The sequence below is a fragment of the Bacillus norwichensis genome (assembly GCF_014836955.1).
Lineage (GTDB): Bacteria > Bacillota > Bacilli > Bacillales > Bacillaceae_C > Siminovitchia > Siminovitchia norwichensis.
Genome location: NZ_JACSPV010000001.1, coordinates 173,015 through 230,685, shown reverse-complemented (window position 1 = coordinate 230,685; position 57,671 = coordinate 173,015). Strand labels below are relative to the sequence as shown.

General features: G+C 40.9%; 54 protein-coding genes, 1 other RNA gene, 2 pseudogenes and 1 other annotated feature (2 of these 58 running past the window's edge). Of the genes and pseudogenes, 47 read left to right on the top strand and 10 right to left on the bottom strand.

Features of this window, described 5'->3' with window-relative positions:
• The 5 genes from H9631_RS01165 to dtd all read left to right on the top strand — a co-directional run.
• On the top strand, nucleotides 1-139 hold the end of the coding sequence (locus tag H9631_RS01165) for a hypothetical protein (RefSeq protein ID WP_191809410.1). 140 nt of this gene lie to the left of the window's left edge; 139 of the gene's 279 nt are visible here — the last part of the coding sequence; the start codon falls outside the window, past its left edge; it ends in the stop codon at nucleotides 137-139.
• Between the two features lie 160 nt (nucleotides 140-299).
• Nucleotides 300-2,669, top strand: coding sequence for a single-stranded-DNA-specific exonuclease RecJ (gene recJ / locus H9631_RS01160; RefSeq protein ID WP_191809409.1), 2,370 nt, complete (start codon nucleotides 300-302; stop codon nucleotides 2,667-2,669).
• Nucleotides 2,660-3,172, top strand: coding sequence for an adenine phosphoribosyltransferase (locus tag H9631_RS01155; RefSeq protein ID WP_191809408.1), 513 nt, complete (start codon nucleotides 2,660-2,662; stop codon nucleotides 3,170-3,172). The genes recJ and H9631_RS01155 overlap by 10 nt, the downstream gene beginning before the upstream one ends.
• 207 nt (nucleotides 3,173-3,379) lie before the next feature.
• Nucleotides 3,380-5,569, top strand: a complete 2,190-nt coding sequence (locus H9631_RS01150; RefSeq protein ID WP_191809407.1) for a RelA/SpoT family protein — start codon at nucleotides 3,380-3,382, stop codon at nucleotides 5,567-5,569.
• 14 nt (nucleotides 5,570-5,583) lie between these two features.
• Nucleotides 5,584-6,042 carry a D-aminoacyl-tRNA deacylase gene (dtd, locus tag H9631_RS01145; protein ID WP_191809406.1) on the top strand — a complete coding sequence of 153 codons (459 nt, stop codon included), beginning with the start codon at nucleotides 5,584-5,586 and terminating at the stop codon, nucleotides 6,040-6,042.
• 99 nt (nucleotides 6,043-6,141) lie between these two features.
• On the opposite strand, the pseudogene H9631_RS01140 reads toward dtd, so the two are convergent.
• Nucleotides 6,142-6,403: pseudogene (locus H9631_RS01140) on the bottom strand (CPCC family cysteine-rich protein); the annotation flags it as partial.
• Between the two features lie 355 nt (nucleotides 6,404-6,758).
• Nucleotides 6,759-8,027, bottom strand: coding sequence for an N-acetylmuramoyl-L-alanine amidase (locus H9631_RS01135; RefSeq protein WP_191809405.1), 1,269 nt, complete (start codon nucleotides 8,025-8,027; stop codon nucleotides 6,759-6,761).
• A 254-nt stretch (nucleotides 8,028-8,281) separates the two neighbouring features.
• Between H9631_RS01135 and H9631_RS01130 the strand changes: the two genes are divergently transcribed.
• The 5 genes from H9631_RS01130 to H9631_RS01110 all read left to right on the top strand — a co-directional run bounded on the left by H9631_RS01130 (nucleotide 8,282) and on the right by H9631_RS01110 (nucleotide 13,184).
• Complete coding sequence (locus H9631_RS01130) at nucleotides 8,282-8,458, top strand: hypothetical protein (protein WP_191809404.1); 177 nt, start codon at nucleotides 8,282-8,284, stop codon at nucleotides 8,456-8,458.
• 52 nt (nucleotides 8,459-8,510) lie between these two features.
• Nucleotides 8,511-8,740: a binding site (T-box leader), on the top strand.
• Nucleotides 8,741-8,805: 65 nt separating this feature from the next.
• On the top strand, nucleotides 8,806-10,071 hold the full coding sequence (hisS, locus tag H9631_RS01125) for a histidine--tRNA ligase (RefSeq protein ID WP_191809403.1): 1,266 nt from the start codon (nucleotides 8,806-8,808) through the stop codon (nucleotides 10,069-10,071).
• A 16-nt stretch (nucleotides 10,072-10,087) separates the two neighbouring features.
• On the top strand, nucleotides 10,088-11,860 hold the full coding sequence (aspS, locus tag H9631_RS01120) for an aspartate--tRNA ligase (protein WP_191809402.1): 1,773 nt from the start codon (nucleotides 10,088-10,090) through the stop codon (nucleotides 11,858-11,860).
• Nucleotides 11,861-11,926: 66 nt separating this feature from the next.
• A non-coding RNA gene (gene ssrS, locus H9631_RS01115) (6S RNA) lies at nucleotides 11,927-12,114 on the top strand.
• Between the two features lie 305 nt (nucleotides 12,115-12,419).
• Nucleotides 12,420-13,184, top strand: coding sequence for a tRNA threonylcarbamoyladenosine dehydratase (locus H9631_RS01110; protein WP_191809401.1), 765 nt, complete (start codon nucleotides 12,420-12,422; stop codon nucleotides 13,182-13,184).
• A 368-nt stretch (nucleotides 13,185-13,552) separates the two neighbouring features.
• On the opposite strand, the gene H9631_RS01105 is transcribed toward H9631_RS01110, so the two are convergent.
• Nucleotides 13,553-14,821 carry a replication-associated recombination protein A gene (locus H9631_RS01105; RefSeq protein WP_191809400.1) on the bottom strand — a complete coding sequence of 423 codons (1,269 nt, stop codon included), beginning with the start codon at nucleotides 14,819-14,821 and terminating at the stop codon, nucleotides 13,553-13,555.
• 444 nt (nucleotides 14,822-15,265) lie between these two features.
• Here H9631_RS01105 and H9631_RS01100 point away from each other — a divergent pair, with 444 nt between their 5' ends.
• From H9631_RS01100 to mtnN, 19 genes are all read left to right on the top strand, one after another.
• Nucleotides 15,266-15,961 (top strand): YczE/YyaS/YitT family protein, encoded by a 696-nt coding sequence (locus tag H9631_RS01100; RefSeq protein WP_191809399.1) that lies wholly within the window; start codon nucleotides 15,266-15,268, stop codon nucleotides 15,959-15,961.
• Complete coding sequence (gene cymR, locus H9631_RS01095) at nucleotides 15,958-16,377, top strand: cysteine metabolism transcriptional regulator CymR (RefSeq protein ID WP_160705404.1); 420 nt, start codon at nucleotides 15,958-15,960, stop codon at nucleotides 16,375-16,377. The genes H9631_RS01100 and cymR overlap by 4 nt, the downstream gene beginning before the upstream one ends.
• Nucleotides 16,378-16,398: 21 nt before the next feature.
• The gene (locus H9631_RS01090) at nucleotides 16,399-17,541 is read left to right on the top strand and encodes a cysteine desulfurase family protein (RefSeq protein WP_191809398.1); all 1,143 of its coding nucleotides are present in this window, start codon (nucleotides 16,399-16,401) and stop codon (nucleotides 17,539-17,541) included.
• Nucleotides 17,542-17,554: 13 nt separating this feature from the next.
• Entirely contained in the window at nucleotides 17,555-18,670 is a 1,116-nt protein-coding gene (gene mnmA, locus H9631_RS01085) for a tRNA 2-thiouridine(34) synthase MnmA (RefSeq protein ID WP_191809397.1), read from the top strand.
• 239 nt (nucleotides 18,671-18,909) lie between these two features.
• Nucleotides 18,910-19,578 (top strand): tetratricopeptide repeat protein, encoded by a 669-nt coding sequence (locus H9631_RS01080; protein ID WP_191809396.1) that lies wholly within the window; start codon nucleotides 18,910-18,912, stop codon nucleotides 19,576-19,578.
• Nucleotides 19,579-19,599: 21 nt separating this feature from the next.
• On the top strand, nucleotides 19,600-21,996 hold the full coding sequence (recD2, locus tag H9631_RS01075; protein ID WP_191809395.1) for an SF1B family DNA helicase RecD2: 2,397 nt from the start codon (nucleotides 19,600-19,602) through the stop codon (nucleotides 21,994-21,996).
• A gap of 38 nt (nucleotides 21,997-22,034) precedes the next feature.
• Nucleotides 22,035-22,565 (top strand): PRC-barrel domain-containing protein, encoded by a 531-nt coding sequence (locus H9631_RS01070; RefSeq protein WP_191809394.1) that lies wholly within the window; start codon nucleotides 22,035-22,037, stop codon nucleotides 22,563-22,565.
• Nucleotides 22,525-22,713, top strand: coding sequence for a hypothetical protein (locus H9631_RS22225; RefSeq protein WP_120068728.1), 189 nt, complete (start codon nucleotides 22,525-22,527; stop codon nucleotides 22,711-22,713). Before H9631_RS01070 ends, H9631_RS22225 begins: the two co-directional genes overlap by 41 nt.
• Nucleotides 22,714-22,967: 254 nt before the next feature.
• The gene (locus H9631_RS01065; protein WP_191809393.1) at nucleotides 22,968-24,038 is read left to right on the top strand and encodes an AI-2E family transporter; all 1,071 of its coding nucleotides are present in this window, start codon (nucleotides 22,968-22,970) and stop codon (nucleotides 24,036-24,038) included.
• Nucleotides 24,039-24,360: 322 nt separating this feature from the next.
• Nucleotides 24,361-26,988, top strand: coding sequence for an alanine--tRNA ligase (alaS, locus tag H9631_RS01060; RefSeq protein WP_191809392.1), 2,628 nt, complete (start codon nucleotides 24,361-24,363; stop codon nucleotides 26,986-26,988).
• A gap of 87 nt (nucleotides 26,989-27,075) precedes the next feature.
• Nucleotides 27,076-27,345 carry an IreB family regulatory phosphoprotein gene (locus tag H9631_RS01055; protein WP_160705412.1) on the top strand — a complete coding sequence of 90 codons (270 nt, stop codon included), beginning with the start codon at nucleotides 27,076-27,078 and terminating at the stop codon, nucleotides 27,343-27,345.
• A 3-nt stretch (nucleotides 27,346-27,348) separates the two neighbouring features.
• Nucleotides 27,349-27,768, top strand: coding sequence for a Holliday junction resolvase RuvX (gene ruvX / locus H9631_RS01050; RefSeq protein WP_191809391.1), 420 nt, complete (start codon nucleotides 27,349-27,351; stop codon nucleotides 27,766-27,768).
• An 11-nt stretch (nucleotides 27,769-27,779) separates the two neighbouring features.
• Complete coding sequence (locus tag H9631_RS01045; protein ID WP_191809390.1) at nucleotides 27,780-28,064, top strand: DUF1292 domain-containing protein; 285 nt, start codon at nucleotides 27,780-27,782, stop codon at nucleotides 28,062-28,064.
• A 397-nt stretch (nucleotides 28,065-28,461) separates the two neighbouring features.
• A complete protein-coding gene (gene mltG / locus H9631_RS01040) occupies nucleotides 28,462-29,619 on the top strand; it encodes an endolytic transglycosylase MltG (RefSeq protein ID WP_191809389.1) in 1,158 nt (385 codons plus the stop codon).
• An 8-nt stretch (nucleotides 29,620-29,627) separates the two neighbouring features.
• On the top strand, nucleotides 29,628-30,263 hold the full coding sequence (locus tag H9631_RS01035) for an O-methyltransferase (protein ID WP_191809388.1): 636 nt from the start codon (nucleotides 29,628-29,630) through the stop codon (nucleotides 30,261-30,263).
• A gap of 182 nt (nucleotides 30,264-30,445) precedes the next feature.
• Nucleotides 30,446-30,922 carry a transcription elongation factor GreA gene (greA, locus tag H9631_RS01030; RefSeq protein WP_191809387.1) on the top strand — a complete coding sequence of 159 codons (477 nt, stop codon included), beginning with the start codon at nucleotides 30,446-30,448 and terminating at the stop codon, nucleotides 30,920-30,922.
• A gap of 170 nt (nucleotides 30,923-31,092) precedes the next feature.
• Nucleotides 31,093-32,868, top strand: coding sequence for a peptidoglycan D,D-transpeptidase FtsI family protein (locus H9631_RS01025; RefSeq protein WP_191809386.1), 1,776 nt, complete (start codon nucleotides 31,093-31,095; stop codon nucleotides 32,866-32,868).
• A gap of 63 nt (nucleotides 32,869-32,931) precedes the next feature.
• Nucleotides 32,932-33,555, top strand: a complete 624-nt coding sequence (locus tag H9631_RS01020) for a YrrS family protein (protein WP_191809385.1) — start codon at nucleotides 32,932-32,934, stop codon at nucleotides 33,553-33,555.
• Between the two features lie 239 nt (nucleotides 33,556-33,794).
• A complete protein-coding gene (gene mtnN, locus H9631_RS01015) occupies nucleotides 33,795-34,493 on the top strand; it encodes a 5'-methylthioadenosine/S-adenosylhomocysteine nucleosidase (protein ID WP_191809384.1) in 699 nt (232 codons plus the stop codon).
• Nucleotides 34,494-34,533: 40 nt separating this feature from the next.
• Here the strand turns inward: mtnN and H9631_RS01010 are convergent.
• Together H9631_RS01010 and H9631_RS22220 are read right to left on the bottom strand one after the other, a co-directional pair.
• Nucleotides 34,534-36,321: pseudogene (locus H9631_RS01010) on the bottom strand (M3 family oligoendopeptidase).
• A gap of 227 nt (nucleotides 36,322-36,548) precedes the next feature.
• Complete coding sequence (locus tag H9631_RS22220) at nucleotides 36,549-37,973, bottom strand: thermonuclease family protein (protein WP_225220777.1); 1,425 nt, start codon at nucleotides 37,971-37,973, stop codon at nucleotides 36,549-36,551.
• 804 nt (nucleotides 37,974-38,777) lie between these two features.
• On the opposite strand from H9631_RS22220, the gene sigK reads away from it, so the two are divergent.
• Both sigK and H9631_RS00995 read left to right on the top strand, forming a co-directional pair.
• Nucleotides 38,778-39,515: an RNA polymerase sporulation sigma factor SigK gene (gene sigK / locus H9631_RS01000; protein ID WP_191809383.1), complete on the top strand. Its 738-nt coding sequence runs from the start codon at nucleotides 38,778-38,780 to the stop codon at nucleotides 39,513-39,515.
• A gap of 29 nt (nucleotides 39,516-39,544) precedes the next feature.
• Nucleotides 39,545-39,685, top strand: coding sequence for a hypothetical protein (locus H9631_RS00995; protein WP_191809382.1), 141 nt, complete (start codon nucleotides 39,545-39,547; stop codon nucleotides 39,683-39,685).
• Nucleotides 39,686-39,733: 48 nt separating this feature from the next.
• Here the strand turns inward: H9631_RS00995 and pssA are convergent, their stop codons facing one another.
• Nucleotides 39,734-40,273, bottom strand: a complete 540-nt coding sequence (pssA, locus tag H9631_RS00990; protein ID WP_191809381.1) for a CDP-diacylglycerol--serine O-phosphatidyltransferase — start codon at nucleotides 40,271-40,273, stop codon at nucleotides 39,734-39,736.
• A gap of 104 nt (nucleotides 40,274-40,377) precedes the next feature.
• On the opposite strand from pssA, the gene H9631_RS00985 reads away from it, so the two are divergent.
• A complete protein-coding gene (locus tag H9631_RS00985) occupies nucleotides 40,378-41,172 on the top strand; it encodes a phosphatidylserine decarboxylase (protein WP_191809380.1) in 795 nt (264 codons plus the stop codon).
• A gap of 275 nt (nucleotides 41,173-41,447) precedes the next feature.
• Here H9631_RS00985 and sda read toward each other — a convergent pair whose 3' ends face one another.
• A complete protein-coding gene (gene sda / locus H9631_RS00980; protein ID WP_191809379.1) occupies nucleotides 41,448-41,588 on the bottom strand; it encodes a sporulation histidine kinase inhibitor Sda in 141 nt (46 codons plus the stop codon).
• A 341-nt stretch (nucleotides 41,589-41,929) separates the two neighbouring features.
• Between sda and H9631_RS00975 the strand changes: the two genes are divergently transcribed.
• The 8 genes from H9631_RS00975 (at nucleotide 41,930) to H9631_RS00940 (ending at nucleotide 46,994) form a co-directional block, all read left to right on the top strand.
• On the top strand, nucleotides 41,930-42,445 hold the full coding sequence (locus H9631_RS00975; protein WP_191809378.1) for a YqeG family HAD IIIA-type phosphatase: 516 nt from the start codon (nucleotides 41,930-41,932) through the stop codon (nucleotides 42,443-42,445).
• Nucleotides 42,442-43,548: a ribosome biogenesis GTPase YqeH gene (gene yqeH / locus H9631_RS00970; protein WP_191809377.1), complete on the top strand. Its 1,107-nt coding sequence runs from the start codon at nucleotides 42,442-42,444 to the stop codon at nucleotides 43,546-43,548. Before H9631_RS00975 ends, yqeH begins: the two co-directional genes overlap by 4 nt.
• A 72-nt stretch (nucleotides 43,549-43,620) precedes the next feature.
• Nucleotides 43,621-44,463, top strand: coding sequence for a shikimate dehydrogenase (aroE, locus tag H9631_RS00965; protein WP_191809376.1), 843 nt, complete (start codon nucleotides 43,621-43,623; stop codon nucleotides 44,461-44,463).
• Nucleotides 44,457-44,756 (top strand): ribosome assembly RNA-binding protein YhbY, encoded by a 300-nt coding sequence (yhbY, locus tag H9631_RS00960; protein WP_191809375.1) that lies wholly within the window; start codon nucleotides 44,457-44,459, stop codon nucleotides 44,754-44,756. Before aroE ends, yhbY begins: the two co-directional genes overlap by 7 nt.
• A 4-nt stretch (nucleotides 44,757-44,760) precedes the next feature.
• Entirely contained in the window at nucleotides 44,761-45,333 is a 573-nt protein-coding gene (locus H9631_RS00955) for a nicotinate-nucleotide adenylyltransferase (protein WP_191809374.1), read from the top strand.
• Nucleotides 45,323-45,880: a bis(5'-nucleosyl)-tetraphosphatase (symmetrical) YqeK gene (gene yqeK, locus H9631_RS00950; RefSeq protein ID WP_191809373.1), complete on the top strand. Its 558-nt coding sequence runs from the start codon at nucleotides 45,323-45,325 to the stop codon at nucleotides 45,878-45,880. Before H9631_RS00955 ends, yqeK begins: the two co-directional genes overlap by 11 nt.
• A 14-nt stretch (nucleotides 45,881-45,894) precedes the next feature.
• Nucleotides 45,895-46,251: a ribosome silencing factor gene (rsfS, locus tag H9631_RS00945; RefSeq protein WP_191809372.1), complete on the top strand. Its 357-nt coding sequence runs from the start codon at nucleotides 45,895-45,897 to the stop codon at nucleotides 46,249-46,251.
• Nucleotides 46,248-46,994 carry a class I SAM-dependent DNA methyltransferase gene (locus tag H9631_RS00940; RefSeq protein ID WP_191809371.1) on the top strand — a complete coding sequence of 249 codons (747 nt, stop codon included), beginning with the start codon at nucleotides 46,248-46,250 and terminating at the stop codon, nucleotides 46,992-46,994. Before rsfS ends, H9631_RS00940 begins: the two co-directional genes overlap by 4 nt.
• A gap of 188 nt (nucleotides 46,995-47,182) precedes the next feature.
• Here H9631_RS00940 and comER read toward each other — a convergent pair whose 3' ends face one another.
• On the bottom strand, nucleotides 47,183-48,040 hold the full coding sequence (gene comER, locus H9631_RS00935; RefSeq protein WP_318246754.1) for a late competence protein ComER: 858 nt from the start codon (nucleotides 48,038-48,040) through the stop codon (nucleotides 47,183-47,185).
• Between the two features lie 75 nt (nucleotides 48,041-48,115).
• Between comER and H9631_RS00930 the strand changes: the two genes are divergently transcribed.
• The 3 genes from H9631_RS00930 (at nucleotide 48,116) to H9631_RS00920 (ending at nucleotide 51,975) form a co-directional block, all read left to right on the top strand.
• Nucleotides 48,116-48,712, top strand: a complete 597-nt coding sequence (locus tag H9631_RS00930; protein WP_191809369.1) for a helix-hairpin-helix domain-containing protein — start codon at nucleotides 48,116-48,118, stop codon at nucleotides 48,710-48,712.
• 54 nt (nucleotides 48,713-48,766) lie between these two features.
• Entirely contained in the window at nucleotides 48,767-49,231 is a 465-nt protein-coding gene (locus H9631_RS00925; protein WP_191809368.1) for a ComE operon protein 2, read from the top strand.
• A 437-nt stretch (nucleotides 49,232-49,668) separates the two neighbouring features.
• Nucleotides 49,669-51,975 carry a DNA internalization-related competence protein ComEC/Rec2 gene (locus H9631_RS00920; RefSeq protein ID WP_191809367.1) on the top strand — a complete coding sequence of 769 codons (2,307 nt, stop codon included), beginning with the start codon at nucleotides 49,669-49,671 and terminating at the stop codon, nucleotides 51,973-51,975.
• Nucleotides 51,976-52,268: 293 nt separating this feature from the next.
• Here H9631_RS00920 and H9631_RS00915 read toward each other — a convergent pair whose 3' ends face one another.
• Nucleotides 52,269-52,415: a YqzM family protein gene (locus tag H9631_RS00915; RefSeq protein ID WP_191809366.1), complete on the bottom strand. Its 147-nt coding sequence runs from the start codon at nucleotides 52,413-52,415 to the stop codon at nucleotides 52,269-52,271.
• Nucleotides 52,416-52,710: 295 nt separating this feature from the next.
• On the opposite strand from H9631_RS00915, the gene holA reads away from it, so the two are divergent.
• On the top strand, nucleotides 52,711-53,730 hold the full coding sequence (gene holA, locus H9631_RS00910; protein WP_191809365.1) for a DNA polymerase III subunit delta: 1,020 nt from the start codon (nucleotides 52,711-52,713) through the stop codon (nucleotides 53,728-53,730).
• Between the two features lie 101 nt (nucleotides 53,731-53,831).
• On the opposite strand, the gene rpsT is transcribed toward holA, so the two are convergent.
• Nucleotides 53,832-54,095 carry a 30S ribosomal protein S20 gene (rpsT, locus tag H9631_RS00905; RefSeq protein WP_120114913.1) on the bottom strand — a complete coding sequence of 88 codons (264 nt, stop codon included), beginning with the start codon at nucleotides 54,093-54,095 and terminating at the stop codon, nucleotides 53,832-53,834.
• Between the two features lie 335 nt (nucleotides 54,096-54,430).
• On the opposite strand from rpsT, the gene gpr reads away from it, so the two are divergent.
• From gpr to lepA, 3 genes are all read left to right on the top strand, one after another.
• Nucleotides 54,431-55,579: a GPR endopeptidase gene (gene gpr, locus H9631_RS00900; RefSeq protein WP_191809364.1), complete on the top strand. Its 1,149-nt coding sequence runs from the start codon at nucleotides 54,431-54,433 to the stop codon at nucleotides 55,577-55,579.
• A 77-nt stretch (nucleotides 55,580-55,656) separates the two neighbouring features.
• Nucleotides 55,657-56,001, top strand: coding sequence for a DUF3679 domain-containing protein (locus tag H9631_RS00895; protein ID WP_191809363.1), 345 nt, complete (start codon nucleotides 55,657-55,659; stop codon nucleotides 55,999-56,001).
• A 120-nt stretch (nucleotides 56,002-56,121) separates the two neighbouring features.
• Nucleotides 56,122-57,671, top strand: the 5' portion of a protein-coding gene (gene lepA / locus H9631_RS00890; RefSeq protein WP_191809362.1) for a translation elongation factor 4. It continues 289 nt past the right edge of the window; the window shows 1,550 of its 1,839 coding nt (coding positions 1-1,550); its start codon is at nucleotides 56,122-56,124; its stop codon lies beyond the right edge, outside the window.

The window sequence follows — 57,671 nt, the reverse complement described above, 5'->3', positions numbered from 1 at the left end:
AGGTAACAGGGTGAAGATATTGCTACTGGAAGAACAGGATGTTCATAATGTATTAGTGCAGATTAATTCCTATTTTAACTTCATTCAGGAGAAGTCCTTGATATTCCATTCAGTGGTGGGCGAAAACCCGGCTGAATAAAGTTAAAGCTTCCAGCGGAGCTCGATAAACCTGGGCACAAATACGCCAAGGCGCATTTGATTAAAGTTGCTATGAGAAGTGACATAGGTTTTATCTCCCCCAAGGAATTTGAAAGGCTCTCTCCCATTTTGTATAATAGGAAGTCTGGGAGAGTGAGTAAATGTTACAGTCAAATACACGCTGGATCGTAAAAAAAGCTGATGAGAAAGCGGTTCAAATACTATCTGGTGAGCTTAATATATCTCTGTTGGCCGCCACATTGCTTGTAAATAGGGGGATCACTGATCCTGCTGAAGCTTATCGATTTTTACATATTGAAAAGGAAGACTTCCATGACCCTTTTTTAATGCAAGATATGAATAAAGCTGTTGAACGGATACGCCGGGCGATTGATGAGCAGGAAAAAATTCTTGTATACGGCGATTATGATGCCGATGGTGTAACTAGCACCACAGTATTAATGACAGTCTTGAGGGATCTGGGAGCTTCGGTTGATTTTTACATACCAAATCGTTTTACAGAAGGATATGGGCCAAATGAAAATGCTTTTCGTCAGGCTGCTCATAATGGAGTCAAACTAATTATTACCGTAGATACTGGTATTGCATCTGTTCATGAGGCAGAAGTTGCAAAGCAGCTTGGAATGGATTTGATTATAACGGATCACCATGAAATTAGACCGGAAATACCGTCGGGTTACGCTATTATCCATCCAAGATATGGCGACCCGATATATCCGTTTCCAGATCTTGCGGGAGTCGGTGTCACATTTAAGCTGGCGCATGCACTATATGGATCAGTACCGGACTCCTTGCTGGATCTTGTAGCTGTCGGAACAATTGCAGACCTTGTTCCATTACATGGGGAGAATCGACTTATCGTGAAAAAAGGCCTTCGTGTTCTCAGTCGTTCAGAGCGTCCCGGACTTCTGGCATTGAGCAAGCAGGCCGGAGTAAATCTTGTTGAAGCGAATGAAGAAACGGTAGGTTTCACAATCGCTCCTCGTTTAAATGCAGCGGGCAGGCTATATTCAGCAGACCCTGCTGCCGAGCTTTTGTTATCGGAAAATAATGAGACAGCAGAAAGGCTTGCCAATGATATTGAACAATTTAATCATGAGAGAAAAGATATTGTTGCAGAGATAACAAAAGAAGCCATAGAAATGGTCGAAGCACTTTACCCACCTTCCGAAAATCATGTACTTGTCATTGGAAAAGAGGGATGGAATCCAGGAGTGATCGGTATTGTAGCTTCAAGGCTGACCGAAAAATATTACAGACCGGCGATTGTCTTGGGCTATGATGAGGAGAAGGGAGAGGCCAAGGGGTCTGCGCGAAGTATCAAAGGCTTTGATTTGTTCGCTAACCTGCTGACATGTGCAGATTTAATGGAGCATTTTGGCGGACACCCAATGGCTGCAGGAATGACGCTCCCAATCTCTAAAGTGGATGAGCTAAGACAGAGGTTAGGGGCTGCGGCTGAAGAGCAGCTGAGTGAAGAAGATTTAATCCCATTCACTGATCTGGATGCAGAAGCTTTGCTGGCTGAAGTGGATTTAGACTCGATAAAAGAATTGGACAAGCTTGCGCCATATGGTGTGAGCAATCCAAAGCCGAAGTTTATGATCAAAGATGCAGATCCACAGGATATAAGGAAAATCGGGACGAATCAAAATCATCTCAAGCTGACTTTAAAACAGGATGGCGGTCTACTTGATGGAATTGGCTTTAATCTTGGTTATATTGCGGACAGCATTTCACCTGAAGCCAAGTTGTCTGTTATCGGGGAACTGGCAATCAACGAATGGAATAATATCAGGAAACCGCAAATATTTATTAGAGACGCTTGTATTAATAGCTGGCAGCTTTTTGACATGCGTGGCAACAAGCGCCTTGATACCTGGCTTCCTTTGCTGCCGAAAAACGATGCGAATTTTGTCGTTTTTAATCGACAAACACTGGATGAGTTTCCGTTAGATATACTGGCGTCAGATGTTAAGTTGATTTCGAGTTTCCAAGAGGCGAAAGAACTAGTCATTGATGGGAAAAGCATTGTGTTTCTTGATATTCCACCGAATTTATCCCTTCTTGAGGCGTTAATTGAAGGGAAGTCTCCAAATCGAATATACGCTCATTTTTCTCATGATCAAGCTCAATTTTTTAAAACAATCCCAACAAGAGAACATTTCAAATGGTATTACGCTTTTTTGGCAAAAAGACGCACTTTTGATGTGAGGAAGTACGGAAAAGACCTTGAAGCCTATCGTGGATGGTCAACAGAAACAGTCCAGTTTATGACTCAAGTGTTTTTTGAACTGGAATTTGTTACAATTAAAGAAGGTGTTATTGCTATTAACCAAGTGAAAATGAAGAAAGATTTGTCTGATTCTCCTGCCTATCAACAGAAACAGGCGGACATTGAACTTGAAAATGTACTGGTTTATTCATCGTACCAGGAATTAAAACAATGGTTTGAAAAACGAGTAGCACACCCTGTTTATCATGAGGAGGAAGTAGATGCATGGACTTAAAACAATATATTACAATCGTGCCGGATTGGCCTCAAAAAGGGATTTTATTTAAAGATATAACGACATTGATGGATAACGGGGAAGCATTCCGTTATGCAACGGATCAAATTGTTGAATATGCGAAAGAAAAAGAAATAGATCTTGTTGTTGGTCCTGAAGCCCGCGGGTTCATCATTGGCTGTCCTGTTGCCTATGCGCTTGGCGTCGGTTTTGCCCCTGTAAGAAAAGAGGGGAAGCTTCCAAGGGAAACAATCAAGGCCAGCTATGGAAAAGAATATGGAAAAGATGCTTTGACTATTCACAAGGACGCCATTAAAAAAGGTCAGCGTGTCCTGATTGTTGATGATTTATTGGCAACCGGGGGAACGATTCAAGCGACAATCGAACTTGTCGAAAAATTAGGCGGCATCGTTGTCGGCATTGCTTTCCTCATTGAGCTTTCATATTTGGATGGAAGGGAAACCCTTGAGGATTATGATTTATTATCATTAATAACATTTTAAATGACTAAAAAATGGATAAAAAGCACTCTCCATTGAGTGCTTTTTATTATATCCATTTAAATAAAATTCGATATAATTTGAGATAAATCATGGAAAAAGCTATCTCGTTCTTTACATTCAACGTATAAAAAACGATAATAGTATTCATATTCTATTTTTATTCGACACATTTTCAAAATTTTTATTTTAATTAAAAAGGTGATCCTTGTGGCAAAAGATAATATTTTAGCAGCGGAAGATGTTTTTGAACGGGTAAGTAAATATTTAAACGAGGAACATATTGAATTGGTAAAAAGGGCTTATGAATTCGCCCGCCAGGCCCATAAGGATCAGTTTCGAAAATCCGGGGAACCGTATATTATCCATCCGATCCAAGTGGCAGGTATTCTTGCTGACCTCGAATTGGATCCAGCTACGGTTGCAGCTGGCTTTCTTCACGATGTTGTAGAGGATACACAGGTGACAATCAAGCAGATTTCCGAAGAGTTTAACAGCGAAGTAGCGATGCTTGTTGACGGTGTCACCAAGCTTGGGAAAATAAAATATAAATCGCACGAAGAGCAGCAGGCGGAAAACCATAGGAAGATGTTTGTTGCTATGGCGAAAGATATTCGAGTTATTTTGATTAAGCTTGCTGACCGCCTCCATAATATGCGTACGTTAAAGCATCTTGCTCCCGAGAAACAAAGAAGGATTGCCAATGAAACGCTGGAAATCTTTGCTCCGCTTGCCCATCGGCTTGGAATTTCGAAAATCAGATGGGAATTGGAAGATACATCACTTCGATATCTGAACCCGCAGCAATACTACCGGATTGTTAATCTGATGAAACGGAAGCGTGCTGAAAGGGAAGAGTACTTGGACAACGTCATTGACGGGGTACAAAAGCAGCTGGAAGAAGTAGAAATTAAGGCTGAGTTATATGGAAGGCCTAAACATATTTTTTCCATCTACCGGAAAATGACCCTGCAGCATAAACAATTCAATGAAATCTATGATCTTCTTGCAGTGAGGATTATTGTCAATAGTATTAAGGATTGCTACGCTGTCCTTGGAATCATCCATACGTGTTGGAAGCCGATGCCTGGAAGATTCAAGGATTATATTGCTATGCCCAAGCCGAACATGTATCAGTCGCTCCATACAACAGTTATAGGACCAAAAGGTGAGCCGCTGGAAGTGCAAATTCGAACAATTGAAATGCATAGGATTGCTGAGTACGGGATTGCGGCGCACTGGGCATATAAAGAAGGAAAGACAATTGACCAAAGGGCTTCATTCGATAAGAAGCTTTCCTGGTTTCGAGAAATTTTGGAATTCCAAAATGAATCGGCCAATGCCGAAGAGTTTATGCAATCGTTGAAAGTCGATTTATTTTCCGATATGGTGTTTGTCTTCACTCCAAAAGGTGATGTACTTGAACTTCCGGCTGGATCAGTACCGATTGATTTTGCTTATCGGATTCATTCAGAGATTGGTAACAAAACAATCGGAGCGAAAGTTAACGGAAAGATGGTGACGTTGGACTATAAGCTGAATACTGGAGACATTATAGAGATCCTTACATCCAAACATTCATATGGTCCAAGCCAGGATTGGCTCAAGCTCGCACAAACGTCCCAGGCGAAAAATAAAATCAAACAATTTTTCAAGAAACAGAGAAAAGAAGAAAATATTATCAAGGGCAAGGAATTGGTCGAAAAAGAAATCAAAGAACTTGATTTTGACATTAAAGATATCCTTGTTCCGGAAAACATTGAAAGAACGGCAGAGAAATTCAATTTTCCAAGTGAAGATGATATGTATGCGGCTGTCGGCTATAATGGGATTTCGGCACAGCAAGTTGCCAATAAATTGACAGACAAGTTGAGAAAAAAACGGGATGAAGAAGAGGCTGTAAAAGAAATTGTATCCGAGGGCAGACAGAGTCCGCGTCCAAGAAGACACGAAGCAGGTGTAAGAGTTAAAGGAGCGGATAATCTACTTATTCGGCTTTCGCGTTGCTGTAACCCAGTTCCTGGTGATGAAATCATTGGATTTATCACAAAAGGGAGGGGCGTTTCCGTTCATCGCTGTGACTGTCCGAATGTAACAAGCTCTGACCAGGAGAACCGTCTTATTCCTGTTGAATGGGTACAGGGAGGCAATTCACTTAAAGAATATAATGTTGATATTGAAGTTTTGGGCTATGACCGCCATGGACTTTTAAACGAAGTCCTACAGACAGTTAGTGGTACAAGAACGAACATTACAGCTGTGACAGGCAGGACAGACCGAAATAAAATGGCTACGATTATGGTGACTATCGCAATCCATAACATCAGCCATCTTCATAAAGTTGTGGATAAAATTAAACAGATTCCAGATGTATATGCAGTCCATCGAATCATGAACTAAAGGGGCATATGAAAGTGAAAATCGTGCTTCAAAGATGCAGTCAAGCAAAGGTGACTGTGGAAGGAAAAGTAGCTGGAGCCATCGACAAAGGCTTCGTTCTATTAGTTGGCATTACACATGATGATACCGAAAAGGAAGCTGAATGGCTTGCGGATAAAATCGTCAACCTCCGTATTTTTGAGGATGGGGATGGAAAGATGAACCGTTCATTAAAAGATGTAGAAGGTGAAATCCTGTCAGTCTCACAGTTTACACTTTACGCTGACTGTAATAAAGGCAGGCGTCCAAGCTTTGTCGATGCAGCATCGCCAGACAAAGCAAATCCCTTATATGAGCATTTTAACGAACTGCTGCGGAGCAGAGGAGTCAAGGTGGAGACAGGTGTTTTCGGAGCTATGATGGAGGTTGACCTAGTCAATGATGGGCCTGTCACTCTTGTTTTAGAGAGAACCAGAGAACCAATTGAAAAATAACTAAAGCGGCACTGAATTAAGCGGTGCTTTATTTTTTAAAAAAAGCTTGTTAAATGAAAAAGTTGATAATGAATAAAAATATGGTGAAGCTACTATTTTTAGCGGTTTCCAAAATGGATCTTTGATATCTTGATTGTTCGGTTCTCTTACAAATTCAATACAATTTTTCTTTGCAAGCCCCAAACTTACTGAAGTTTTTTTGCCCTTGTCTTAAAGAAATATCATTTGCACCACCTTCATAATCAGAGTTTTTAAATTGAACACCGTCATCTTCCCAAAAACATATGGTACAAATCTCATAGATATCTGTTAGCTTTTCATCTAATGATTTATATCCACAACAAAGGCAAGTATATTTCATATTGGCACCTCAGTCATTTTCGAGATTCCGCATTTTATTGTTATAGTTTTGCTGGACAAGAATTACGCAGTAAAGTGAACGCAAGCTATCAATAGGTTCCCGTCATTTATATTGCGTTACGTGCTTTCGCTAGTAAAAACTATTTATAGATACTGCACCTTTAAAATAGTTAATCTAATCATATTTTTAATTGATTTTTCCTGAAAATATCTTTTGTTCAAAAAAGTTACTGAGTTTAAATTTAATCTATCCATCATAAAAAAAGGGGCTTCCGTTTTAAATCAGGTAGCCCCTTTTTTATGTTCGTTGATTTTTGGAGGTTAATCAGATCGAAGGAGGGTTATTTTCTGTAAAATTATTCCTTAAAGAAATCCTTCAGCCCTTTTACAATTGCGTCAGTGACCTTCTCATGATATTTCTTCGATTGTATTACTTCTTCTTCATCTTTATTGCTCAAATATCCAAGTTCCAGCAAGATGGCTGGTTGGGTATTTTCTCTTATGACATAGTAGTTCCCAAATTGTGTACCACGGTCTTTGAGCTTAAGCGATTTGGACAAATGACTGTGCAGTGTGTCCGCCAACCGCTTTTCATAAGAATGAAAATAATATGTCGTATGCCCAGAAGCAGAAGCGTCATCAATGCTGTCATAATGCAGACTGATGAAAATATCTGCAGTATTTTCGGCAGCTGTGTTGGTTCTGCCATAAAGTGGTACATATTTGTCGCCAGACCTTGTCATGACAACTTGTGCACCGGCTTTTTCAAGTTTTTTTTCAAGTAGCTTTGCTGTTTTTAACGTTATTTCTTTTTCAATAGCTCCGTTTGCCCCCGCCGCGCCCTGATCATGGCCTCCGTGTCCTGCATCAATTACGATCAGCTTTCCGGATAATCCTTTTCCAGGTCTTCTTTGGCTGGCAGGTCTATCAGTCGATGAAACGATCCAATCGGCTATGTATCCTTTTTTTCCTTCAGATGTCTTTACTTCCACCCAATTTTTCTTTTGATTGATTACTTCGTATACTTCTCCAGCGTATGCTTGTCCCACAACTTTTGATTTGAGCTCGGGTTTTTTCCTAATCATTGAGTCATCATGAAGCACCATGATATTGGTTGATTTATGTTTTGTTTTTTTGCCGCCTATCTCTTTTTTCTTAATATATTCACTGCTGATCCATGCAGTTCCGGACTCAAAAGAAATCTTGCTCCATCCATTGTTTTCTTCAATGATTTTTACCTTGTGGCCTTCGTTCAGCTTACCCAAAATATCGCTGTCAGTACTTGGTTTAGAACGTACATTCAGGCCTTGAACGGTGATGCTGCCTTCATTTGGCTTTGCTGTTGTTTTCTCTTTGGAGGCCAGCCATCCTGCAATCCATCCGCTTTCACCTGAGGGCAGTTCAATTTCATACCATTCATCCTTTTCTTTGATAATCGGGTATGTTTCTCCTTTTTTCAATTGGGTAATAACTGAATAAGACGTGTCTGGTTTTTCGCGGACATTTACGATTTCACCTGTGATTGTGGCGGTTTCGGAGTCTGCGGTGGTAAGTGACTGATCCTTGCCGCATCCGGCGATTATAAAAATGAGTGCAAGAATCATCAATAATTCTTTTTTCCCCACGGTCATTCCGCCTTTCTCTCTTGGTAATTATTATCGCATGATGAGCAAAAATAAAAAAGTGGAATCATACTTTTCTTCTAGCAGACATAAAGGAAATCCTGTTATTAATTTTCAAGGAATCAGACTAATGTCCAGTGTGCCAACATTACGGGGGTTTCGTTTAAATTGCCCAGACGCTGAATTGTGGTCTTGTCTTTCATATAAATGAGGGAATTTGGAAATAATAAAGGAATATCAATTCCAGGAGGAGTTTTATGAGAATCAATGAAAAAGGGCGAAACACAGGAACAGCTTTGCCAAACACAGATGGCCTTCACTTACAAAATCTCCTCGAAAAGGAATTAGGAGAAGTTCCGGCTTCATTTGGGAATGAATATGGTTGGGATCATTCAGATATTCAATTTTTAAAAAGAGGCCTTGAACGGGGTTAAACGTTGACAAAAGCGGTATACGTTCGTATGATATATAGATAAATTACAGATAGTTCATCCGATGAGGGAGAGAGTAACCAGGAACAATTTGTTCAGAGAGGAAATATCCAGGCTGAAAATATTTCCGGAAATTGCCCTGATGAAAGACACTCCTTAGGATTCCTCTTTGAACAGCTTTATTGCTCAGTAGGAGAAGGACGCTTACAAGCGTTATGTGAAAAAGTGAAAGTGATGATCGCTTTTAAAAAGGGTGGCACCGCGGGAAATACTCTCGTCCCTTGTTTTTCGAAACAAGAGACTGGGAGTTTTTTGTTTTTTATCTGGAATGATAGAAAGGAGAAATGAGGTTGTCAATTCAAATACCTAGAGGTACGCAGGATATTCTTCCAGGAGAAATTGAAAAGTGGCAGTTCATTGAAAAAAAAGCCAAAGATATTTGCAGAAGATATCTATACAAAGAAATTAGGACTCCAATTTTTGAACATACAGAGCTTTTTCAACGGAGTGTTGGGGACACAACTGATATTGTTCAAAAAGAGATGTACACCTTTGAAGACAGGGGTGGCCGTAGTCTGACACTGCGTCCAGAGGGAACGGCTGCAGTCGTTCGCTCTTACGCCGAAAATAAAATGTATGGGCAAGCAGTCCAGCCTGTTAAGCTTTATTATTTTGGACCGATGTTTCGTTATGAGCGTCCGCAGGCAGGTCGTTTCCGCCAGTTTGTTCAATTTGGTGTAGAAGCCATTGGAAGCGACGATCCTGCTATTGATGCGGAAGTCATTTCACTTGCAATGGAGATATATAGAGAAGTCGGTTTGAAAAAGCTTCGATTAGTCATCAATAGCCTCGGGGACAGCTCCAGTAGAAAAGCACACAGGGATGCGCTTATCGCCCATTTTCAGCCGAGGATCGGGGAGTTCTGTAGTGATTGCCAGCAGCGCCTTGAAACGAACCCATTGAGGATTTTGGACTGTAAACGAGATCGGGATCACGAGCTTATGACGTCTGCCCCTTCCATACTTGATTATTTGAATGAAGAATCAAGACATTACTTCGAAACTGTGAAAAAGCATTTGTCTGATATGAAAATCGAGTTTGTGGTGGATCCCACTCTTGTTAGAGGATTAGATTATTACAATCACACAGCTTTTGAAATTATGAGTGAGGCTGAGGGCTTCGGTGCCATTACTACTTTGTGCGGTGGGGGAAGATACAATGGCCTCGTACAGGATGTGGGTGGCCCTGATCAACCTGGAATCGGCTTTGCGCTTAGTATTGAACGACTATTAAGCGCACTTGATGCAGAAGGAGTTGCCCTTCCTCACGAAACAACTGTTGATTGTTATATTATTGCCCTTGGTGACAGTGCGATGGACTATACTGTTCCTCTTTTACAAGAACTTCGCAGAGCAGGTCTTACTGCTGAAAAAGATTATATGGGGCGTAAGATGAAAGCTCAATTTAAAGCTGCTGAACGGGTCAATGCCAAATATGTTCTGATTATTGGAGAAGAGGAACTGGAAAAAGGCACAGCGGTTATAAAAAATCTACAAACGAGCGAACAGGAAAATGTTTCGCTTGATAATATTGTTGAATTTTTAAATAGAGGATGACAAGGAGAGTTTACCTATGTTTGGAAGAACTTATTATTGTGGAGAAATTACTGAAAAGGCAATTGGAGAATCAGTTCAATTAAAAGGCTGGGTACAAAGACGCCGTGATTTAGGTGGTTTAATTTTCATCGATCTTCGTGACCGCACTGGAGTCGTTCAAATTGTTTTTAACCCGGGAGTATCAAAAGAAGCACTAGAAACTGCCGAAACTCTTAGAAACGAGTTTGTTATTGATGTGAAAGGCGAAGTGGTGAAACGGGAAGAATCCACTTTTAACCCTAAAATAAAGACAGGTACAATCGAAGTAATTGTCAATGAAGTAACCATTATTAATAAAGCAAAAACACCTCCATTTATGATTGAGGACAAAACAGATGCAGCGGAGGACATCCGTTTAAAATACCGTTATCTGGATTTGCGTCGATCTGAGATGTTCGAAGTGTTTAAGATGCGTCATGATGTCACAAAAACAATCCGTAATTACTTGGATGAAAGTGGTTTTCTTGATATTGAAACGCCGATGCTAACGAAAAGCACTCCGGAAGGAGCCAGGGACTATCTTGTACCGAGCCGTGTTCACCCAGGTGAATTTTACGCATTGCCTCAGTCCCCACAGCTGTTTAAACAGCTTCTGATGGTGAGCGGGTTTGATAAATACTATCAGATCGCCCGTTGTTTCAGAGATGAAGATCTACGGGCGGACCGTCAGCCTGAGTTCACTCAAGTGGATATTGAAGCAAGCTTTATGGATCAAAAGGAAATCATGGAAATGGTCGAAGAAATGATGGCCAAAATCATGAAAGATGTGAAGGGTATAGATGTTCCAGAGCACTTCCCAGTGATGACATATGATGAGGCAATGGCACGTTTCGGTTCTGATAAGCCAGATACCCGTTTTGAAATGGAGCTTCAGGATGTTTCTGAAATCGTGAAGGACTCAGGATTTAAAGTGTTTTCCGGAGCAGTTCAATCTGGAGGACAGGTAAAATCTATCGTTGTAAAACAGGCCGCAGAAAAGTATTCTAGAAAAGATATTGATGCACTCGGTGAATTTGCCGCCATTTACGGGGCAAAAGGGCTTGCTTGGATGAAAGTTGAAGAAGACGGCATTAAAGGGCCGATCGCTAAATTCTTTAATGAAGAAGAAGTCAAGCAACTTACAACTTTTCTTCACGCAGAAGTCGGAGATATAATTCTTTATGTTGCCGACAAAAAGAGTGTAGTGGCTGACGCCCTCAATGCTTTAAGGTTGAAGCTTGGCAAAGAGCTTGGACTCATTGATGAATCTAAATTTAATTTCCTTTGGGTAGTTGACTGGCCGTTATTAGAATACGATGAAGAAGAAGGGCGCTATACTGCTGCACATCATCCATTTACAATGCCTGTTAGAGAAGATGTCGAATACCTTGAAACAAACCCTGAGCGTGTACGTGCTCAAGCCTATGACCTTGTGTTAAATGGATATGAGCTCGGGGGAGGTTCATTAAGGATATTTGAAAGAGATGTACAGGAGAAAATGTTCAAAGCTCTTGGATTCTCGCAGGAGGAGGCTCAAGAGAAGTTTGGCTTTTTACTTGAAGCCTTTGAATATGGAACTCCACCTCATGGAGGGATTGCGTTAGGTCTTGACAGAATGGTGATGCTTCTGGCCGGACGCTCGAGCCTTAGGGATACAATCGCTTTTCCGAAGACGGCAAGTGCCAGCGATCTTCTAATGAAAGCGCCGGATGAAGTGGATAGCAAACAATTAAGAGAATTGCACCTTCAGGTTGATCAGAAGAAAATATAAATGGGAAACCTGCCAATTGTTTCGTTTGATATATTATTCGTCGTGTGATAATATTTAAGCAATAAGAAAGTCCTGATGTGTACGTCTAAATACCTTATCGTTTTGACCGACAAGTTTTAACTACGGGAGCTTGGAGTTTTCAAATCAATGGCATGCCTTTGGTTTAAGGACGCTAGAGATTTGAAGCAGAGCACCCACCTGCCGAGAGCGGGTTCAAAACAAAGGATCTTAAGGACGGCACAATTGGGACTTTTATTTTTTTGTCAGCAAAAGCAGTCTGCATGAGAGGCAGGTTGCTTTTTTTATTGTTATGGTTGTTGATCCTGCGATGCGACGGAGGGCGTGGCAGTGTAAGCGAAGTGACAGGATGTCGCGATTTGAGGCGGCCAGGTGCCATCATATTGAGGTGACAAACCGCTTATCTGTGGTGGCTGAAGGTCTTCCTTATCAAACCTTGTGATTGTCTCCTAAGGCTGCGCCCCCGCTTTTCTTACTTGCAAAACATTTCTTTTTACATTAATCTTAGGCAAGAATTGATTTTTTGCTGGAGATGATTTGGATGTTGCATCAGTTTTCGCGCAATGAATTGGCGATAGGAAAAGAAGGATTGGAAATATTGAGAAACAGCACAGTAGCTGTTCTAGGAATCGGCGGAGTCGGCTCATTTTCCGCAGAGGCACTTGCGAGGTCAGGTGTTGGCAAATTGATTCTTGTTGATAAAGACAACGTGGATATCACGAATGTCAATAGACAGGTTATTGCTTTGCTGTCAACTGTTGGAAAGCCGAAAGCGGATTTGATGAAAGAAAGGATAAAAGACATTAATCCAGAATGTGAAGTCGTTGCTTTAAAGATGTTTTATACAGAAGAGACATACGAAGAATTCTTTTCACATGATCTCGATTTTGTCGTGGATGCTTCTGATACGATTTCATATAAAATTCATTTGATTAAGGAATGCCTTAAAAGGGATATCCCAATGATTTCAAGCATGGGTGCTGCCAATAAAATGGACCCGACCCGCTTTATGATCAAGGATATTTTTAAAACTCATACAGATCCCATTGCAAAGGTAATTAGAACAAGGCTGAGAAAAGAGGGCATCAAAAAAGGAGTTCCTGTTGTATTCTCAGATGAGAGTCCGATTGTCGTCAAGGAAGATGTGGTTCAAGAAGTCGGAAAGCAGGATTCCGATATTAGGAAGGCGAAAATGCCACCTTCATCCAATGCTTTCGTTCCTTCAACTGCCGGCTTAATTATGGCAAGCCATGTAGTCAGGGAGCTTCTGAAGGGGATTCATATTGAGCGAGTTAATAAGGGTTGAATTACCCAAGACTACGGATGTTAGGATGGGCTTAGTTCATTTTTTCAGTTTTCAATATGCCAAGGCGTTGAAAGATGCCTCATATATAGATTCTGATAAAAAGGATCATCAGCAGGGATAATCCCTACCATTGCTTACTTTTATAAAAAGTGGTGACTACTAGCAAGCCAACTTTAATTTGTGGTTCGAATTTTCAACGGCCTAAACAAGGTTGTCCAGTATGCCAGTGACAGGTGGCTTTCTGTGACAACCTTTTCTGTTTTTCTAAAATTGGACACGCGGAAAGTGTCAAATCATTTTTTATGCAAAAACAGTCGACGAAAAACGAACAATCCGTTTTTCGCCTACTGATTTACTTTATTTAGAGGCTAGTTATTTTGGATCTTTTCATACACTGCTGCCAAAGCCTGCTCGAATTTCCCAGTTTTTTTCGGTTTATAATATTCTTTTCCTTTTATTTTATCAGGCAGATATTGTTGCCTAACCCAGCCGGCTTCATAGTTGTGGGGATATTTATAGTCAATTCCCCTTCCCAATGATTTTGCCCCTTTATAATGTGAGTCTTTTAAATGGAGCGGAACTTCACCACTTTTACCTGAACGAATATCGCTTAATGCTTCATCCATCGCTTTGTAGGCAGAATTGGATTTTGGAGACAGGCAGAGCTCAATCACTGCGTTTGCTAGTGGAATCCGAGCTTCAGGAAAACCGATTTTTTCTGCTGTTTGTACCGCAGCGAGAACTCTAGAGCCTGCTTGCGGATTGGCGAGGCCAATATCTTCATACGCGGTTACGAGCAATCTCCTGGAAATGCTTGGCAAATCGCCTGCTTCAATCATTCTCCCGAGGTAATGCAGAGCAGCATTCACATCACTGCCGCGGATTGATTTTTGAAAAGCGCTCATAACATCATAATGGGCATCGCCATCTTTATCATGGGAGAAAGCTTTTTTCTGCAGGCATTCTTCAGCTACTTCCACTGTAATATGAATAACTCCGTCCTTATTTGGCTCAGTTGAAAGGACAGCGAGTTCTAGTGCATTCAAAGAGCTTCTTACATCTCCACCACTTGCGGAAGCAAAATGATGAAGAGCGTTTTCGTCTAGGTTTATTTCATATTTGCCAAGGCCGCGCTCTTCATCATGGAGGGCTCTTTCAATTGCTTTGAAAATTTCAGGCTCTTCCAAATGAAAAAGCTCAAAGATCTGACAACGACTCCTGATTGCCGGATTAATTGCATGGTAAGGGTTGCTTGTGGTAGCGCCAATCAGAATAATCATGCCATTTTCTAAATATGGGAGCAGGAAATCTTGCTTTCCTTTGTCAAGGCGGTGAACCTCATCCAACAATAGAATCACTTTCCCACTCATTTTCGCTTCTGCAGCGACTATCTCCATGTCCTTTTTATTATTCGTTACTGCGTTTAAGGAACGGAAAGCGTAGTTGGTGCTTCCTGCTATGGCACTTGCTATTGATGTTTTTCCGATGCCTGGGGGACCATATAAAATCATGGATGAAAGCTGTTTTGCTTTTACCATCCTAGAAATGATTTTCCCTTCTCCGACAAGATGTTGCTGACCAACGACCTCATCAATTGTTCTTGGGCGCATCCGAAAGGCCAAAGGTTGTGCTTTCATGACATCCTCTCCAAACTGCTGTCTTGTTTTCTTTATAGAAAAAATGTGAGATTAATGACAATTTGTGTATCTCTAGTGCAAATCACTCATAAACTTCGCAACTTATATGCCTCCCTGGGGGAAGATATTTGGTGAAGAGAGCAAGACTGTATGATGTTGGCTCAATACAGCAGCATACATAGCCGTTTTCCTCTAATAAATTTATGAGGTGGTTCAAAAAGTGAAGTGGCAGAACGTCGTTCAGCTGAGTTCTATCGATGGCCATACTGAAAAAAATTATGCTTTCAACAGCGCGCTGATAAGCAGGCACTCTCACATTTCCTTAATCTTAATTTGACAGAGCTAGCCATCTGTACTTAGGTTAGTAAGCACTTCGCATTTCTCATTGCTACTATCATACCAAACTTGCGTGCTATATGCATTTTGGATAGGGGTTATGTTATAATGGAGCAATGCAAAGGGGTAGGAGACTTGAAAAAAAGAGATCAATTACCAAAGAGGTTTATTTTGTTTATTGTTGGGCTTCTTGTGATGTCGCTCGGAATTGCGCTGATGATTGTCTCTGATTTTGGGGCGTCTCCATGGGATGTTCTTCATGTGGGTCTTTATTATCAGTTTGGTTTAACAATCGGGACATGGAGCATTATCGTCGGTTTTGTCGTATTGGGCAGTGCCGGTTTAATGATGAGAGAATGGCCGCAATTCGGTGCTTATTTGAATATGATTGTCGTTGGGATATTTATTGATATGTTCATGATGCTTCCATTCATGACTGAACCCGAAACATGGCTGGGAAAAGGAGTTATGTTTATGGGGGGAATGGTAATCTACGCTTATGGCATGGGAGTCTATTTGTCCGCAGAGCTTGGAGCCGGTCCAAGAGACAGCTTTATGCTGGCATTGACTGCTAAGACGAAGTGGAGAGTCTCCAATGCCAGACGGTTGATGGAAGTAGGGGTTTTGATAATTGGTTGGTTACTCGGAGGTCCTATTTTTATCGGTACGATTGTATTCAGTATTGCTGCAGGTACTTTCATTGGTATTGCTTTGCCGCAATGCCAAACATTTACAAATAAATGGCTGAAAAATACAGTAAAAGATAAAAAAGTGAACGAAATTGAACGGGGTGCAAGTGTATGAAAATTTCTACCAAAGGTCGTTATGGTTTGACCATCATGATTGAACTTGGAAAAAGATATGGAGAGGGCCCCATATCCTTGAAGTCGATAGCGCAGTCTCATAATCTTTCGGAGCATTATCTTGAGCAGCTTGCAGGTCCTCTTCGCAATGCAGGGCTGGTCAAAAGCGTGAGGGGGGCATATGGCGGCTACATATTGGCTAAAGAGCCTTCAGAGATTACGGCTGGCGATATCATCCGCGTATTAGAGGGGCCCATCAGTCCTGTCGAAGGAATCGAGGATGAGGAGCCTGCAAAAAGATCGTTATGGATCAGAATACGTGACGCAGTAAAGGACGTTTTGGACAGTACAACTGTTGAGGATTTGGCTAACCATGAAGATGAAGGCCAAGTACAGCCCTACATGTTTTATATTTAATCTTAGAAATTGGTGGGAACAATGAATAATATTTATTTGGATCATGCTGCTACAACACCGCTCCATCCACAGGCTGCGGAGCAAATGACAACAGTTATGAAAGAGATATACGGGAATCCATCCAGTATCCATGCTATTGGCCGCCAGGCCCGTCATTTGCTGGATTTGGCGAGAGCAAAAGTGGCCCGTACAATCCAGGCCAAAGACAATGAAATTGTCTTTACGAGCGGTGGGACGGAAGCAGATAATCTTGCAATCATAGGCACAGCAATCGCAAATAGAGATAAAGGGAAGCATGTTATTACATCTTCTATCGAACATCACGCTGTACTTCACGCCTGTAACTTCCTAGAGAGGGAAGGGTTTGAAGTGACATATGTCCAACCGGATGAAAATGGCTTGGTTGGTGTGGAAGAAATAGAAAAAGCTCTTCGTGATGACACCATTCTGGTATCGGTTATGTTTGCTAACAACGAAGTAGGAGCTATTCAGCCAATTAAGAAAATCGGTTCATTATTAGAAAGCCACCAGGCTTATCTCCATACGGATGCTGTTCAGGCATACGGAACTGAAAAAATTGATGTAAATGATCTCCAAGTTGATCTTTTATCTGCTTCAGCCCACAAAATAAATGGTCCAAAAGGCGTTGGGTTTCTTTATATCAAGAATGGAACAAGGATTGATACTTTGTTCTATGGAGGAGAGCAAGAACTAAAAAGACGGCCGGGAACGGAAAACCTTGTGTCTATTGCGGGGTTTGCCGAGGCTGCATCTATCTCCTCAAGTATGTTAGACGAAAAAAGACAGACATATAAACAATTAAAAGATAAATTTCTTCAGACACTTGTTGATGAAGAAATTGAATTTATGATTAATGGTTCAACGGAAGGATCGGTTCCTCACGTTTTGAATATCAGCTTTCCTGGCACAGAAGTGGAATCACTTCTCGTGAATTTAGATCTAGCAGGAATAGCTGCTTCAAGCGGTTCTGCCTGCACGGCTGGTTCTATTGAGCCTTCTCATGTCTTGACCGCTATGTTTGGCGGCGGATCAGAACGGACTCGAAATTCAATCCGCTTCAGTTTCGGACTTGGCAATACAGAGAACCAGATCGTGGAGGCCGCTAAGAAAACAGCTGAAATCGTCCGAAGGCTTACCATATGAAAGGAAGATTACAGTGAATAAGGAACCGAAAGATACACGTGTGATTGTTGGTATGTCCGGTGGAGTCGATTCATCTGTGGCTGCTCTCCTGCTAAAAGAGCAGGGGTATGATGTGATCGGAATTTTTATGAAAAATTGGGATGACACGGATGAATTTGGCGTATGTACGGCTACTGAAGATTATAATGACGTGATAAGAGTATGTAATCAAATTGGCATACCATACTATGCAGTTAATTTTGAACAGCAATATTGGGATAAGGTATTCACCTACTTTCTAGATGAATATAAAGCGGGAAGAACACCTAATCCTGATGTGATGTGTAATAAGGAAATCAAATTTAAGGCATTTTTGGACCATGCGCTGAAACTAGGCGCTGATTTTTTGGCGACAGGCCATTACGCGCGAGTGGAACGCAGCAATGGGGAAGTGAAAATGCTGCGGGGAATTGATGAAAATAAGGACCAGACATACTTTTTAAATCAGTTAACTCAGGACCAACTCCAAAAGGTTATGTTTCCGCTTGGGGGCATTGACAAGAAAAAAGTAAGGGAAATAGCCAAAGATGCAGGTTTGGCCACAGCAGAAAAAAAAGACAGCACTGGTATCTGTTTTATTGGGGAACGGAATTTCAAGGAATTTCTAAGCGGCTATCTTCCAGCTCAAAAAGGGAATATGGAGACTTTGGACGGGAAAAAGGTCGGTACGCATGACGGATTGATGTATTATACGATTGGGCAGCGTCATGGTCTTGGTATCGGCGGTGCCGGTGACCCGTGGTTTGTTGTCGGGAAAAACCTTGAGAAAAATGTTTTATATGTAGAACAAGGATTCAATCATCCGACATTATATTCCGACAGTATCCAAGCTATTAAAGTAAACTGGATTTCCAATCAGGAGAAAGAGACTGAGTTTACTTGTTCCGCTAAATTCCGTTATCGGCAGCCGGACGAGGAAGTTACTGTCAAGCTGTTATCGGGAAATGAAGCTGAAGTCAGATTTGCAAGACCCGTAAGGGCTGTTACACCTGGGCAGGCTGTCGTTTTTTATGACGGGGATGTTTGCCTTGGAGGAGCAACGATTGACCAGATTTTTCGGGATGGACAAAGATTAACGTATGTTGGATAGTTGAAGAGCTGCTTATTTTATAAGCAGCTCTTTCCTGGTGAGTAAGTGTAAAATGATACTAATTCTTTATTATAGCGTTAAGAGATGGGGAAAACTCGAAATAGTTTAGCTTTTATGCGTAGATGTTGAACTGGCATTTCTTTTTGCGTTAACATGGAAAAACGGGAGCTCACGCTTTTTCTATTAGGGTATATGTTATAATTTTAATAATAAAAGAACTTATGTACGGAGTGTAGCAAATGGATAAAAACAAACAGGGAATTGAATATTTACAGCAAGGAAAAATGGAAAAAGCCATTCAAATGTTTACAGGGGCGATAGAGGAAAATCCGAAGGACCCAGTAGGTTATGTAAACTTCGCCAACGTTCTTCTATCGGTTGGAGAGCCGCAACGGGCGGAGGAATTTCTCAAGCGCGCTATAGAACTGGATAATCAGGCGACAGCGGCTTACTATAGCTATGGAAATTTATATTTTAATCAGGAAAAATATCCAGAAGCAGCCGGAATGTTTGAAAAAGCTCTGGCTATTGGTCCGGAAACGAATGATTTACATTATATGCTTGGAATGTGCTTTGTAAATTTGGGAAGAAATGAATTGTCACTCCCATATCTGCAAAGAAGTGTAGAGCTGGATGCTGCAGATATTGAAGCGAAGTTCCAATATGGGTTGGCATTAGCAAGGGCAGGAGTCATGGACGAAGCAATTAAAAATCTGGCAAAAGTGGTTGAAGCTGATCCTGAGCATGCAGACGCTTTGTATAATTTGGGTGTTGCGTACACGGGCGAAGAAAACCAACTAGAAAAAGCCTTGGGCTACTTCAATAAGGCATTGGCCATCCAACCCGATCATCTTCTAGCGGGGAATGGAAAAAAACTGGTGGAACAAGTTTTAAACGAGCAAGACTAAGCATTAAGGGAGGTCCCGGCAATGGAATCACTTGATCTGTTTTCTGAAGATGAAAAATTCATAAAGGGACGGCACCTCGTTACGATTTTTCACAATGAACAAAACCTATACTCTGTTGTCAGGATTAGAGTGGAGGAAACAAACGAGGAGTATAAGGAAAAAGAAGCTGTCATCACTGGTTACTTTCCCAAAATACACGAACAGGAAACATACATTTTTTATGGAGGATTACAGGAACATCCGAAATTTGGACTCCAATTTCAAGCCAAGCACTTTAAAAAAGAAATGCCACAGACAAAACAGGGACTCGTTATGTATCTTTCCAGCGATTTATTCAAAGGAATTGGTGAAAAAACAGCTGAAAGAATTGTGGAAGCCCTTGGTGAAAATGCGATCAGTCTCATTTTAAGCAAACCATCTGTTTTGGAGGGAATCCCCCGGGTTCCGCCTGAAGTAGCCAACAACTTGTATGAAACGCTTCTTGAACACCAGGGACTGGAGCAGGTGATGATTGGCTTAAATCAATATGGATTCGGGCCGCAAATATCCATGAAGATATACCAGGTGTATAAAGAGGAAACATTGAACATCATTGAAAAAAATCCATACCAGCTGATCGAAGATGTCGAAGGAGTTGGGTTCGGCAGGGCGGATGAGCTTGGAGCTCAGCTTGGCATTGTAGGGAATCACCCACAAAGGATCAAGGCTGGCTGCTTGTATGTTCTGGATCAACAATGTATGCAAAACGGACATGTCTATTTGGAAGCGGAGCAGCTGCTTGAACAAGTAAAGCAACTGTTAGAAAACAGCCAGGATGTTGAAATTCCTTTTGAATTAATTGCGGATGCCCTCATTCAGTTAAAAGAAGAAGGTAAGGTGATTGGTGAGGAACAGCGGGTTTATATGCCTTCGCTTTATTTTTCGGAGAAAGGTCTTGTTACGAACATTAGCCGGATTATGGATCAAAAGCAATACGCAGATCAATTTCCAGAATCTGAATTTTTATTAGCGCTCGGGAATTTGGAAGAACGGTTGGACGTCCAGTATGCACCTTCCCAAAAAGAAGCGATTCAAACAGCCTTAACGAGTCCATTGATGATTTTGACAGGCGGTCCTGGAACCGGGAAAACAACAGTTATAAAAGGAATTGTGGAACTGTATGCAGAGCTTCATGGTTGTTCTCTAGATATCCATGCCTATAAAAGAGAAGATGTGTTTCCTTTTGTCTTGGCGGCCCCTACTGGCCGTGCAGCCAAAAGGATGGCCGAGTCGACCGGGCTCCCAGCGATGACCATCCATAGGCTATTGGGCATGACAGGCCAGGAGGACTTGGATACCGAAGGAGAACGAGAGATTGAGGGAAAAATCATCATTATTGATGAAATGTCGATGGTGGATACGTGGCTTGCCCATCAGCTTTTCAAGTCACTTCCTGACACCATTCAGGTCATTCTTGTGGGGGATGAAGATCAGCTACCTTCCGTTGGACCAGGGCAAGTGCTGAAAGATCTTTTAGCCTCCAATACCCTTCCGGTTGTCCAATTGACTGACATTTATCGTCAAGCAGACGGTTCGTCGATTGTGGAACTGGCACATGAAATAAAAAACGGAAAAACTCCTTCTGATATTACAATTCAGAAGAAAGACAGGTCTTTTATTAAATGCCAAGCACCGCAAATTGGGGATGTTGTTGAGAAAGTCGTAAAAAATGCTATCACAAAAGGCTACACGGCTAAGGATATTCAAATATTAGCTCCTATGTACCGAGGGCCAGCCGGAATTGATAACTTGAATAAAATTTTGCAGGAAGTTTTTAATCCGAAAAAAGAAAAAAGAAACAAGGAAATAACTTTAGGAGAGACGAAATTTCGGATAGGAGATAAGGTGCTGCAGCTTGTCAATCAACCGGAAAAAAATGTCTTTAATGGTGATATCGGAGAAATTATTTCGATCTTGTATGCAAATGAAAATGTGGAAAAGCAGGATATGATTATCGTTTCTTTTGAAGGAACAGAAGTCACATATATGCGCCAGGATTTTAATCAGATTACTCATGCTTTTTGTTGTTCTATCCATAAATCACAGGGGAGCGAGTTCCCGATTGTCATCCTTCCAGTTGTAAGGAATTATTATCGGATGCTTCGGCGCAATTTATTATATACAGCTATAACACGGAGCAGGCAATTTCTTATTCTGTGTGGAGAAGAAAGTGCCTTTCGTACTGGAATAGAACGAGAAGACGATCAAAAGAGACAAACAACATTGCGTGAGAAGCTGGCAGGTGAAAAACTACAGCCGGCCGTTGAAACACAACAATTGAATAATGAGCACGAGGACTGGTCGTATGAAGACAAGCTTTTCATGGCTGATCCCATGATTGGCATGGAAAATGTTTCACCTTATGATTTCCTCGATTGAGCAGACAATAAAAATGTTCGAAAAAGGCGGTGTTTCTTTTGCGGACATTTTCTTTATTGAAAGGCATGTCGGTCTATGACCGAAGTGGAGAAGTACTAGGCGAGGTTTGCGATATTTGCATAGGCGAAGAGGGACTGGTGACAGATCTTTTGCTGCAGATAAAAGGGTTCATCGGTAAAAAGGTACGCGTTCCCGTTCAGTCTGTTTCATCCTTTGGTGAGGATGGGATTATACTTGATAGCAATGGGCAATACTCCAAATATCGAGAGCTGGATAATGAACATACAATGCATCATGGACGCCCTTTAGCCAAAAAAAATACAATGACGCCGCATGGCGAAAAGCTCGGCTTGCTGGATGATGTATATTTTTTGGAAAAAGAGGGCACAATCGTTGGGTACGAGCTGACTGATGGTTTTTTCTCAGATATTACGGAAGGAAAGCGGGTAATCCGAACCCTCGATCCGCCAAATATGGGAAAGGATGCCATCATCGTGTCGGCAATTAACCAACGAGGTGGCAATGCCCATGATGAAATGTCCGAATTGTCAAAGCAAGGACCTTGGTAAAATTGGAGTGAATCAGTATTATTGCTGGAATTGCTTCATAGAACTTTCCATTGGGAAGGAAATCATCTATACCCACCAGGTGGAAGAAGATGGTACCTTGAGTTCCTTGGATGATCTGTTCGACGAACGGGAACGAAAGTTGAGTTAGGAGGCTGCCTTCAGGAGGCAGCCTCTTGATTTTACTTTAAGTGGTGAGAATGCATATTGGTATTCCATTCAGTGGGGGAAACTCCGGCTCCAATTGATGCCTCAGATTTTCAGAGGAAATGTATCGAGCAGAGCGCGATAAAATCTGGGTGCAAATACATCAAGGCGCATTTGATATGCTTATTCTTCTATTTTTTTCTTCCTTTCGATTAAAAATTCATAAAAAATGACACACTAATCGTAGGAGGGAGCATGTTGAAGCAAAAGCGGCACCGCTTAATATACAATTTGGCAATTTTGTTATTGTTATTTATTATTCTTTATTGCTTTTTGTTGATAAAACCCTTATGGAAACCTGTTTTCACGATTGTGTGTATTGGACTGCTGCCATTTATAATTGGTGGCTTTATTGCCTATCTTCTTTATCCGATTGTCGAAAAAATTGAGATGCTCGGCATCAATCGGATTGTTGCGATTCTTGCGATATATTTGCTGTTTTTTGGTGGGATGGGCTATGCTCTTTATATGGGGATTCCCGTTTTGATTAATCAAATCAGTCATTTTTCAGAACATGTACCTGAATTGGCAGGGCATTACAAAGGTCTTGTAAAAGACTTGCATGAATCGACTTCGAGATGGCCGGATGGAATACAGGCTCAAATCGAAGGACGCGTTGATGATTTTGAACAATGGTTGAATAAATTTTTGGAAAAGATGATGTCTATCTTCAAAGGACTCTTCAACTTTATTTTTATTTTGGCTGTCATTCCGTTCATTTCTTTTTACATATTAAAGGATCTTGATCTGATTAAACAGGCTGTGTGGTATATGACACCGAAGCGATGGAGGAAGCAAGGAAAGGAATTTCTTGCTGCAGTAAATATCTCTCTTGGAGGATACATTCGGGGGCAGCTCCTTGTTTGTTTAATCATTGGAACGGTTTCTAGTTTTTTATTTTGGATGATAGGATTGGATTATCCGGTTATTATGGGATCTATTGTTGCTTTTACAAATATAATTCCTTATTTTGGCCCGGTCATCGGGGCTGTGCCTGTCACTGCTTTTGCTTTGCTTAGCTCTGTCAAACTGGCTATGATGTCAGTCGGAATCATTGTTTTGCTGCAATTATTGGAGGGGAATGTCCTTTCACCATATATAGTTGGGAAATCAATTAATATTCATCCTCTTTTTATCATTGCCGCTTTAATTATAGGCGGAGAAGCGGGAGGGGTGATCGGAATGCTCGTCGCTGTCCCTCTTTTGGCTATTTTCAAAGTGGCTGTTGTTCATTCGCGCGACTACTTTATTAAGGTAAAACAGACTTAAGATTGACAAAGATTTTTCTATTACCTATAATTTCTAGTAGCTAATATACTGGAAAAACGAAGAAGGATCCATTCTTATTACTGCCCATCTGAGCGACGATTTTTTCGTTGCCGAAGAGAGGAATTTCCGCGGCTGAAAGAAATTCTAGATGAAGAGTAATAATGAGCTAATCCGGAGTGCAGTTAAAAGCCTGCCGTTTACCGCGTTAAGGTCCTGAGAGATGGCAAAAGTGTAATTCTTTGCTAAATCAGGGTGGTACCGCGTCTAAGCTTCGCCCCTGGCTGGGGAGGAGCTTTTTTATTTCGCATAAGGAGGAAAAATTATGAAAAAACTGACTGGTTCACAAATAAGACAGATGTTTCTGGATTTTTTCCAGGAGAAAGGACATAAAGTGGAGCCTAGCGCTTCTCTTATTCCACATGACGATCCTTCTTTGCTGTGGATTAACAGTGGAGTTGCAACACTCAAGAAATACTTTGATGGCAGGGAGATTCCAGAGAATCCCAAAATCGTCAATGCCCAAAAGTCTATCCGGACAAATGACATTGAAAATGTGGGAAAAACAGCAAGGCACCATACATTTTTTGAGATGCTTGGAAATTTTTCCATAGGGGATTATTTCAAGAAAGAAGCGATTGAATGGGCATGGGAGTTTTTGACAGATGACAAATGGATTGGATTCGATCCTGAAAAACTGTCTGTTACAATCCATCCGGAAGATGACGAAGCTTTTGAACTATGGAACCAGTCGATCGGCTTGCCAAAAGAAAGAATCATTCGTCTTAAAGAGAACTTCTGGGACATTGGTGAAGGGCCGAGCGGGCCAAACTCGGAGATCTTTTATGACAGAGGCCCCGAATATGGGGACGATCCGGATGATCCCGAATTATTTCCGGGTGGAGAAAATGAAAGGTATCTTGAAATCTGGAACCTTGTATTTTCACAGTTTAATCACAATCCAGACGGAACCTACACTCCTCTTCCCAAGAAAAACATTGATACGGGCATGGGGCTAGAGCGGATGGCTTCTGTTGTCCAAGATGTACCGACCAATTTTGAGACAGATTTATTTATGCCAATTATCAAGGAAACTGAAAAGCTCTCCGGTAAAGCTTATGCAAATGCGGGACTGGATACAGCATTCAAAGTTATTGCGGACCATGTACGGACAGTTGTATTTGCTGTAAGTGACGGGGCTTTGCCTTCAAATGAAGGCCGTGGATACGTATTAAGGAGACTTCTCCGCAGGGCTGTACGTTATGGGAAAGAATTGGGAATTGAAAAACCATTCATGTATCGTCTTGTAGTTGTGGTTGGGGAAATCATGAAAGATTTCTATCCGAAAGTATTGGAGAGCACAGATTTTATTCAGCGAGTGATCAAAAATGAAGAGGAACGTTTCCATGAAACATTGAATGATGGATTGGAAATCCTGTCTTCATTAATTAAGAAAGCAAAAGCTGAAGGAAAAGATATGATCTCCGGAGAAGATGTTTTCAGGCTCTATGACACATATGGCTTTCCTGTAGAATTAACGGAAGAATATGCGGAAGAAGAGCAGTTAAAAGTTGATCATGAGGGCTTTGCACAAGAAATGGAAAAGCAACGGGAAAGGGCGCGCTCTGCACGGAGCGAAACGGAGTCTATGCAAGTTCAAAACAGCACCCTTGCTGAATTGACAGTCAGCAGTGAATTTGTGGGCTATGATCGCCTCGCTACAGATTCGGTTGTTCTAGCCATATTAAAAGATGGTGAAATCACTGAGAAGGCCGAAGAAGGAGAGGAAATTCAATTTTTATTGGATGTTACGCCTTTTTATGCAGAAAGCGGCGGACAAGTTGCAGACCATGGGGCAGTCAGTGGACCTGGTTTTGAAATCGAAGTGAGTAGAGTCATCAAAGCTCCAAACGGCCAAAATCTTCATACAGGGATGATCAAAGAAGGGACAATCAGAACTGGCAGTGAAGTGAAGGCAAAAGTTGATGAGAAAATGCGGGGCCAAATCATCAAAAACCATACGGCAACCCACTTGTTGCATAAGGCATTAAAAGATGTTCTCGGAACACATGTCAATCAGGCTGGTTCATACGTCGGACCGGGAAGGCTCCGTTTTGATTTTTCCCATTTCGGCTCTGTAACGGAAGAAGAGCTAGAAAAAGTTGAAGAAAAAGTAAATCGTGAAATCTGGGCCAATCATGTGGTGCAGACAAAGCTGACAGGCTTGGAAGAAGCGAAGCAAATGGGAGCAATGGCGTTATTTGGCGAAAAATACGGTGATATAGTCCGCGTTGTATCAGCTGGAGCCAGTCTTGAATTATGCGGTGGCTGTCATGTTTCTAATACGGCAGAAATAGGGCTGTTCAAAATTATTACAGAAAGTGGTATTGGAGCTGGTGCACGTCGAATAGAAGCCGTTACAGGTGAGCATGCATTCCGCTTTATGAATGAGCAGGTAAATGAACTGCATAATGTCGCGGACAAGTTAAAAACAAAACCAGCCCAAGTGCACGAAAGAACAGAATCTCTTCTTTTGGAATTAAAAGAACTTCAAAGGGAAAATGAATCTCTTACGGCAAAACTAGCACATGTGGAAGCTGGAAGTCTTATCCAAAAAGCTAAAGAGGTTGAAGGCGTCAAATTCATTGCGAGCATTGTCCAAGGCGCTGATATGAACACGCTGAGAAACATGGGCGATGATTTAAAACAACAGCTTGGCTCAGGAATCGTCGTGCTCGGGTCTGCGCAAAGTGGAAAAGTGAATATTATTGCCGGAGTTACAAAAGATTTAATGGAAAAAGGATATCATGCTGGAAAATTGGTTAAAGAAGTAGCTTCCCGCTGTGGTGGAGGCGGCGGAGGGCGTCCGGATATGGCTCAGGCTGGTGGGAAAAACCCTGATCAATTGGAATCTGCTCTTGCCTATGTAAATGAATGGATAAAATCCGTTTGATTCCGGCTTCAAATCATGTACAATGAAGGTAATGTTTTACAGCGGGCCAATCCTGTACGCAAGTTCTGAAAGAAGGTGTTGTTGTAAATGAGCTCTTTTGATAAAACAATGCGATTTGAGTTTTATGATGATCCAATGGAGCATGATGTCAAAGAAGTTCTGCTGCACGTATACGGGGCTCTTCAAGAGAAGGGATATAATCCCATTAACCAAATCGTCGGTTATTTGCTCTCTGGTGACCCTGCCTATATTCCAAGGCATCAGGATGCACGTAATTTAATGAGAAAGCTGGAAAGGGATGAAATCATCGAAGAGCTGGTGAAGTCCTATTTAAAGCAGCATCGTGAGGAGAAGTGAGTTTTGAGGATTATGGGCCTTGATGTTGGCTCGAGGACAGTGGGCGTTGCAGTCAGCGATGAAATGGGCTGGACCGCTCAGGGCATTGAGACAATATCGATCAATGAAGATAGGAACCAGTTTGGATTCGAACGAATTGGTGAGATTATTAAAGAATACCGTATTGAACAAATCATTGTCGGTCTTCCGAAAAATATGAATAATACGATTGGCCCACGCGGAGAAGCTTCGATGACTTATGCTGAAGAATTGAGAAGCAGATTTCAGCTACCTGTCCAGTTATGGGATGAACGACTAAGCACAATGGCGGCTGAAAGGGTCCTTCTGGAAGCGGACGTCAGCAGAAAGAAAAGAAAAAAAGTCATTGATAAAATGGCAGCTGTAATGATATTACAAGGCTTTTTAGATAGCCAACAATTATGAGGTGATTATTAATGGAAAATGGTGAAAATTATATAACAGTTGTGGATGAAGAAGGAAACGAAGAATTATTTGAAGTCCTCTTTACATTTGACTCAGATGAATTCAACAAATCATATGTCCTGTACTATCCAGCCGGTTCAGACAATGGTGAAAACGAGGAGATTGAAATTCATGCGTCTTCTTATACTTCAAACGAAAATGGAGAAGACGGAAATATGCAACCGATCGAAACCGAAGAAGAGTGGGAAATGATAGAAGAAATGCTTAACACTTTTCTTGACGAAGAAGAGGAGTAATAAAAGTTCGCCGATCCGGGGATTCCAGGGTCGGCGAATTTTTTGTCAAAATCAATGACCTTTCGTTTCTGTGTAAAGAAAGGATAGTTTGTTATGGAAAATTTTATTCAAAGAAAAGCTTTTCAGTGTCCAAGGACTTACAGGATGTACTAGTGCCACCGAAGTCACAGGACGTGGCAAATTGAGGCGGTCAGCGCTAGTCCTGCAAGGATCAAGCCACTTTCCTGCGATGCCTTCTCGAGAATCGTCTTGATTGCCTGTGTTGACCAAGGCGCTTTCGCTTTTCTTATGTTATTGATAAAATCCGAGATTTTTCACTGACGTTTTTTAAAATTATTGTATAATAGTTGTGGTGTGCAAACAAAATAACAGCAGTCTCGGGAGGGGGCCCGGCTTAATGACAAAAGAGGGGCAAGAAAAAATAGACAAGCAGGCTAGAGCAGCCGCAATGAGAGAGAATTTGCTCGAAAAAAGGAGTGAGGCAGTTATTATAAGAAAAATTGTTGCTATTATTACGCTAACTTGCAGTGCTCTGATTTTAATAGCGGCACTGGGGATTTATATATATATAAAGTCTGCTCTTAAACCAGTAGATTCAGACAGTAAAAAGGAAATCCAAGTGGAGGTTCCAATCGGATCTTCAACAACTTCCATCGGCAAACTGCTTGAGGATAAAAGAGTTATTAAAAATGCCTCTGTCTTCAAGTACTATGTTAAATTCAATAATATATCGGGTTTTCAGGCAGGGACCTATACATTTTCTCCATCTATGTCGTTAAAAGAAATCTCACAAAACCTGCAAACCGGTGTGCTGGCCCAAAAAGCGATATTTAAGCTGACGATACCTGAAGGATATTCTTTAGATCAGATTGCAGGATTAATTGCCAAGCAGACGGGCGGCTCCAAGGATAAGATATTGAAAGATCTTGATAGTGAAGAGACTGTAAACCTATTTAGTGAAAAATATCCAGAGCTCTTAACGGAAGATTCGTTTAGCAGTAAGGTGAAGCATCCGCTGGAAGGATATTTATATCCAGCAACTTATTCCTATTATGAGGAAAATCCTTCAATCGCGGCGATTATTGATCCGATGATCAAAAAAACGCAGGAAGTTGTAGCGAAGTTTTCCGAGAAGATAGAGGAAAAGGACATCAATACCCATGAGTTATTGACGATGGCTTCCCTGATTGAAAAAGAGGCAACGGCAAAAGCGGACAGACATTTGATTTCAAGTGTTTTCTATAATCGCATGGAAGAGGATATGCCACTTCAGACAGACCCTACTGTTTTATATGCATTGGGTAAGCATAAGAAGCGAACAATGTATAAAGATCTTGAGGTAGAGTCACCATATAACACATACAAAGTCAAAGGTCTGCCTCCAGGCCCGATTTCCAATGCGGGTGAGACGTCCATTGAAGCTGCCCTGAATCCGGCAGACAGCAAATATTTATACTTTTTGGCTGAACATGGCACTGGGGAAGTCCACTATGCTAAAACATTAAAAGAGCATAATGAGTTAAAAGCTAAATACATTACGGATAAAAGGAAGTAGGTGGACCTATGAATCAATCCATTAGCCAATATATCGAGTCCCTGCTTCCGTCCCGAAATGAGCTTTTTCAGGAAATGGAGAGTCTAGCAGAAAAAGAACGTATTCCTATTATGGAGCAGACAGCCATTGATGTGATGCTGCAATTTATGAGGATGCAAAATCCTGCCAAAATCTTGGAGATTGGAACAGCGATCGGCTATTCTGCATTGAGGATGTCAGAGGCCCTGCCTGAAGCAGAAATCGTGACGATAGAAATAGATCCTGATAGAGCGGAACAGGCAAGAAAATATATTCAGGAGGCCGGTAAAGCTGACCGAATCAATATTCTGGAAGGCGATGCTTTGGAACTGCTTGAAAAAGTGAAGGAGTTAGGACCTTACGATGCCATCTTTATTGATGCAGCAAAAGGCCAATACCTGAAATTTTTTAATATGTATGGGTCAATGCTGACTACTCAGGGATGTATATACTCCGACAATGTTTTATTCAGGGGATATGTTGCCGCAGAGACCGTCGACCAGAGGCGCTTTCGAAGTCTTGCAAGAAAGATGAAAGAATTCAATAGTTGCCTTATGGAGCATGACGAATATATTACAACTATCATTCCAGTAGGGGATGGGCTTGCGGTAAGTAAAAAGCGGTGATTATGTGCAAATGGTGTACGTACCCTTGAACTAAAATCATTTTTGTAATATGATGACATAGATAATAATATAAAGAACTATTATGAAAAGATAGCGCGCCCTCTATGTGGCGCGCTGTCACGTATTTCATGATTGAATAATCCATAATGCTGGATGAGGGAATTCATAAGGAGTGAAGGGTAATGGCTACAGAAAAAGAATTTCATATGACGGAAGCCGGAAAAGAAAAATTGGAGCAAGAACTTGAATACTTAAAATCTGTCCGCAGAAAAGAAGTCGTGGAACGGATTAAAGTAGCCCGCAGTTTCGGGGATCTTTCGGAGAACTCGGAATATGACTCTGCTAAAGAGGAACAGGCATTTGTTGAAGGAAGGATCACAACCTTAGAAAATATGATCCGAAATGCCAAAATCATTGAAGAAGACGATCTTAATTCTGATAAAGTGAGCCTCGGGAAAACGGTTACTTTTAAAGAACTCCCTGATGGAGATGAGGAAACTTACACAATAGTTGGAAGTGCTGAAGCTGATCCATTCGAGGGTAAGATTTCTAATGATTCACCGATAGCCAAAAGCTTGATGGGACAAAAAGTAAATCAAGAAGTAACTTGTCAGACTCCTGGCGGCGAAATGCGCGTTAGAATCGTTTCTATCAGCTAAATCCAAACACGGAGGCCTCAAAAACGGGCTTATCCGTGTTTTTTTATGGGCATTGTTCCTGTGATCATGCCGTTTGCTATGCTTAATACAGTACACTTTTTCTCAAGGAATTTTTACTGCTGGTTATATCTCTTTCTCTAGGCGGCAACAATGGGAAAGAGGTGCTTAAAATGCTTCAAAAACGTGTTTTGTTCATATCTATTCTGATTTTTATGATGATGACAGGTCTTATGGGAAGGTTAATGCAGATACAGTTATTTCAAGCTGAAAACTTTTCTGCATACCATGTGAATTTAATTAAAGAAAGCGTAAAACAAAGGACACATGAGCTCGTATTAGATGATGGCCGGGGGCAGTTTCTTGACAGGGAAGGAGAGCCGATTTCCTATGAAGAAAAGTCTGTCCTGGTACTCTTTCCTTTTATCAAGAGGATGGACTGGAATAGTACGCAGATTGCCAAAATCTTGGACATTTCCCACCGAGATCTTAAGAGTCAGGTGGAAGCAGCAAAGGAACCAGTCGTTGCAAGGGGAAAAGAAGACCCCTTATTACTAACAGAGCAGCAAGCCGATGATATTAACGAGCTTCAGATACCTGGAGTATTTGCCGTTAAAAAGAAAATATTTCCCGAGCAGCCGCCTGCTGCCCAATTTCTCGGCATTTACGGTGAGAATGAAAAGATGTTTAAAAGCCGATATCCTGATAAAGATTGGAGAAATAAATCGGTCGGGCTCACGGGATTGGAACAATCGTTTGATGAATTTTTACAGGCCGAAAAAGAAACCAAATTTGTCTACCATGTTGATGGGATTGGAAATCCTTTATTCGGGATTGATGTGAAGTATGCGGGACAATCAAACCCATTTTTTCCTTTACAGGTAAAAACTACAATTGACCAAGTCTTGCAAAAAGAGATTGAATCACTGTTGGATGAACATCACATTCAAAATGGGGGAGCCATCCTGCTGGATGTAAAAACGAACGATATTGTAGCCGTGGCCTCCAAACCTAGTATCAACAGCAAAGATCCCTATTTCGACGAAGGATCGAAGAACATGATGTTCAAGCAGCTTATTCCTGGATCTGTCTTTAAGACTGTCATAGCTGAGGCAGCAATCGAGGAAGGGGTTGTGAAAGACAAAGAACAGTTCCGCTGTGACTTGGATATTAGGGGAAACCCGGCAGAACGAAATCTCGGCAGCCTTAATTTTGAGGAAAGCTTTGCCAGGAGCTGTAATCGAACCTTTGCGGAATTAGCTGGACGCTTAATGGAAAAAGACCCGATGATACTTGAAAATTATGCTCGCAAGCTTGGTTTGCTTGAAGCCGTATCTTGGCAGGGGGATGTATTCCAATTAAGTGAATTTAAACAATTTGAGCATGATATTGGAAGGGTCTTTGCTGATAATGCAAGCCGAAAAGATCAAAACTTTATCGCACAAACAGGGATTGGGCAGCAGGAAGTCCGCCTATCTCCGTTGTCGGTGGCAAATATGATAGCTGTCATCGCCAGAGGCGGGGAGAAAAGGTCAGTAAGAGCAGTTTCTGAGATCCAATACGGTGATGGAACGACAATGGCATCATTTGATGAGCAAAAGTCTGATGGAGACCAGATATCACCATATGCTGCAATTAAAATGCAGCAGCTGCTTAGAAAAGTAGTGACTGACCCGGAAGGGACGGGCAACCTTCTAAAGGATCTTCCATATGAGGTAGCTGGAAAAACGGGCACAGCAGAAACATCTGTGATTCATGAAGGGAAGCAACTCCATCATAAATGGTTTGCAGGTTATTTTCCGTTTGATGAACCGCAATATGTTCTAGTCACCGTGAACGTGAATGTACCTGGAGATGAAGGCGGGGTCAATCCGTTATTTGCGGATATCGTACAGATGATTTATGAGAAAAACGAAACAAATGTTCATCCCGGTGATTCCCCAAGGTGAAAAATGGATGCATGTTTTCCCCTGTCCATGATATTATAGGTACAATACGGGGAGGGATTTTTAATGCCGATTGATTTCAAGGATGATAAATCACGCTCTGCTCTCCGTGCAAAACGGAGAAAAACGAACATTATTTTAAATACGCTTATTGCGGTTATCATCATTTTAATCCTGATTGTCGGAGGAAACATTTTTTTCGGAGGAGACAATACTGATAAACAGACAAGCCCTTCGAATTCCGAAGAAACAAAGAAAAAGGATCAGCCGGCTGAGGAAAAGAACGTGCAGACCAAGACAAAAGAAGATGAGCCAGCTGATGAAAAGGACAAGGAAGACGGGAAATTGGAAGAAAGAGAAAGTGATGAAGCGAATGTTGAGAAGGTATTAGTCAATCCTGCTTGGAAACCGATTGGAACTGATCAGGGGAGTGGTCATCAATCTTCTTACAATATGGGAACAACTGACTGGAATGAGAAACTCAAGGCTGCTGCCTACGCTGTTGACATTCCGGCTGACAATATGACTGCCTGGTGGGTTACAGGCGGCGACAATCCAGAAAAACAGGCAGAATTGACAGTATCAGCAAAGGGGAGCGATGATACGTATCGTGTCTATATCGAATGGGTAGACGGTGAAGGCTGGAAACCTGTTGAAGTGAAAAAGCTGATTCAAAATGATAGAAGATAAATCAGACATGCAACTTAAAACAGTTGCAATGAGATAAAGGGAATCAGGGCGGCAAAGGTCGCCTTAGTAACCTTGCTTTCTGTCTCTAGGCTTGGGCCTGATGGAGTTTATTGTTGAGGCATGTTGTGGCTAATGGCTGTTGAGTTTGGGCTAGATTTTGTTGTGTCCTTTATTTGTATAAACTAGAGAGGCAGCGGAGAATCTTCATATTTTATAAAAACATAGGGGAGTTTGGAGAAATGAAAATAGCAGTTATAGGGGCGATGGAAGAAGAGGTTGAGCTTCTACGCGAGAAAATGGATGTACAAAAGGTAGAAAAGGTGGCCCATTGTGAATATTTCATAGGTACGCTAAACGATAAAGACATTATTTTATCAAAGTCTGGAATAGGTAAAGTGAATGCAGCCGTGGCTACTGCAATTTTATTGGAGAGATACAAGCCGGATGCCGTGATCAATACGGGATCTGCTGGAGGATATAATCCTGAACTCAGTATCGGTGATCTCGTCATTTCTAGTGAAGTCCGTCACCATGATGTCGACGTAACTGCTTTTGGCTACGCGTATGGGCAAGTGCCACAGCTTCCGGAAGCTTTTAAAGCAAATGATCAGTTGATAGAAATTGCCGAGACAGCGGCAAGGTCGGTTGATGGAGTCCAATCCATTAAAGGGCTGATTGCCACTGGAGATACGTTTATGAGCGATCCGGATAAAGTTCAATTTGTCCGGGAAAAATTCCCTGATATTCAGGCAGTGGAAATGGAAGGGGCAGCCATTGCTCAAGTCGCGCATCAATTCGATATTCCTTTTGTCATCATCAGATCTTTATCAGATATTGCCGGTCAAAAATCGGAGATTTCGTTTGACAAATTTATTATCAAGGCTTCCGTCAATTCTGCAAATCTTGTGATGGAAATGATCAAAATGCTGGGAAAATAATAGGAAGCCGAAGGGTCAGTGGACGCCTTCGGCTTTTCCATTATTTTGTCATGTTGAGAAACTCTTCTACATCTTTTATACAAAGATCAACGCCGGCTTGCCAAAACTCCGCTTTTGTCAAGTCTACTCCCAAGTGTTTTTTCGCAAGTTCCTCTACAGTCATTTTTCCAGTGTCTTTCAACAGAGAAATGTACTCTTGCTCGTAGTCTTTTCCTTCTTTCTTCGCATGGGCGTAGATGCCTAGTGAAAATAAATATCCAAACGTATAAGGGAAGTTATAAAAAGGAACATCCGTAATATAAAAATGAAGCTTAGAGCCCCAAAAGTGCGGGTGATATTGTCCTAGTGAATCGCCATATGCTTCCTTTTGAGCATCCTCCATCATTTCATTCAGCTTTGCAGTGCTCACCATTCCCTTTTTGCGCTCTTCATAAAAGCGTGTCTCAAAAAGGAAACGGGCATGGATATTCATAAGAAGAGCAATGGAACTTTGTATCTTACTTTCAAGAAGGGCGAGCTTCTCTCCATCATTTTTAGCCAGTTTGAGCGCTGCATCCGCAACAATCGTCTCTGCGAAAGTCGAGGCAGTTTCCGCTACATTCATAGCATAATGGCAATTTAGAGGATGAACATCTTTCATAGCATAAGTGTGGAAAGCATGACCCAATTCATGGGCAAGAGTTGATACATTTTCATAAGTGTCTGAGTATGTCATGAAAATCCTTGACTGATTGCTCAAAGGAAAGGACGTACAAAAACCTCCTGGACGCTTTCCAGGGCGATCTTCCGCTTCGATCCACTTGTCTTCAAATGCCTTTTCAGCAAAGTGGGAAAGCTCGTTACCAAATTCCCTGAAGTGATTGATGATGAAAGCGGCGCCTTCCTGATAGCTATACATTTTTGCAGAATCTGTTATTGGAGCATCCAGATCGTACCAATTTAATTTCTCCATACCAAGCAGGCGTGCTTTTCTTTCAAGAAATTCAACAAAAGGCTTTTTATTATCAGAAATCACTTTCCACATAATATCCAGTGTTTCTTTGCTCATACGATTGTACTCCAATGCTTCTTGCAAAACGTCATTCCAGCCGCGTTTTTTATATACGGCTAAGCGAAATCCGGATAGATGATTTAAAGTAGTGGAGAGAAGCTCCGCTTGTTTACTCCAAGCTTTTTCCCATTCAGTAAATACCTGATTACGTATTTCCCTGTCATGGCTTGAAAACTTATTTTGGGCCTGACCGACAGATAGTTGGACTTCCTTGCCATTTTCATTAAAAGGAATGCTTAATTGGCTAACAATCGCATCATACATTTCTTCCCAGCCATGGTAGCCATCTACAGCCAACTCATTAATGAGCGTTTCTTCTTCTTTAGACAGTTTTTCCGCTGCTTGGCGGCGCCTTTCATTTAAAACAAACTGCAATTCCTGTAAAGGCTCCAGTTCAATCAGCTTCTGCCAATTCGATTCTTCGATTTGTACAAAGGCTTTGTCTAAATGTGTCAATGCCGTATCAAAATTTGAAGCTAATGAAGTCACAATGCCCCTTAATTCATTCGCTTTTACATCGTCCATATTTTGTGCCTGAAGGCAGGATACAAAAGATTCTGCTTGTTCAAGTCCCAAATCAGCCTTTTGAAACTTTTCTAATATATGAACCAGACCTGTATCTTTGCTGCTTGCAGCATCCCAAGCTTTTATGCTGTTTTCAAACGATTGAATTTCGGCTTTCACTTTCTCCTAATGAGCAAGAAATTCTTTGGATGAACTGCCTCCAGGAAAAAAAACATCAAGATTCCATGTCGTTGAATATGTAGTTGGAATCAAAAGCTTTCCCCTCCTCTAGAAATGTCTTTTCATTATATGATAAATAACCCGATTTTCATAACAAAGCTCCTATGAATATGTTTCGGATTTATTGGGGGATGCCCTTCTCCTTTAAAAGTAAAGCTCCATAGGGCTTAATGAGTATCTTTCTTTCGAGTAAATATTCTCACTCATCCATTGAAAAAGAAGGGAGTTAAAAAGATCGGCAGGTCAATAATAAATTTATTTTATTGTTCTGGCGGCCGGTATCCGGCATTTTTCGCTTCTTGCTCTGAACAAAACCATTGAACTACCTTTTTTGTCCTGCTGTAGTATCTACTGCTCGGAGTATGATATATTCCGTTAACACTTCCTTTAATATCACAAGCTGATTGATCCAGCGCAGGCTCCGGTTCTGGCTCAGGAGCAGGGGCCGGCTTTGTCTCAGGTTTTGGTTGTGGAGCGGGCTTCGCTTCTTCCTTTGGTGTTGGCTTAGGCTCCGACGGAGCTGCTTGTTTTTCGGGTTGCGGCTCAGGCTTCGGTTCAGCTTTCTTCAAAGGTGGTTGACTTGTTTCTTTTTTAGGTGCAGCTGCAATGGATTTTTCTTTTTCCTTTTTCGGCTTTTTAAATCCGTCATCTTGAACATAATTTTTGATTGACCAGATGCCGATACCTTTTTTCTTCGCTTTTTCTTGTGTGGCTTCAAATTCTTCCAGATACTTTGTATCTGATGGTGAAACAGCTACTCTGGCAAAGCCTTTTTCCAATAGCATATTATTAAATAGCTTGTCTTCAATCCATACATAGGCTAGGAGCTTTCCAGATTTGTCCCTTTCTTGTGTTCCGAGTTCAAGAGTGACTGTTTTTCCCTCGAGAGTCTTAGCTGTGAATTCAACTGCTTCTGGTCCGAACGGTTGGACTCCTATTTGCGGATGTTTGGTTTCAGGAGCATCGACTAAAATCATTCGGACTTTCTCTTCTTTTCTATCCAAATCAACAACGATAGTGTCACCATCAACAGCATGGGTGACTTTAACTTTTTCTCCTTTTACGTCACTAGGAGGGGAGCGCTCGCTGGGAACATCCATTTTGGCCGTTACGATTAATTGTTTTTCATCATCAATCAGTTCGCCAGTCAATAATTTTCCGTCGACACCAATAATTTCTATAACTGAATCAGGCTGGTCATCAGACAAAGATAATTCAATCTTTTGTTTTCCAGATTTCAACTCTTCAATAGGGATAGCATCTAAAGAAAATTTCCCATCCTTGACAGAGGTAGTTTTTTCTATACTTTTATCTTTGTTGTTCTTTAAAGTAACCAAGAGGGCAGTTTTATCAGGGAGATTAGTTTCCCCAGCTATCTCAACTTGGTTGTCAATAACTTCACTAGCAATCTTTAATTTAGGTGTAAATGTTTTTTCTTCCTCTACCAACTCAGTCTCAGTTTGTTTTTCTGGAGCCGTTGAGACTGCTTCTTCCGGTTCATCATAAGATAACAAAACGATAGTAAAAATGAATAAAACCAGAGCCGGAACACCTGTTACCAAGCTAATAAATTTAAAACTTGGTCCCTTTTTGAATAAGCCTCTAATAATAGAGAGGACGAAGAAAGCTAAAAATGCCATCCCACTACCTAAGAAGGTCATAATTAGCAACAGATTAACAAACAACTTAAATTACCCCCGTTTTATTTTTGTTATAATAAAAACTGTTTAAGTTCTCGGAAACATTTTGCTCCCGAGATTTTATAAGAAAAGCCCTTCAGGGTTAATCTGCATTATTAAACTTCATTCAGCAGAATCCCCCTCCTGTAAAGTGGTGAGCTGAATGCAAATTGGTATTCCATTCATCTGGGATTAAAACCCCGACTGAATAAAGTTAAAGCTTCCCATGGATGCCACAGATTATATCGAGCGGGGCTTGATATAATCTGGGCGAATTTAGGTTCTGCTACTTCTTTATACATGACAATAAGCATAAAGACATTGTGTAGTAAAACCAATGAGTGGCGACTATTTTCGTGTGTTAATTTACCTATAATTTATTTAAATTTTTTTAAGTGCGCCAATTTCTTGTGAACATAAAAGATTTAAGTAATATTGCAATATAGATAGATTACCATATTTATCTAAACAATCGTTAAAAATTAGCCGAAAATTCAATTTTACCCTGAGAAAATATGGTTTTTCTCAGTACCCAAATTGAAATTTTCATATGAATAATAAAATCGTAACTCCCGCTCAAAAGCATCAAGTTTTTAGCAGACGGTCAAATGAATTATTAGTTTGTATTGAATTATTAGAACCGTAACAGGTTTTTCCTCCCAGCCTGAGTGCTGTACTTATCTGATAAATACTCTAATTTTCATAACAAAACCCCTATGAACAAGAACTATTTTCGCTAGACAAGCAATTGTCCTTTTTGATCATCATATACATGTAATCAGTGGGTCATTACATCAGGGGGGTGAGCATTTGTCGGGAATTATTACGGCTATCGGCTTGCTGTTCAAAGAGCTTATATTCCTTGTGTCGTATGTAAAGAACAATGCATTTCCGCAGCCGCTTTCTCCGGAAGATGAAAAAAAATACTTAATGAGAATGGCGGAAGGAGATGAAGAAGCACGGAACATATTGATCGAGCATAACCTCCGGCTTGTCGCCCACATTGTGAAGAAATTTGAAAATACTGGGGAAGATTCAGAGGATCTGATTTCAATCGGCACCATCGGGTTAATCAAGGCGATTGAAAGCTATTCGTTCGGAAAAGGAACAAAACTTGCCACATATGCAGCGAGATGTATAGAAAATGAGATTCTTATGCACTTACGGGCCCTTAAAAAAACACGTAAGGACATTTCTCTGCATGATCCGATCGGGCAGGATAAAGAAGGAAACGAAATCTCATTAATTGATGTATTAAAATCTGATGCAGAGGATATTTTTGATACGATTCAACTAAATATGGAGCTGGAAAAAATCAAGGAGTATATCGATGTGTTGGATGAAAGGGAAAAAGAAGTGATTATAGGCAGATTTGGCCTGAATCTTGAGAAGGAACGGACACAGCGGGAGATTGCCAAGGAATTAGGTATTTCAAGGAGTTATGTCTCGCGAATTGAAAAAAGGGCTCTTATGAAGATGTTCCATGAATTTTACAGAGCGGAAAAAGATAAGATGAAAAATCTGAAAGGTGACGAAAAAGGAGGTTAGCAAAAAAATTAAGGGAGGTCCGAAGTAATTTGCTTAGGAACAATTATGGGTGTGAACAATACGAATTGGAAGTACAGAGAATGATTTATGAAGGTGGAGCTATTTTTCAGGAATATCTTTTGAAAGAAAAAAAGATAAAAAAGTCAGAGAAAAATATGAAAAAGAAGTAAAGAATAAAAAGCCAGTTCCGCGAGATCCAAAGCGAAACTGGCTTTTTATTATACTTTTTTCAATGAAAACGTGCTGATCATTAGAAGTGATAGACCGAGAGTGATGAACAAGAAAGAAAATGGTGGGAGGTAAGGAATTGCCAAATAACTAAGAGTAAGCAGACAGCCTGCCGCTGTAATGGGAAGACCGGTAAAAAAGCCGTTATTCTCGGAAATATTGAACCTCGCAAGTCGAAAAGCACCGCAACCAATATAAAATATTGTAAAAAATACGCCCGGGAAACCAAACAAATTTAAAATTCCTTGGTATAATAGCAAAGCGGGTGCTACGCCAAAAGAAATGATATCACTTATGGAATCAAGCTGTTTTCCAAGTTCTGATTCGATTTGAAGCTTTCTTGCAACCATTCCGTCAAAACGATCAGTCATTGCAGCTATGAATATAAGCAGGAGGCTTAAATGAAGCTGACCATTAGTCCCTGCGATGATAGCAAAGCCGCCGAGTCCCAGGTTTGTGAATGTCAGGACATTGGCCGACTGAGCTTTTATTTTTTTAATCGTATGATCGACGACATCGGACAGAAACATAACACTCCTCCTTTTCGGTATAATAGATATTTCATTATTTAATTATATGGTTTCTTCTTCATAAAGTTAAGTATAAATTTAAGATTTGTTTGGAGGCAATCGGATTGAAAGCCGCTTTATATCGCTTTTTTATCGAACTTACAAATGGACCATTTATATCAGCAGCATTAAGGAAGTTTACAAATTCCGAGATGAGCAGGGTTTTTATTAAATCCTACGCTGCCCATTATCAAATAAATCAGGACGAGATGTCAAAAGATATCCGATCATATTCTACCTTGCACTCTTTCTTCACAAGACGCTTGAAAGAAGGGGCAAGAGTAGTTGACAACAGCCATGACAGTGTCGCTAGTCCTGTAGATGGTGTAATAGAAGACACGGGTACTATTACCTCCAGCAAGGAAATAATAGTCAAGGGAAAAATTTATTCTATTTCTGAGATGCTCGGCGGTACGCATCAAGCTGAAAAATATGAAGGCGGGACGTATATCATTATATACCTAAGTCCTTCTCATTATCACAGAATTCATAGCCCTGTGAGCGGAAAAGTGATGAAAAGCTATTCCCTTGGGAGCAAATCGTTTCCGGTTAATCGGTTTGGATTAAAATTTGGACATTCTGTATTGGCGAAAAATCATCGGGTCGTCACCGAAATTGGTTCTGGAGAGACAACAGTTGCCGTAGTCAAGGTTGGGGCAATGTTTATCAACTCTGTTGTTGTCACGAATACGGAGCGGGAATGGGGAAAAGGAGAAGAAGTCGCCTATTTTTCCTTCGGATCGACAGTAATCCTTCTTTTCCAAAAAGGAGCATTTATCCCAGGCGACATTGTTAAATCAGCAGGAGAAATTAGGATGGGAGAATCGCTGGGAAGATTGTCAGGCAAAAAAAATCAATAAAAAGCACCCGGGAAGGTGCTTTATTTAAAGTAATCATAAAATTAAACAAAATTTCTGTTATTTTTAATTTCACAAACTAAGGATCTGGTTTAAATTGTACTGAAAGATGCAGGGCGAGTTATCATTGGAGTAAGCTCGCAAGGAATTCAAGATAAACGTATTCAAGGAAGCTTTCCTTCAACTTGTCGAAAGATGCAGTGTAGAAGAAATCTGACATTCCCTATGAGGGAATTCTTATTAAAACTTGTCCAGCCCTTTTCTTTATAACACTCTGCTCAGCAAAGCATTTTTGATCGACGAGCTAATGAACGGCGTTCTATTTCGGTTTCCATAAGACTGATGAATTCAGGGTTTAAGTTTAATCTTTTTGCTTTAAAGTAAGTTTCAATCAATAATTCGTCGGATAGCTTTTTCACCAGCTTCACCTCCAGAAGATATTCACGTTCTAAAGCAAAGGCATATTGAATAAAATGATAAGTTCTTTTATTTGTAACTTCACTTTAGCAAAGAAAAGCTTATGGAACAAGCGTTCCTTTATCCACAATCAACAGTGGATAACTTGTGATCAATTTGTTTATAACAGGATTTAAGCTGTTCGTTGATGACTTTGTTGTGTTTATAAAGTTACCCACAATTCAGGGTGGTGTTAGAATTTGTCGAAAAGTTTAGGAAACATTTTTCTTCCTGTAATATTTTGAAACTCCTTGGCAGATTGATTAAGATTGAAATATGATGAAGAAATAATGGGGTGCACAATTTGTTGAAACGATTTTTACCGAATGAATATGTGAAAAGCATTTTCTTAATAGATCCAGCTGTTTTAAAAGCAAAAGGTGTAAAAGGAATTATCACTGATTTGGATAATACGCTTGTTGAATGGGACCGTCCTTATGCTACTCCCCGGCTAATCGAATGGTTGGAGGAGTTAAAGAGCCATGACATGAAAGTGACGATTGTATCGAACAATAATGAAAAAAGAGTAGGAGATTTTTCTAATCCATTGAATATCCCATTTATTCATAGAGCCAAAAAACCATCCAGAAAAGCTTTTAAGCGAGCTGCGAGAGAAATGGGATTATCACGCGAGGAGACTGTGATTATCGGCGACCAGCTGTTGACTGACGTGTTCGGGGGCAATCGTGCCGGATTTTATACGATTCTTGTTGTCCCGGTTGCCCAGTCAGATGGTTTTTTTACGCGGTTTAACCGCATGGTAGAAAGAAGGATCATGTCTACTTTTAAACGTAAAGGTTTAGTTAAATGGGAGGAATGAATGTGAACGATTTACATTGCATCGGCTGCGGTGTAGCTATCCAGACTGATAGACCAGGTGAACTAGGATATGCGCCTCGCTCTGCATTGGAGAAAGAAGAAATTATTTGCCAGAGATGCTTTCGCTTAAGACATTACAACGAAGTGCAGGATGTAGAACTGTCGGATCAAAGCTTCCTTGATATTCTCCATGCAATCGGTAATACAGACAGCCTAATTGTTAAAATCATAGACATTTTTGATTTCAATGGGAGCTGGATTCCTGGTCTTCAAAGGTTTGTCGGCAAAAATCCGGTTCTTTTAGTCGGTAACAAAGTGGATCTTCTGCCGAAATCGACTAACAAAAATAAATTGGTCAACTGGATGAAAAAGCAGGCAAAGGAATTGGGACTCATTCCTTTGGATGTTTTACTTGTCAGTGCTGCGAAAGGAAACGGAATCCAGGAAGCACTTGCTGAAATCGATTCTCTTCGCCAAGGAAAAGATGTGTATGTTGTAGGGTGTACAAATGTAGGAAAGTCTACATTTATCAACCGTATCATTAAGACTGCTGCGGGCGGGAACGATGTGATTACCACATCACATGTACCAGGCACAACGCTCGATATTATTGAAATCCCGCTGGATGACGGCAAAAGTCTCGTTGACACCCCGGGCATTATCAACCATCATCAAATGGCACACTATGTAAATAAAAAAGATTTGAAGATCATTACGCCTAAAAAAGAAATTAAGCCGCGTGTCTATCAATTAAATGAAAACCAGACATTATTCTTTGGAGGGCTTGCAAGGTTTGATTACATCAAAGGCGGCCGTAGACCGGTTGTTTGCTATTTGGCTAACAGCATTGAAATTCATCGGACCAAGCTTGAAAAGGCAGACGAGCTGTATGAGAAACATGCTGGTGAAATGTTGCAGCCTCCGGGAAAAGGGGAGTTTGAAAATTTTCCAGAGCTCATCAGACATGAATTTAAATTAAAAGATGATAAAATGGATATCGTCTTTTCGGGGCTTGGCTGGGTTACGTTAAAAGAACAGGGAGCACAGATTGCAGCGTATGCGCCTAAAGGTGTTTCGGTTTTATTAAGGCCTTCTCTTATTTAACGAGCGGGTCGATAAAATCTGGGCGCAAATATGCAAAGGGGCATTTGATTATATAAAGACAGGATGATTGGATTGAAAAAATTATATGGCGTGATTGGGGATCCAATAGCCCATTCATTATCACCGGCTATGCATAACAAAGAGCTCCAGAAGCTTGATATCGATGCTTATTACCATCCATTCCATATAAAAGGGAAGGATTTGAAAGCGGCTGTAGAGGGAATGAAAGTGATAGGGGTTGCCGGCTTTAATGTCACTATCCCTCATAAAACAGCTATCATTCCATTATTAGATAAAGTAGATCCGCTTGCTGAGGCCATCGGAGCAGTCAATACAGTTGTCAGGGAAGGCGATATATTTGTCGGCTATAATACTGACGGAGCCGGCTTTGTGGAGTCTCTCAAGCAAGCTTGGAAAGAAGATTTAACAGAAGAGCGGGCTTTAATTATTGGAGCCGGAGGTGCGGCAAAGGCTATCTATTACACATTATTGTCTATTGGAGTTCAGCGGGTGGATATATGTAACAGGACGATTCAAAAAGCAGAAGCTTTGATTGCAGGACAGCCTTATCAAGCTGAATCAAAAGCGATGACACTGGAAGAAGGGGAAGCGAACATTGGGGAATACACCTTGATTGTACAGACAACTTCTATAGGAATGGCCCCTGAGATAGGTAAAAGCCCTATTTCACTAGAAGGAGTCAGGTCGTCTGCTTTTGTTTCTGACATTATTTATAATCCATCTGAAACAATGTTCCTTAAAGAGGCGGTACAAAAAGGAGCAAAAACGCAAAATGGTCTTGGCATGCTTGTTTATCAAGGGGCGTTGGCTTTTGAAAAATGGACCGATGTTAAACCGGATGTTTTGCGCATGAAACAAACTTTGACTAATTTCTTGGAGGAATTACCATGCTAACTGGAAAGCAAAAAAGATTTTTACGAGCAAAAGCGCATCATCTTCAACCCATTTTTCAAGTGGGCAAAGGCGGAGTAAGTGAAAATATGGTTAAACAGATTGATGATGCGTTGGAAGCGCGCGAGCTGCTCAAAATAAGCATTCTTCAAAATTGTGACGATGATAGAGAGACTGTGGCTGAGGAAATAGTCAGAGGTACTCATAGTGAACTTGTACAAATCATCGGGAGGATCATCGTTCTATATAAGGAATCACGAGAAAACAAACAAATAGAGCTGCCAGTAAAGGGTTGATCGGATGAAGAGGAAAATAGGCATCCTGGGAGGAACGTTTGATCCTCTACATCTGGGTCATCTGATTATTGCAAATGAAGTACTGGATCGTTTGGGACTTGATGAAGTGAAATTCATGCCTAATCATGAACCGCCGCACAAAGACCGGCACACCGGAACTACGGTGGAAAATCGACTCGCCATGCTGGAAAGGGCTATTGAAGGACACCCGAAATTTTCTATAGAAACAATAGAATTAAATCAAGCCGGACGCTCTTACACATATGATACGATGAAGATATTAAAAGAAAAGAATCCGCAAAACGACTATTATTTTATTATCGGGGCTGACATGGTGGAATATTTGCCCCACTGGTATAATATTGAGAAGTTAGTCAAACTTGTTCAGTTCGTCGGTACGAATCGGCCTCATATTAAATTGGAAAGCCCGTATCCGGTTAAATTTGTTGAAGTCCCGATGATTGAAATTTCTTCCTCCATGATTAGAGACCGGATAAAAAAAGGAATGTCCATAAAATATTTATTACCGGATCAGGTTATTCGTTATATAGAGGAGAATTATTTATATGAATCGTGAACAAGCTTTTACTATAGTCAATGAAAAAATAGCGGGTCCGCGATATGAACATACTAAAAGGGTCGCGGAAACAGCAGAAAAACTGGCTATCAAATATGGAGAAGATGTTGAGAAAACAGTCCTGGCTGCGATTTTTCATGATTATGCCAAACTTCTTCCAGTCAATGAGTTGAAAAAAATCATTTCTAATCAACAGATGGACTCCCGGTTAATGAATTATCATCCAGAGCTTTGGCATGGTCCGGCAGGAGCTATAATTGTCCGGGACGAAATAGGAATTGATGATTTGGATATCTTCAATGCGATCCGCTATCATACAACTGGAAGGGCAGGAATGTCACTCTTGGAAAAAATCATTTATATTGCGGATTATATTGAACCAGGAAGACAGTTTGACGGCCTTGATGAAGTTAGAATGCTTGCAGACATTGATTTGGATAAAGCTTTGAGACAGTCGCTGGGAAATACTATCAAGTTTTTAATCGACAAATCTACCCCTATTTTTCCTGACACATTTGAAGCATATAACGATATGGTTAAAAAATAAGGAGGAGATAAAATTTGGATTCAAAAGCACTTTTGAAAACGGTGGTAAAGGCTGCCGATGACAAAAAAGCGGAAGACATCGTGGTCTTGAACATGCAAGGGATTTCACTCATTACGGATTATTTTCTCATCTGCCATGGGACATCAGAAAAACAGGTTCAGGCGATAGCACGGGAAGTGAAATCAGCTGCAGAAAAAGCGGGCCTTGATGTTAAGAAAATAGAGGGGTTCGAGGAAGCCAAATGGGTTTTAATTGACATGGGGAATGTAATTGCACACGTGTTCCATAGAGATGAAAGAAGCTATTATAATCTTGAAAGGCTTTGGGGAGATGCTCCAATCGAAAATATTCAAAAGGAATTGGCTCCGTGAGTTATGAACAGCTAGCGTATGTATATGACCATTTGATGGCAGATGCGCCATATGATAGCTGGGTCCAATATTTATGTGAGGAGGCGGAGCGCTATCAGGCACCCGGAAGCCGGGTGCTTGATTTGGGTTGCGGTACGGGTGAGTTGTCTATTCGCCTGATTAAGAAGGGTTTCGATGTGACCGGGGTGGATATGTCAGAGGATATGTTGGCTGTTGCTGCAGAGAAAGCAGGAAAAGAAGGCGTAGTGTTTCCCTTGTTCCAACAAGATATGAGCAAGATAGATGGACTTCCAGAATACGACATTGCCACAATTTTTTGTGATTCCCTCAATTATTTATCAACGCCTGAAGAAGTAAGGGATACCTTCCGCCATGTCCATAGTCATTTAGCGCCGGAAGGCTTGTTTCTATTTGATGTCCACTCGACTTATCAAATGGTGCATATTTTTTCAAATCAGACGTTCACATGGAATGAGGAGGAAGTTGCTTATATATGGAGTTCTTTCCCAGGAGAAGAACCTCATTCGGTTGAGCATGATTTGACTTTCTTTGTTTTGGACGAAGAGTCAGGCCGATATGATCGCATTGAAGAGTTCCACCAGCAGAGAACCTTTCCCATGCGTGATTATCTAAATTGGCTTCAGGATGCCGGCTTTGAGGTTCTGTCCGTTACTGCTGATTTTAGTGAGGTTCCTCCGAAAGAAACATCTCAACGCATCTTTTTTACGTGCAGAAAAAAATAAGGAGGGGCCGCCTAAAAGCGTGACGTCTGGCCGTTTCGCTTGTACTAGCACTTGTCGGGTGGCGCTGCTAAGGTTTCTGCGCCCCTCCTTTGTTTGTATGCCTTGTCAATGATGTTGCGGCCTCTTGCTTTTTTTCGCCAGGACTCATAAAAAAAGAAGGGATTTTGCTTTCAAGATAGAATCTATTATTATGAGTTAAATTTTTTTTTGATATGAAGAGCTTCATCGAAAAATTTTTTATGTGTTGCTCGAAAAAGCTTTTCAAACATTTCTCCTTTTTCTTGTTCCATGACCGCAATGCCTTCCCCTGTAATTCCCCCTTTGACGCATACTTTTTCCTGTAAGGTAGGCAATGTATAATGCTTCTGTTTTAAAAGCTCCCCTAGTCCGATCAACATATTCTCTGACAGCCTCGTTGCTGTTTCCTCATCGATTTTGGTTTCCGCCACAGCGGCTTCGATCAAACTTCTTGTCAAAAAACTGATAAACGCTGGCCCGCAGCTTACAATATCCGAGGAAACCCGAATAATGCTCTCATCTATTTCAAGTGGGACGGATACCTTGGAAAACATCTCCCACAATGTATCTCTCCATTGTTTTTTACAACTGCTTCCAAACGTAAATAAAGACACACCTGCCAAAGCTCTGTTTGTGATGCTTGGAATAATTCGTGCACAAGATGAATCAACTAGCTGCTCCAGCCAAGGCACTTGGATGGGGCTGGTAATCGAAACAAGACACTTTTCCTCACTGAATAATGAGGCCTTTTCCTTTGTCAAAGAAATAATATCCAGTGGCTTTACACAAATAAAAATAATATTTGATTGCTTTATGACCTCGTCCGGGCTGTTTTCCACCGTAATATCTCTATACACATGTTTAAGCCTGTCGGCTTTAGATTTTGTCCGATTTGTGATCACGAGATCCGAAGGAGAAACCGCTCCACCAGTGATCAAGGCCTCTAGAAGAATGGTTCCCATATTTCCAGTTCCAATAATTCCGACCCTCATGCTGTTCCCCCCTTTAACTTTTCTATTCCTGACAATCTATGCTTTTATAAGAAAGATTATTCATATAAGAAAGGCTGGCGATATGAAATGATATGGCTGGAGAAATATAAAATGCTTTTAATCGGTGGCGTCGTGGCTGCACTTGCGGTATTTCTTTTTATTAGTAAACCAAAGGAGGAACTACAAGCAGAGAATGATGATGGTTTACAAGCAATGATGGGGGAGAATACGGAGAAGTCTTTTGAAATGGAAGAACAGGAGGGAACTTTCGGGCCTCTCTTTGTTGATGTGAAAGGAGCTGTTTCTTCGCCAGGACTTTATGAGGCTAAGGAGGGGGATCGGATTCTTGATGCCATTGAGCAAGCTGGGGGTCTGATTAAGACAGCCGATGCGAAACAGGTGAACTTTGCCCAGAAAATCCATGACGAAATGGTTATTTATGTACCAGAAAAAGGTGAGGTCGTCGACGAAGTGCTGCCTGTAATGTCAGACCATTCATCTTCACAGACAGAAGGAAAAATTAATATTAATCGAGCAGATTTATCTGAGCTTCAGACCCTTTCAGGAGTGGGACCGGCCAAAGCGCAAGCAATTATTGACTATAGAGAGGAGCAGGGGCCTTTCAAAAGGGTGGAAGATATTCAGAATGTGTCAGGTATAGGGGAAAAAACTTTTGAAAAGCTGCAGGAATCAATCACTGTCAATTGACTGAGATAGATACAAGCCGATAAACTAAAGAAAACATCAAAAAGGGAGTAGCATATGGAAAGAATACCTTGGAAACAGTATTTTATGGCCCAAAGCCATTTATTATCATTCCGAAGCACTTGCACAAGACTGACAGTTGGAGCCACCATCGTAAGGGATAATAGGATTATTGCAGGGGGATATAACGGATCAATCGCTGGCGGTGTCCACTGTATTGATGAAGGCTGTTATGTGATTGACGAACATTGCGTCAGGACGATTCACGCCGAAATGAATGCGATTATTCAATGCGCTAAATTTGGAGTTCCAACGGATGGAGCGGAAATATACGTAACGCATTTCCCATGTCTGCAATGTACAAAAGGGATTATTCAGGCAGGAATAGAGGCGGTGTATTACGCTGAGAATTATAAAAATCATCCACACGCAGTCGAATTATTTGAACAAGCGGGAGTGCATATGGAACAGGTGCCGCTGGACAGAGATATTTTCATGAAATTTGCTTATGCAAATGAATAAGAAAAGCGCTAGACACCGTTTAGCGACGTACAAACTGCGCCAACAGGATGTTAGTGCGTCGGCGTTGCTACAGGAAGTCGAACATAGTCGACTATCCTTCAATTGAGATAAAGGAAAACGAAGTGCGAGAATGGATGCTTATTATCCAATCGCTGAAGAGGCGTACTTTCCCTTCAGAAGCGGACCTCAAGCCGATCTAACAGCCAGAAAACACGGCGAAAAATGCTGCCTTAAGCTACCAAATTCCGTGGCTTCGGTGGCACCAGTACTTCCTGGCCCAAAACACGACTTCCTTAGCTTCGCTTGCATTAGTACGTCCTATACGTCAGCGCCGGACATGGAAATCTGATTTTTAAAATGAAAACGATAAAAATTTTATACTTTCTTTAAGAGGGCTAAAAACTGCCCTCTATCATTCCTTAGCAAAGGAGGCAGCTATGTCAGGAAAATGGGTTTTTATGGCGCTGGCAGCTTTCTCTGGCATTCTTTTGTCTTTTGAGTTGCAGCTGCTATCAATCCTTGTTCTTTCCATCACGATCATTAGGATTGTTTATTGTGAAAGCTTCAACATTCTTAGCCTTTACTTTGTCTTTGTGCTACTATTCTTTTTTGCCAGTGAGTATACGAAGATTACACATGTTTCTAATTACAAATCTCCTGCGAAACTTCAAGCTGTAGTACTAACCTTCAAAGAATATCCTCAAATTGACGGAAATCGACTTAAAGCGGTCGTTGTCTCTCCTCAAAAAGAAAAGCTGATGTTACTTTATAAAATTCCTACAGAAAATGAAAAAGATGAATTGGTAAGGAAGTTGCGTGCCGGAACTGTCTGCACGATGGATGGTAAATTAGTTTTGCCAGAAGTCAATCGAAATGAGCATGCTTTTAATTATCAACAATATTTGAAAAGAATGAACATCCATTGGACATTTGAACCGGACAGTATCTCCATGGTTGAGTGTCATCCAAGTAGAACTTCTTTGACAGCGACTTTGCAAAATTTGCGTGCATTAGGCGTACAAGTAATTGAAAATGAATTTCCAGAAAAACTGGCTTCTTATGCTGCTGCGCTTATTTTTGGTGAAAGGTCGCTTATTTCAGAAGAAGTGGATCAATCATATAAGCAGCTTGGGGTGGTGCATTTACTTGCTATATCAGGTCTTCATGTGGGTATTATTGTCGGGAGTGTTTTCTTTTTGTGTATATGGGTGGGGATGACAAGAGAGACGGTCTTTTGGACGCTTCTTTTTCTTCTGCCGATATATACAGTCTTGAGTGGTGGCAATCCTCCTGTAATTAGGGCAGTCATTATGGCTATCCTGCTTTTATCAGCAAATAAATGGCGACTTAAGCTCTCTACACTGGATATTTTCTCCCTTAGCTTTATGTTGTTCCTCTTATTTGACCCATTATTGATTTACCATATTGGTTTTCAGCTTTCCTTTTCAGTCAGTTTTGCATTGACAGTATCATCCGCTTATTTTCTCCAACAAAAAAACCATGTCATTTTACAAATGCTAAACATATCGCTCATTTCCATGCTTTCCTCATTACCTATTCTTTCTTATCATTTTTACGAATTTTCCTTGATAAGTATCGCGGCAAATCTGCTTTTCGTGCCGTTTTATACGCTCATCTTATTACCGGCTGTTTTCCTTCTATTTGCCATTTCTTTGATGAAATTACCGTTTTTTGGTTTTGTTGCAGGAATTCTAGACGGGGTTATACATGTTTCGGAGAAAGTTGCGTCAGTAGCCGGATCTATGTCTTATTCAATGTTTTTGACAGGCAGGCCTTCGTCTTTTGGCATGATTTTTATCGTGGGCGGTATCCTGATCTTTTTCGTATTGTGGGAGAAAAGAATACATCCGCTAAAATGCGCTTTACCTCTTCTTCTTATTTTAACTGTTTATTCTGTTAGCCAGAAGTATTCGCCTTATGGGGAAGTGGTTTTCATTGATGTAGGGCAGGGCGATAGTATTTTGATCAAGCTTCCTTACAATCGCGGAGTCTACATGATTGATACGGGCGGACAGCTTCACTTCCCTGTTGCCGAATGGCAGGAGAGAAGGAAACCGTTCAAGGTAGGAAAAGATACGCTTCTTCCTTTTTTAAAGAGTAAAGGGATCAGTCGGATTAATAAATTAATTTTAACCCATAGTGATGCCGATCATATCGGAGCAGCTGACGAACTGATTGGTGAGCTAAAAATTGGTGAAATTTTAATCAGTCCAAATTCCTGGGAAAAACCAATGATGGCGGATATTATAAATCATGCTTTTAAAGAAAAGGTAAAGGTGAAAGAAGTAAAAGCCGGATATAGGTGGGAAAATAAATCAGGTTCATTTTATTTCATTTATCCATTTGATGATGAATACGAAGGGAATGATGATTCACTTGTTCTGTATGCTTCCTTTGGAGGGCTTAGCTGGCTGTTTACCGGTGACTTAGAGAAAGGGGGAGAACAGGAAATGATATCTGCGTACGGCCATCTGGATATTGATGTGTTAAAGGTGGGGCATCATGGCAGTCGGGGATCATCCAGCGAGCCTTTCATTCAAATGACAAGCCCTGAACATGCTGTTATTTCAGCAGGGAAATCAAACAGGTATGGGCATCCACATGCTGAGGTCCTGAAAATTTTGAAGGCAGAAAATGCACAAGTATTACGAACGGATGAGTCCGGTGCGATACACTTTCGATTTACTTCTAAAGGGGGAACCTTTAAGACGGTGCTGCCATAAGATAGTGCGAGAAGTCCTTAAAGAGGATGTTCAAAAAATAATCAATTAACTAGCATTACATTTCCTCGTTTGCTTGTTTTTGTGCTGCTCATTTATCTAAAAGCATACATTCCACTGCTTGTAACTGCCACCATGATTATCTGGCTTCTAATTTGGAAATTTTTTTTGAACACGCAATAAGAAAAAGAAGAAGCCTGCCTTTACGCAAACTTCTTCTTTCTTGGATGAATAATTGCATGATTACCGACAAAAACTTTGTTTCTCCACACGCCTTCTTAAGGCACTTTTTCTAATTACTTTCCGAGCACTTCGATTACTGTGCCAATCACAAAAATGGCTGTGAAGAATACAAATGATACTACAAAACCAACTCCTGAATCGATAGCATCATTACGCGTGGACTGTACATTTTGTTCAAATTCAAATTCAGATTCTCTCACAACTACCCCTCCTATTTCCACTATAGTATAGATGAAGCTTTTAAAAAAATCCACTTTCCTTTTACCTCAGTTGACAAGAGTTGACACATATACTTTTTTCGCTTGTGGTCAAACTATCTTTACGGCACGTTACTCCGCTTTTGAATGAGTGTCCTAGGCCTCGTTTAAAGGCGTTCAATATAGATTAGGGGGCTTTGGCTTTTATGGGAAAGCCCCCTTTGCCTCTTGTCAAACTTCTTCTCTTTCCTTACGATAATATAGAACCTTAAAGTCAGGAAAGTGAGAAGAATATCGTATGAGCATAATGAGAAATATTAGAAACAAAACATTTTCGTCAATATATTTATTATACGGAACGCAAAGCTTTTTAATCAATGACATAAAACAAAAACTGATGGCGAACGTGTTAACGAATGACAGTGAAGAATTTAATTATTCAGCTTATGATCTTGAAGAAACGCCGGTGGAGCTTGCAATTGAGGATGCAGAAACTTATCCGTTCATGGGTGAAAAAAAGCTGGTGATTCTACATAATCCTTTATTTTTAACGGCTGGCAAGCAAAAGGAGAAGGTAGAGCATGATCTAAAAAAACTGGAGAAATATTTAACCGATCCTGCCCCGTACACAGTAATGGTCTTCATTGCTGATTATGAAAAACTGGACGAACGGAAAAAAATCACAAAGCTTCTCAAAAAAACTGCAGAAGTGTTTGAAGCAAAACCTTTGAACGAGCCTCAGCTTAAAAACTGGATCAAAGAGCGTGCCGTATTCCATCATGCCCAAATAGAGGAATCGGCAGTTGATATATTGCTGTTCATGGTCGGAAATGACTTGATGGTATTGAATGAGGAACTGATTAAATTATCTTTGAATGTTGGAGAAGAAGGTTTAATCACTGAAGAAATAGTTAAAAGCCTTATATCAAGATCTTTAGAACAGAATGTGTTTGCTTTGACAGAGAGTTTTATAAATAAGGAAAGTGAAGAGACATTTCGAATTTATTATGATTTGATGAAGCAAAATGAAGAGCCGATTAAAATATTATCTCTCATTGCGGGCCAGTTTAGACTCATTTATCAGGTTAAGGAATTGACAGGGAGAGGATACAATCAAAAGCATGTAGCTGGTTTATTGAAGGTCCATCCTTATCGAGTGAAATTGGCGGCGGCCCATGCGGCTTCCTTTTCAAACGATGAGCTGAAGAAAATCATAAATTTGATAGCAGACTGCGATTTTAAATTAAAGACTGGCGGGCTGGATCGGTCAGTTGCAGTGGAATTATTATTGATGCAAATTTTAAAGGGGAAGTCGTAAAAAGTACAAGCGGGGATTTGCTGCACATATAAATGACCAATAAATGGTTCACAACTGAATCATAATGACGAAAAAAACGACCCTGAACAGGTCGTTTTTAATTATGCAGTAATGGCACTGAGCTTTTTAGCCAAGCGCGCTTTTTGACGGTTGGCTGTATTTTTATGGATGATTCCTTTTGTGACAGCTTTGTCTAATTGCTTGACTGCATTTTTGAACAGTTCTTTTGCATTTTCGTCATTTTGAGCTGCAGCAGCTTCAAATTTTTTGACAGCTGTACGCATGGATGATTTAAATGCTGCATTTTGTTCGTTTTTATATTCATTGATTTTTACACGTTTAATCGCAGATTTAATGTTTGGCATTTCGTTCACCTCCCAAGACTATTCGGTTTGCCCATTCGTTATCTAATAGAACAAGAGTATTTTACCAAACGGGCTCTAATATTGCAATAATCAAATGCGCTTTGGCGTATTTACTCCCAGATTTTATCGAGATCTGCCCGATAAATTTCCTCTGAAAATCTGTGGCATCCGCCGAAGGCTTTGACGTTATTTAGCCGGGGTTGAACCCCCACTGAATGAAATGACAATATGCATTTATCTCACTGCTTACCAGAAGTGGGAGATTTCTGCTGAATGAAGTTAAATGACAAACCGACCTCTTCGGTGAATGAACCATCACAAGAACGGAGAAGATGATGGTAAAGCGATCAGCGAGGGAGGTATCTTGTAAATTGAAAGAAAATGAATTGGATTTAAGCCGGTTTTCAGTAAGGACTGATTTAGCGAAAGAAGCATTTGAAATGGCTGTTGATCAATTGGAAAAGGAACAACAGCGTGAAATAAACGGCGTTAAGGTTGAAGAACGGGAGCAGGACGGCGTAACGATTTCCTCTGTCAACATAACGCCGGAAGGTGAAGAGCAGATCGGTAAAAAGGCCGGTAATTATTTAACGATTGAAGTGCAAGGAATTAGAAACCAGGACACTGTCCTCCAGCAAAAAGTACAAGAAATTTTTGCGGCGGAGTTCAGTCGTTTTTTAACAATGCTTGATATATCAAAATCAGCGAGTTGTCTAGTTGTAGGCCTAGGCAACTGGAATGTAACACCTGATTCGCTTGGACCAAGGGTTTGTGAAAATTTAATCATCACGAGGCATCTCTTTGAACTTGAAGCGCAGAATGTGGAGGAGGGTTACCGGCCTGTTAGTTCCATTTCTCCTGGGGTGATGGGGATCACAGGTATTGAGACGAGCGATATCATTTTTGGTGTAGCTGATACATCGAAGCCCGATTTCATTATCGCAATTGATGCGCTGGCATCGCGTTCTATTGATCGGGTCAATTCAACAATCCAAATTTCAGATACGGGTATCCATCCGGGTTCAGGAGTCGGCAACAAAAGAAAGGAATTAAGCAGGGAAACGTTAGGGATACCTGTCATTTCTATTGGTGTACCGACAGTGGTCGACGCGGTCACCATTACAAGTGATACGATTGACTATATTTTGAAACACTTTGGAAGGGAAATGAAAGAATCTGATCAGCCATCAAGATCATTGGCGCCAGCGGGCCTAACTTTCGGCAAAAAGAAGAAACTTACAGAACAGGATTTACCAGGCGAGGATCAAAGGAAAAGTTTTATGGGGATTGTAGGGATGTTGGAGGATGAAGAAAAAAGAAGATTGATTCAGGAGGTTCTGGCACCTTTGGGTCATAATCTGATGGTGACACCCAAAGAGGTAGATGTATTTATTGAAGATATGGCCAACCTAATAGCTGCAGGTTTAAATGCGGCACTTCACTTATCTGTTGATCAAAATGATGCCGGCTTTAAAACACGGTGATAGACCTGCTGTTCTATTAACACTCTCATTTACATAAAATAATTAATAGATTAGGCGGAGACGGAGGTGACCGGAGTTTGGCTAAATTTATCTTAAAATTATCGTTTTTGTTGATGGTTCTGTTTGTAGGGGTTTTTATTGGTATGGAAAAAGCTCACCAAGGAATGCAGGGGATGAAGGGGTATGAAGATATGGCACTTCCGCCTCCGGTCCATATAAGTGAGAGTGAGGATGGAAAAATGGAGGCGGCGCTTTTGGGAAATGAAATCAACCATGCGGAGGAACTTGCTGAGAAAAAGAAAGAGCTAGAGGATCTCGAAACTTTCAACTTTTTCTCTTCTTTGGGAAAAACGCTGGCATCCTCGGTAAAAGCGACGGCGAAATTTTTAATTGATTTTTTTATGAACCTTTTTAAAGGCTAAAATACGGGATCTACATGAAAAATGGCGCATATTCTTATATGTGCTTTTTTTTGTGAATTGAGACCGGTGCTGATATAATCTAACCTAGTGGACATGTGCCTATTAACAGGAGTGAAAAAAATGAATCATATTGACAGACAGAAAAGACAAGAGAAAATCCGCAACTTTTCAATTATTGCCCACATTGACCATGGAAAATCTACTTTAGCTGACCGCATCCTTGAAAAGACAGAAGCCCTGTCTTCAAGGGAAATGAAGGAGCAGTTGTTGGATTCCATGGATTTGGAACGTGAGCGGGGCATAACAATAAAATTAAATGCAGTTCAATTGACATATAAAGCAAAGGATGGAGAGGAGTATATCTTTCACTTGATAGATACTCCGGGACACGTCGACTTTACGTATGAGGTTTCCAGAAGTCTCGCTGCTTGTGAAGGAGCTATACTCGTTGTTGATGCGGCACAGGGTATCGAAGCTCAGACGCTTGCCAATGTTTACCTAGCTTTGGACAATGATTTGGAAATAGTGCCAGTCATCAATAAAATTGATCTTCCTGCGGCGGATCCGGAAAGAGTTCGGAAGGAAATTGAAGATGTTATTGGTTTGGATGCCTCTGATGCGGTGCTTGCGTCAGCAAAAGCAGGGATTGGGATTGAAGATATTCTTGAGCAAATTGTGGAAAAGGTACCTGCACCTAATGGCGATCCGAGCGCGCCGCTTAAGGCTCTCATCTTTGACTCGCTTTATGATGCATACAGAGGGGTCATTGCGTCAGTCCGTGTGATGGAAGGAACAATTAAAGCAGGGGATAAAATAAAGATGATGGCCACCGGAAAAGAATTTGAAGTAAACGAGGTAGGTGTCCATGCTCCGAAACCGATGCTTGTGGACGAATTAACTGTAGGAGATGTTGGTTTCGTTACAGCTTCCATCAAAAATGTGGCTGATACGCGGGTTGGTGATACAATCACAAATTCGAACAATCCGGCTAGTGAGCCGCTTCCAGGTTACCGGAAAATGAATCCGATGGTTTTCTGCGGACTTTATCCGATTGATTCAGCTAAATTCAATGATTTAAGAGAAGCGTTAGAAAAGCTTGAATTGAATGATTCGGCTCTTGAGTATGAGGCGGAAACCTCACAGGCACTTGGATTTGGATTCCGCTGTGGCTTTTTGGGACTTTTGCATATGGAAATCATCCAAGAGCGAATTGAACGTGAGTTTAAAATAGATTTGATCACGACAGCTCCAAGTGTTATTTACAAAGTTTACATGAATGATGGAACGGAGATTTCTGTTGATAATCCTGCCAATATGCCAGATGCCCAGAAAATTGACAGGGTTGAAGAACCTTACGTAAAAGCCTCGATGATGGTACCAAATGATTACGTCGGTGCAGTTATGGAATTGGCTCAGGAAAAACGGGGGAATTTCATTGACATGCAATACTTGGATGAAATCAGAGTCAATGTTGTATATGAAATTCCGCTCGCCGAAATCGTGTATGATTTCTTTGATCTATTAAAATCCAATACGAAGGGCTATGCGTCGTTTGATTACGAACCGATTGGATACAAGCCGTCCAACCTTGTGAAAATGGATATTTTATTAAATGGAGAAAAAGTGGATGCCCTCAGCTTTATTGTCCATAAGGATTTTTCATTTGAACG

What these genes read in the sequence shown, in the direction of transcription:
- H9631_RS01025 (WP_191809386.1), top strand. Translation starts at nt 31,093, where the DNA reads ATGCTTCAAAAACGTGTTTTGTTCATATCTATTCTGATTTTTATGATG.
- H9631_RS01100 (WP_191809399.1), top strand. Translation starts at nt 15,266, where the DNA reads ATGGAGCAATGCAAAGGGGTAGGAGACTTGAAAAAAAGAGATCAATTA.
- H9631_RS01020 (WP_191809385.1), top strand. Translation starts at nt 32,932, where the DNA reads ATGCCGATTGATTTCAAGGATGATAAATCACGCTCTGCTCTCCGTGCA.
- H9631_RS01130 (WP_191809404.1), top strand. Translation starts at nt 8,282, where the DNA reads ATGAGAATCAATGAAAAAGGGCGAAACACAGGAACAGCTTTGCCAAAC.
- yqeK (WP_191809373.1), top strand. Translation starts at nt 45,323, where the DNA reads ATGAATCGTGAACAAGCTTTTACTATAGTCAATGAAAAAATAGCGGGT.
- greA (WP_191809387.1), top strand. Translation starts at nt 30,446, where the DNA reads ATGGCTACAGAAAAAGAATTTCATATGACGGAAGCCGGAAAAGAAAAA.
- H9631_RS01090 (WP_191809398.1), top strand. Translation starts at nt 16,399, where the DNA reads ATGAATAATATTTATTTGGATCATGCTGCTACAACACCGCTCCATCCA.
- H9631_RS01080 (WP_191809396.1), top strand. Translation starts at nt 18,910, where the DNA reads ATGGATAAAAACAAACAGGGAATTGAATATTTACAGCAAGGAAAAATG.
- H9631_RS00930 (WP_191809369.1), top strand. Translation starts at nt 48,116, where the DNA reads ATGCTTTTAATCGGTGGCGTCGTGGCTGCACTTGCGGTATTTCTTTTT.
- H9631_RS01110 (WP_191809401.1), top strand. Translation starts at nt 12,420, where the DNA reads ATGTTGCATCAGTTTTCGCGCAATGAATTGGCGATAGGAAAAGAAGGA.
- H9631_RS00925 (WP_191809368.1), top strand. Translation starts at nt 48,767, where the DNA reads ATGGAAAGAATACCTTGGAAACAGTATTTTATGGCCCAAAGCCATTTA.
- H9631_RS00955 (WP_191809374.1), top strand. Translation starts at nt 44,761, where the DNA reads ATGAAGAGGAAAATAGGCATCCTGGGAGGAACGTTTGATCCTCTACAT.
- H9631_RS01045 (WP_191809390.1), top strand. Translation starts at nt 27,780, where the DNA reads ATGGAAAATGGTGAAAATTATATAACAGTTGTGGATGAAGAAGGAAAC.
- H9631_RS22225 (WP_120068728.1), top strand. Translation starts at nt 22,525, where the DNA reads ATGATGAAATGTCCGAATTGTCAAAGCAAGGACCTTGGTAAAATTGGA.
- H9631_RS00920 (WP_191809367.1), top strand. Translation starts at nt 49,669, where the DNA reads ATGTCAGGAAAATGGGTTTTTATGGCGCTGGCAGCTTTCTCTGGCATT.
- aspS (WP_191809402.1), top strand. Translation starts at nt 10,088, where the DNA reads ATGTTTGGAAGAACTTATTATTGTGGAGAAATTACTGAAAAGGCAATT.
- yhbY (WP_191809375.1), top strand. Translation starts at nt 44,457, where the DNA reads ATGCTAACTGGAAAGCAAAAAAGATTTTTACGAGCAAAAGCGCATCAT.
- H9631_RS01035 (WP_191809388.1), top strand. Translation starts at nt 29,628, where the DNA reads ATGAATCAATCCATTAGCCAATATATCGAGTCCCTGCTTCCGTCCCGA.
- cymR (WP_160705404.1), top strand. Translation starts at nt 15,958, where the DNA reads ATGAAAATTTCTACCAAAGGTCGTTATGGTTTGACCATCATGATTGAA.
- pssA (WP_191809381.1), bottom strand. Translation starts at nt 40,273, where the DNA reads ATGTTTCTGTCCGATGTCGTCGATCATACGATTAAAAAAATAAAAGCT.
- mtnN (WP_191809384.1), top strand. Translation starts at nt 33,795, where the DNA reads ATGAAAATAGCAGTTATAGGGGCGATGGAAGAAGAGGTTGAGCTTCTA.
- H9631_RS01055 (WP_160705412.1), top strand. Translation starts at nt 27,076, where the DNA reads ATGAGCTCTTTTGATAAAACAATGCGATTTGAGTTTTATGATGATCCA.
- alaS (WP_191809392.1), top strand. Translation starts at nt 24,361, where the DNA reads ATGAAAAAACTGACTGGTTCACAAATAAGACAGATGTTTCTGGATTTT.
- mltG (WP_191809389.1), top strand. Translation starts at nt 28,462, where the DNA reads ATGACAAAAGAGGGGCAAGAAAAAATAGACAAGCAGGCTAGAGCAGCC.
- holA (WP_191809365.1), top strand. Translation starts at nt 52,711, where the DNA reads ATGAGCATAATGAGAAATATTAGAAACAAAACATTTTCGTCAATATAT.
- H9631_RS01105 (WP_191809400.1), bottom strand. Translation starts at nt 14,821, where the DNA reads ATGAAAGCACAACCTTTGGCCTTTCGGATGCGCCCAAGAACAATTGAT.
- recD2 (WP_191809395.1), top strand. Translation starts at nt 19,600, where the DNA reads ATGGAATCACTTGATCTGTTTTCTGAAGATGAAAAATTCATAAAGGGA.
- recJ (WP_191809409.1), top strand. Translation starts at nt 300, where the DNA reads ATGTTACAGTCAAATACACGCTGGATCGTAAAAAAAGCTGATGAGAAA.
- yqeH (WP_191809377.1), top strand. Translation starts at nt 42,442, where the DNA reads ATGAATGTGAACGATTTACATTGCATCGGCTGCGGTGTAGCTATCCAG.
- H9631_RS01155 (WP_191809408.1), top strand. Translation starts at nt 2,660, where the DNA reads ATGGACTTAAAACAATATATTACAATCGTGCCGGATTGGCCTCAAAAA.
- gpr (WP_191809364.1), top strand. Translation starts at nt 54,431, where the DNA reads ATGGTAAAGCGATCAGCGAGGGAGGTATCTTGTAAATTGAAAGAAAAT.
- rpsT (WP_120114913.1), bottom strand. Translation starts at nt 54,095, where the DNA reads ATGCCAAACATTAAATCTGCGATTAAACGTGTAAAAATCAATGAATAT.